The sequence below is a fragment of the Paenibacillus hemerocallicola genome (genome assembly GCF_006265175.1).
Taxonomy (GTDB): domain Bacteria; phylum Bacillota; class Bacilli; order Paenibacillales; family NBRC-103111; genus Paenibacillus_AB; species Paenibacillus_AB hemerocallicola.
Genome location: NZ_VDCQ01000081.1, coordinates 1 through 42,176, shown reverse-complemented (window position 1 = coordinate 42,176; position 42,176 = coordinate 1). Strand labels below are relative to the sequence as shown.

Genomic DNA, 42,176 nt, shown 5'->3' with positions numbered 1-42,176 from the left:
GTCGGTCTACAATTCGGCGAGCGGCAACGCCTTGACCGCTCTCCGTTGGGCGCTGGGCGAACGGACAGCCGCGGACTTCGCTGGCCCGACCTTCGGTTCGGATGTACCGCCTTCCGGTTCGTTTAGTGTCACCACAAACGGCAAGTATACGGTATTTGCACTAGATGCCGTTGGGCATTCGGCGGTACGGACGATCGAGATTACCAATATCGTCAACACTCCGCCAACGCAGCAGCCGATAGATCTGGATACGGGACCGGGTCCCGCCCCGTTATCCGAATCGAGCAAGTTCTCCCTCGAGCCTGGCAAGGCATATACTTTGACGTTCGAGGGATTGACACTGCATATTCCGGCTGGCGCGATCGAACGGCCAACGATCATCTCGGTGGAACATTTGAAAAACCAAATTCAACATCTGCTCCGGCCCGATCAATCACTGCTCAGTGATGCATTTGAATTAACGAAAGATGTTGCCGGCAAGTTTAAAATGCCGATCCGCCTGAGCTTTGAGTGGAGCGACGGGAAATTGGGGGCGAATCAGCGTGCGGTCCTCGCATATTTCGACGAAGTCGCGGCGGAATGGGTTGTACTCGGAGGCACGATCGACGGCAACACCCTGTCCGGCGAGACGGATCATTTCACAAAGTTCGCGGTATTGGCCTATGACGCCTTGCCCGAGCCCGGTCTGACCGATATAGCCGGACATTGGGCCGAAAGCGCCATTCGAGAAGGTGTCGCGAAAGGCGTTTTGGAAGGGTATCCGGATGGAACGTTCTGTCCCGACCGCCCCGTCTCGCGGGCCGAATTTACCCTGCTGCTTCAACGTATCATGGCATGGCCGAATGGCGGAAGGCTGTCTTTCCAGGACACGAATGATATTCCATCGTGGGCGGCGGATGCAATAGCGGCAGCCGTGCAGGCCCGCGCCGTAAGCGGATATCCGGACGATACGTTCCGTCCGAACGCAAACATCAATCGTACGGAAATGGTTGTCTTGATCGCCAAAGCCGCCGGGCTGCGCACCTCCGAAGCGAAAGAAGCCGCCTATGCGGATGCCGACGAGATTGCCGGCTGGTCCCGACCATTTATCGTAGCGGCGCATGAGGCGGGACTCATTGAGGGCCAAAGCGGGAACCTGTTTCAACCGCTGGCTTCGGCAACGAGGGCGGAGGCGATCGTGCTGCTGCTGCGTATGGCCGCCTACATGCAGACACCGGATACTTGATGGAATTCATCCCTTCTCATACGAACGCAAAAACCGCCCGGGAGCGCAAGCCCACGGCGGTTTTTTGTGTCGACTTCCTGGGCCGGATCCTCCGGAGCAAAGGCGCAGACTAGGGCGTGTTTGCAAACCGTCTCTCCGAAGCCTGCTGCAGGCGAAGCCGCTCCGGAACGGCAGCATGTATGCTTCTGCTCTTGGCAGAAGTCTCTCGGATACGGCCATAACGCCCGTTTGCAAACACGCCATAGGGCAATCCGGACAACCTGTTCGACCTGCCCTACTCACAAACCGCAACGGACTCCCTCGTAATAAACGCACTCCGCCATAAAGAAGAGCGAGTAGTACAGCTTCTCCCACTCGTACTGCGTCAACAGCCTGCGGATCGGCTCGCCCGCCTCGAGAACGAGCTGTCCGTCTCCGCTTAATACGACAAACCATGCGGCGAACAGCGGCTCCCGGACGTACTTGGCTTCATATGCCTTGCGCGGCGACCGGCCGTGCCATTGCCTCGACTGGATGCCGGCCACGCGAAGCGCATCCTCGACCGTCGCCTGCGGCTCCCACCATTCGTTCAGGAAGCGCCAGTCGCTCTCGAATCCGAGCGCATTGTCATTGTCGTACGCCGAATTCGCCTCCTCCCGGATATAAGCGAGCGCCCGCCTTGCGTTCGTCTCCAGCCCCTCCTTGTACATCCGTTTCAAATCCGGGTCGTCCTCGAGCTCGTACAGCTCCCTCAAGCAAGCCTGCGAGCTGGCCGACGTCCAATACTCGGAGTTGTCCCGGATGCCGAAGCCGCACCATTGAAATCGTGATTTGTCCGAGCCCTCCGGTATTTCTTCGCCGACCTTGCGATAAAGGCGGTCCCACTTCGGATCATCCGTCAACACCCCCATCAGCTTCAGCATGAACAGTACCCGGGCCGCATGGATAAAATGGCCTTCCGCCCAGCTGCCGCGAAACGTATACTGCTCGCGGTCGCAAGGGATGCGCCATCCGAGCGTCTCGATCCTGTCCCCCGCCGCCGCGAACAGACCGACGATGCGCGATCGCATGTCCGGACCGGGCAGTCCGCTCTGCCAATACTTCCACAGACCGTAAAACCAGGGGGCCGTCTGGTCGTCCGATCCGAGCGCATGATGGCTTTTGCCGTCGTCCGCGATCCCCCGCGCCACGAAGCCCGGACGGTCGGCGATTTCCGCCAGCCGCATAAGCCCCAGCGCGATTTTCTCGACTTCGCCGCGGTCCCGCTCGTCGCCGGTCGTCCTCCAACGGTTCAGCAGGCCGTCGATATACAAGCCGTTAAAAAAAGCGCCGTTCTCCGCCGGACACCACCAAGCCAGCGCGTTCGGCTTGCCGTCCGCGCATTCCTCCGGGGTCGGGAGCGTGACGAAGCCGTCCAGCCCCGCGTAATCCAGCACAATTCCGTAATCGTCCCTTTCGAGAACGAACCTTCTCCATAATTCCCGATGCGCGCGTTCCACCGCTTCCGCGGCCTGATCGCGCCGTATCGTATCCGCCACGTTTTCCGCCTCCTTATCCGCATGTTTGCCCGATATTTCCCTGACTTACTGCTTCGTGACTGCGTTTGCTTCGTGTCCGCATTTATTTCGTTGCTTCAATCGCTTCGCGTACGCACCTACTTTGCTGCCGCTTTCTCCGCTTCCGCCTTCTTGTTGACCGCTTCTTCCATTTCCCGCAAAATCGTGTTCGTATCTTTGGCCGTCGTCACGTACTCTCTGTATTTGTCATACAGGATGCTTCTGACCGCCAATTCATACTTGGACATGGCGGGAAACGGGGCCAAGCTGTTCACGAACGCCGCCTGCGTATTTTTGCCCTGGGCTGTCTTCAAATCCTTGGCGAATTCCTTCTTCAATTCCGGATCCTTCATCAAAATCTGCGAGCCGGAGCGGGCATACATCGCCTGCACTTCCGGGTCCAGCAAGGCCGACATCGCCGCGAACGACTGCTCCTTGTATTTGCCGGCCGAGGTGGCCGCGATAAACGTCGCCAACAATTGCGTGCCCGTCTTGGGCGCTTCCTTGAACACGGGCAGCGATACCATGTCCCAGTTGAGCGTCGGATCGTTCAACGACTCTATGTTCGGAAGCATCGAGAAGCCGGCGAACATGGCGACATTGCGTTTTTTCGTAAAATCTTCTATATACGTCTCGTAGTTGGCCGGCATAACTTCGTTGCCGGGTATTTCGAATACTTGCTTCCACGTCTCGAACATGTATTTCCACTTGTCGCTGTTCTGGATCGCCTTGTCGGTCTTCGGATCGAGGAGGGTGAGCGAGAGCGAATTGGCCGTCAGCATATAGTTCAGCGGCAGCATCAGCCCCCGGTATTGGGTACCCCCTTCGTTGCGGGTGAGCTTCCGGGCCAGCTCTATCGTCTGCTCCCACGTCATGCCGTCCTTCGGGTAAGCGACGCCGAACCGGTCAAACAGATCCTTGTTGTACACCATGGACGAGCTATTGTTGAAGAGCGGGAAGCCATATATTTCCCCTTTGGCGGAAATGGATTTCACGATATCCATAATGCCGTTGTCGTAAATGGACAGGTCGAGCCGGTGCTTCTGGATGAGCGGCGTCAAATCCGTCTGCAGATTCGCCTCGATGACATTGGAGATCGTATTGATCGAGGAGATGACGAGATCCGGGGCGCTGCCGGTGACGATCATATCCTGAAACTCGTTTGCGTAGCTTCTCTTGGCGTCGTGCTTGACGAACTTCAAGCTGAGAAACGGATACTTTTTGCGGATCGGGTCCTCGTAAAACTTCTTCAACGTCGGGTCGTCGATCGTCGGCATCACGAAAACCGTCAGCGTGACCGGATCGGTGCTCATGGCCGGAGTCTCGACCTGCTTCTTGCCCTCTTCGGGCGATGCCGCAGGCCCGGTATCGGCGCCTTCCTTGCCGCAGCCCGCGACGAGCGATGTCGCAAACAGGCTCGCCAGCAAGCATACATGGATTTTGTTCATGTTCGTCCCCCTCTTTCGAATCGTATTGGCAGGTGTTTCGTCTGTCTTCCGGCACAAAAAGCGTTTTATGCAGGAGCGTCCGCAATTTGCTATAATTGCGTTTGACTGAATTATAAAGCGCTTACCCTTTTTCCATCCATGACTATAGGCGCGTTCTTCGAACAAAAAATATTGGAGGCTGTCATGCCATGTACTTCTCCCTTTCCCGGCTGTCCATGCTGGACGTCAAATGGGCGAGCCTGTTCAACGCGAACAACGACGCTTTCTTCGAGCAGCACTATAATCCGTATTACGAATTGATTGTCGTCGCGGAGGGAACGGTGCATTTGCAGCTGGACCAGTCGCGGATCGTCATGCATGGCGGAGAATCGCTGCTGCTTCAGCCCTGGGAGCAGCATCAGGGCTTGTACGCGAAGGAAGGGCAGGGGAAGTTTTTTTGGGTGCAGTTTTCGTGCGAGCCCGGTCTGAAGCCGTTCGAATTGGAGCGCACCGCCCAGCTCGATATCAGGCATGCCGAACGGACGGAGCTTCGGACGAACGAAGCCCGCCATGAAGATTTGATCGTCCTCCCCCGGCAATTCGTCATCGGGGAATGCTACAAGCTGCTCGGCATGTTCGAAGAGCTGGTCCGCACGGTCAAGAAGCCAAAAGGATATTTCCGCTTCCAGGCCACCTTGCTGCTGTCCGGCATGCTACATCTCATCGCCAGCGAATTTCTGGAGCAGAACCATCTCGATCACGACTATCCGGCTTCCTATATCACGTTTCGCAAGCTGGTCGACCAGTTGAACAATTACTATGACGAGGACCTGAACAAGGAGCGGCTGGAGCAGTCCGTAGGCCGCAAATTCGAATATTTGTGCCAAGTTTTCAAAAAATATGCCAATGCGAACATCCATCAGTACGTCCACCAGCTCCGGGCGCAGCGCGCCAAATATTTGCTGCGCAATTCGAGCAAAAGCGTGAAGGAAATTGCCGAGCAAGTCGGCTATAGCGATCCTTTCGTGTTCAGCCGGATGTTCAAGAAGCTTGAAGGCGTCGCACCGCACTATTACCGGAACGATCGGACAACGGACGGGTGAGGGTTATCGGGGGCAATCGAAGACAAGACTATTTCTACTAATTAGGCTCATCAGCTAAATTCGCGGGGCCCCAGGCATAGCCTGGGGCTTCATATTTGAGTGAAGAAACGGTTAGTTCAGTGTTCGGAAACGCGGATGGCCGCATGGTGCTTCCCTCCTCCAGCGATGGCCGGTTTGGCTCTCGTCGCGGATTCCAGGATCATCATAGCAAACCTCAGCACAGGAAAACGTTTTTTCGCAAGCGATCCTTATTCGCTTGCCGCCTCGTCCTGTACCGCAGTCAGCTCGCACCAGCCTGCGGGAGGGATGATGAGCTTGTGCACGCCCGCTGCGCCATCGAATTCGTCAGTCGTAACCATGCGTCCACGGCAATCGCGCACGGCCATGCGTCGCTTTCCGACTCCAAACGGCAAATCTGCAATGACCTCTTTGCCCATCGTCCCGTTCACAATGATCCACTGCTCCGGAACACGCTCCGGACGGACCACCATGGCCGCATATACGGCGGAGACCAGCTTTCGCCCGGTCCGGGCATGGATAACGGGATAGTACAGCTGCGGATACAATGGCAGAAGTTCGCCGTCCAGCAGCGCGTCGCGATGCTCCTTCCAGAAGCCAAGCCAATGCTTGACCATCTCTACATGATCGGGCGGCACCGCGTCGAGCCGAACGGACAGCTGCGGCACGGAAAACAGCGTATGAATGAGCTGCATCGCGGCAGACTCGGCGGAATCGCCCGGATGCCACATCACCATGTCCGCATGGACGGCGGTTCGCCCGGCCAGCAGCCGGATGTCGATGGTCCGAATGCGGTTGGTGGCGGCATCGTTCGGGCAGTCCGCTGCCCGCATCATATTGCCGTACTTGCGCATCAGAGGCCCAATGTAGTTTTGGCGAAATTCGATCATGACATCGGGGCGAATGGCGCACAATCGCACAGACACGTCCTCGAGCAGCCGGATGACTGCTTCGGGCACGGACGGCTCGTCCCGCCCCTCCGCCTTCGGCTCGGCATGAGCCGGCACGCTTTCCGGAAGCCTGTCGATAAAGTCCAGCTTCAGGCCATCCAGCCCCCAATCTCGCAACGCCCGCTCGTAAGTGGAGACCAAGTAGGCCCGGACATCCGGGTAACGCGGGTCCAGCAGCATCGTGTCCGGCTTCTCCGGCAGCAGCTTGCCCTCAAATCGCTTCCATGCCCGTGAGCGATTGCCCGCGTACGGCACCGCCATCCACAGCATGTAGCGCATGCCAAGCCGCTGAACCGCCTCCACGTGGGCGCGCATATCCGGAAACCGTTCGGGACAAGGCTCCCAATCGCCGCAGCTGGAAAAACCGGATATCTCCCCGTTTTCATGCCAGCCATGATCGACAATGACCGATTCGCACCCGGCTTCCTTGGCGAGAGCGCACTGGCGCTCCACCTCCTGCGCGCTCAATTGCTGGTGATAGCCGTACCAGGTCGAGTACATCGGCAGCCTCGCGGCTTCCGGCACTTCGGCCGGCTCATAGCCAGGCATGCTCTCCCACCAAGCAACGACATCGCGAAGCGCTTCGTAATACGGCACGTCGCGCGTGTCGATGCGAAGCCCGAGCTCGTACGCTGCGCTTTCCGGAAATGCAACGGTTCGCACAAAAATATCGCAGTACAGCTCGGCTGTCTGCTCGTGCACCGAGCAGCGGATCGCGAGCGGATGACGGGCATCCGAGCATGCCAGCGTCAGCCGGTTGCGTCCTTCCGGATTGTAAAAGCTCTGCACAGGGGCAATATGGTTGGCCCTGGAACGCAGGAGCGGCCCCCACTCCACCTCCAGGCCGCGGAAATTGCGCAGGCCGGGGTCCCAGGAGCCGTGAATATCCTGTAGCGGATGGCTCAGCCGAAGGCGCTGCCCGGTCAGGGGACGTCCGTCCGGACTGTGCAGCACAACGCGGAACGTCTCCACTCCCGGCTCCGTTTCCTTCCGCTCGATCGTCACCTCGGCCGGTTTCTGTAATTCGTCCTTGACCGTAACGGTCAGCTGATGTTTGCTGTGTGTAACACTCATATGGTTTCTCTCCTTACGTCCGCTCAAATCTCCCAGATAGCCTTCCTAAATCTTTCAAACGCTGTTTGGGCCGCTACCGCCGCAAACGCCCCGAGACAATCTTTGGAACTGCTGCGAAATTAACGTTCGGTCTAGTAGAAGCATGGTGAAAACTCCGCTGCGTGAGCAGAAGAGGCCTCCGATCGCTGTTGTTCCCGGATTTTTCGGATTACAGAAGCCCTTAATCAGCGAAAATCCGGGAACAAAGGCGATCGCTGGCGCTTCTCCGCCCCCTTCTCTCCCTCCGCTTTCGTATTTCCACCATGCTTCTGGGACGTGTTTGCAAAACATGCCTTATAATTGCGATTTCGTACCGGGATCCTCTAGGTTTCGACAGCAGGGGCTTACTTCTGCGCCTCCGCCTGGAGCATTTTGTCGATCTCCTCCTGCGCCATCCGCAGCGCCGTGTTCATATCCTTGTTGTTGACGATAAAGTCGATATATTGCGCGTTCAATATCGCCCGCGCCTTGCCGTCGTAAGGGCTGAACAGCGGGGCAGGAACCGGCTTGCTCTTGAAAATACTCTGCTGGCGTTTGCCCTTCATATAGTCGAGACCCGCGCCGAACTGCTCCTTCATCGCCGGATTGACCAGCGGCGACAAGCTCGGCCGCGTCTGAGCCGCCAGCAGCTGCACCTCGTCGGAAGCGAACACCTCGATTACCTTCAAGGCGGCTTCCTTGTGCTTGCTCGTCTTCGTGACGCCGATCATATGCAGATCGACCATGCCGTACGTATTCGGGCTTCCCTTGTAGCTCGGATACTGCGCCACGTCCCAGTTCATGCCCGCTTCAGTCGGCTTTTTCATCAGCTCGAAAATATTGATCGTGGCCAGCATCGCCACATTTTTATTGTTCGGGAACCGAAGCGGGGCGCCAGAGGTCAGCTCCGCAGGCTTGGCCGGAATATTGCCCTGGACTTCGTAAACGCGTTTCGCCGTCTCAAATACTGTGCGCCAGCCGTCGGTCAGCACGTTGGCCCGATTGGAGGCGGCATCCACCGGTACGATCGACAGCGGGAACGACAGACGTGTCGGCGATTCCGGGTCCAGTCCGTAATAGCGGATGGTTCCGTCCGTACGCGCGACTTTGCGCGACAGCTCGATCGCGTCCTCCCACGTCATGCCGTCCTGCGGGTATCCCGCACCAAATTTGTCGAAGATGTCCTTGTTGTAGAAGAGCGCGTTGAATTGCACGGAATAGGGAATGCCGTACAGCCCGCCATTGCCGGATACCGCTCGAATGGCATCCACATAAATGCGGTCGAAGCGGGAGAGATCGTATTTCTGCTTGGTCACGAGCGGAGTCATATCCTCCGTCAGATCAAGCTGGATATAGTTGCCGATATCGCCCTGAAATGTCGTGTACAGATCCGGCACATTGCCCGTGCTCACCAGTTGCTCGATGCGCATTTCCGCCGTAGGCTTGACGATTTCCACCGTAATGTACGGATACTTTTGTTTCAGCGGTTCATGCAGCAGTTTGTTCCAGTTCTCGTCGGTCAGGTTTTGCCCGGCATACAACTTGAGCGTAACCGGGGTTGTATCCTCCTTGACCGCCTCCGCCTCGCTTGCCGGCTGCGGCGTCTCCGCAGGAGCGCCGCAGCCGGTCAACGCCGCAACAGCGGGCAGCAGCACACATAACCACATTTGTGTTTTCACTTTCATGTTCATCTTCCGTTTCATTGAATTGCGCCCCCTCTGGATATGAAGTAAATCGTTAATGCCCGCCTTTAATCAAGCGCTTTCCCATTCAGCCAAACCATCCTTACGACTGGGCGCCGACTACGGTGCCGTCGCTGTCGCCGGTCGGATTGCCCTGCACGATCCGCAGCGTGCCCGCCGCATCGACCCACAGTGCATAATCCCCCAGCCGCAGTCTCGCGCGGTCCCAGCGGTGGCCCTGAAGCGCCATATCCGCTGCGGCTACCGTCCGGCCGTTGATCGCCGAAGATACGTCGATGGCGTTGCGCAGGGAGTTGAGCCCGTAATGCACCGCTCCCGCGTTGGAGCCGATCTGCACCGATCTGTTCAGCCCCGGACGGTCGGAGCAGCCCGCGATCGTCGTATCTGTCGCCGTCTGCACATAGATCGTCGTATCGCCGGCAGTCGTCGAACGGTTTTTGATGTTTTGCAGCGTCACCCGCTCGGATGTCGGCCTGGCAAAGCCTCCGCGCACCCAGATGGCGCGGCTGCTGTTCTGGCCGTTCGCGCCGCGCACGACCCCATCGCAAACCGATAAATCGCTGCATCCCAGCACATTGACAAACGCCGCCTGAAAACCGGTTACCATACCGCCGTCGATCAGATCCTCCATATTCAGCGCCCCTCCGGCCGACAGACCGGCCGCTTGCAGACCGCTGCATTTGCTGAAGCGGATCGTGCCCGCCGCCGTCACGTTCGTGACCGTCATGTCCCGCATTCCAGTCGCCCACAGCGAATGCGGAGCGCCCTGCTTCGGCTTGGACAGCGCCAAATTGCCGACCGTCACTTCCTGTCCCCATCCGGCATAAGGGGTGAAGTAGAAATCGAGGAAAAACGGATACACGCCTTGGGCGGACGTACAAACCGTATCCAATGAACGGATGTTGGACACCGACACGCCGATCGGCGACATCATTTTGAACGAGCCGTTGTCGGTTCCGCCGGTTCCGCCTCGTGTCACCACATTGGAAATGACCGCGTCGCGTATGTGACTGAAGCCGCAGATGATCGGCGACTGCCCGTCCGCACGGATCTGATCGGCCGAGAGACCGACGCTGTAGCCGACCGACAAGGCGCTGCAGTGCAGGTCGTACAAGCGGAGATTGTCGCAGCCTCTCGCCGTTATCGTATCGATCCGCCCGCCGGAAATCGTGACGTCAGCGACCGCGTCCATTTTGACCAGTACAGGGTCCGTATGCGCGTAAGCAAGCTCCTGCTCCAGCACCAGCTCGGAGGTGCCGACGCTTTTGATTCGGACCAGCTCGAAATACGCTTTTGCGCCGCCGGGGACAAGCTCGGTATGGCCGGGAATGCCGTACCAGCAATCCGTTCCGCTGCGGTTTTCGATGCGCAGCAGATCGCCCGGAGCGAACAAATGGCCAAAGCTGCCAGCAATCGTGTAAGCCCCTCGCTGCAAAGTGCCTGTCCAATTCGCGCCGATCGTCTTCGCCGCATACCAGTCCGGGTAACCCCAGCGCAGCGGCGTATCCAGCGTCAAGGAAAACGGCGTCACGGCAGTTACCCCGGCGAAATCGTATCCCTGTTGATTGATGGAGGCAAGCCCGGCTCCCTCCAGCCCGATCATGACAAAATCGCCGACGCTGTAACCGGGGAACGAGCCGTTCAGCACCGTTGCCCCCGCCGCAAGCGAACCTGCACCGTTCACTCGCTCCCGGCTGTACAGGCCGCGTTCATTCGCATCCGGTCCGATCACGCGCACCGCACCCCGAATGTGGCCGCGGTTGCGGATCGTTTTGCGCGACGGAACCGTCAGCTCGGTGACCGCATAATTGCCCGGAGGAATGTCGATAACATCGAAGTGATCGATCGCCGCCTGCAAAATAGCCGTTGCGTCCGCGGGATAAACCGCTTCCCCGAAACTGGCGGCGCTGCCCAGCTCGGCCAGCACGTCGCCAAGCCGCCGCGACGCCGTCGTCCCCGAAGCCGTGACCGGCAGATTGCTTCCGTCCTCGCAACAAACAGCCTCTCCGCTCTCCGAGCCTCCCCCGTATACCGCAGCGCTGACGGTACCGCCGCCCGCACCACCCGCCAGCACCGAACCCGCCAGCACCGCGCCTGTCCCCAGCAATCCGCACCCAAGCAATTCCCTGCGGGACCAGACGCGTCTGCCTGCCTCGCTTGCCGTGCCATTTCGCTCGCTACTCCGCTCAACCACGGACGCCGCTCCCGTCCGTTCTTCGATGATAGCCCGTTTCCCGACCTTCGTTTGTTCGCCATCCCCCGTTATCCGCGCTTCGCTCATGATTTCTTCCTCCTCTGGCATCCGGCCTCATATTGAAAACGCTTCCGATAAAGACTCCAGCAGCTCAGCCTGCGATTCCCATGCCTCATTCCGCTTCTCGGGCACACGCCCATTGGAGCGCGCCCCCTCATCATGCGGCGTCCGTCTCCCACCGATGTCGGCGACATATCTGGCATCGTCGTCAAACTCATTATAGCAAGAACTCATAGTGGGCCATTACTGATGCGTTGTGCTAAAATGTTGCTAGATTGCGATTGTGGTCAAATCGCGGATACGAACGGAGGCGACACATTGAAGTTCATACAGGACATGGGAGTCGGAAAAACGCCGTTTGTCGTCGACCTGCTGATGAAACGCGCAAAGCCTTTTGGATACTACTACCACGCCCACCAGGGAATGGAGATCTTATATGTTCATTCGGGTCGGGGGCAGGTCATCGTCAACCAGCAGCGGCATCCGATTCGGCCAGGGACGCTGCTCATTTTTCAACCTTTTCAATTGCACCGGGTGCAAATGGAGGACGTTTCGCCGCAATTCCCCTATATTCGCTCGGTTGTCACCTTTGAGCCCACCTTGTTCGATTCGTATCTGCTCGCCATGCCGGAGCTGCAGCAGTTTTTCCGCTACTTGTGGAAAAGCGCGCTTACCTCACAGCTCCTGTACCTGCCTGAGAATGAGCGTATGCTCGACCATCTGCTTGCCTACTATAAGCCCCGTTTTCCCGAACTGGCGGAGAGCGCGGGCGAGGAATGCTTCGAACCGGCCATGCTGCTGACGATGCAGTTGTTCGATTACATTCGCATGCATTGGGGCAACGAGCGGATCGATCAGCCGCAGGACGCTCGCAACCATCATGCGCAGAGCATCCTGCAATGGATCGAGGAGCATTATGCCGAAGCGTTTCAGCTTGAACGGCTGGCGGCGGACCTGCATTTGTCCAAATACCACATCTCCCATTTGTTCAAGCAGTATACCGGAAGCACGATCAACGAATATTTAATTGCCAGGCGCATTCGTCAGGCGTGCTGGCTGCTGCAGACAAGTCCGCTCCCTATTCATGAGGTCGGCGCACTGGTCGGCTACGATAATCCCTCGTACTTCTGCCAATTGTTCCGTAAAATGACCGCTGTGACCCCGCAAGCGTACCGTCGGATGCGGGAAACCAGCTATCAGTTGTGATTGAGGTAAAATGGCCATATATCGCTTCGCAAATCCGTGGCTGTAGCGCCTCGCGGTCGCAGCACGCTACGACCGAATCTGTGGACCGCGACACCGGACGTGGAGATGCTGTCTGTGCATACTTGAAAAAAACAAGCCACCCCGCGACTTCCTGCGGAGTGGCTTGACTGTTTATAGAAACGTGGTGAAAAACGAAAGCGGAGGGAGAGAAGGGGCCGGAGAAGCGCCAGCGGTCGCCTTTGTTCCTGATTTTCACAGCTTTTGGGCTTGATTAATCAAGTTTTCGAACTACCATACTCTTCGAAGCCCACATCATAACCCGAACTTGGCAAGCTAGTCGCTATCTCATCATAATTTACTCGCGCGGGGAAAACCAAGTTGCCATTCTGACTCGGCGGCCCGTGTCGTCCGCCATCATCTCGATCAGCTTCTGCAGTTGGTTCGACGCGTTGTAGACATATTCGCTTTTTTTGACCGAATACGCAAGCTCCGTCTCGGTTCCGGGTCCACATACCCGCTCGGCTGCGCCGACGTATACGTCTCCTGCTGCGACTGACGGTTGCCGGACCTGTCATAGCCGTACAATGTCGTAAAGTCCGACGAATCGGTAACGGTCTGGATGTTACCGGAACCTGTCACGGCCTTTTTCGATCTTCCTTAACTTGCATCCGTTCTCTCATCCGCTGAAACTCTGCTAGCTGGCGCCTGCAGTACTTGCTTTCACCGATAAGGCCATCGCGCAGCCTCCGGCGAAATCGAATTTCCAGCCAGATGCAGTACACAAAGTTAACGGTTACCAGCACAATGACCCATTCAACAGGTATCCCAAGTATATGGACATGGTCGCTCCTGTTAATCGTGTTGAGACTGTAACGTAATAGCCAGATAAGTCTGCTCTTTATCCAAAATGAATTCTTTCCTAGCGACCTTATATGAGAGAGCTTCTACTGTCACACAATCCACTACCTCAAGCGCGAATAAAAGCTGGCTGATGCTGGGTACATCCATGTCTCGGGTAATATGATCCGGCAATATCCACTTTATTTTCATAACAAATACCTCCCTGGTGTTACTCCGTTTCTTACTGATTCTGTGCGGCAATCCGATGCAAGAAAATTGTGACTCAAGTAGCGAAAATCCAATATTACACAAAACGTGTATTAATCCAAAGAGTATCACAAAATATACGTGTAAACAACACTTTTTGTGGAAAGAATTAGAACATCATTTTTTACCTGCTACAATAGCTTTGAATGTGAGGTGAGGATCTGTGTCCATACTTTCTGAACGCCTGAGAATGCTGAGGGAAGACCGGGATTGGTCTCAAATTTATGTCGCGCAAAAACTTGGCCTCAAACGCAGCAGCACGTATGCAAACTGGGAGTATGGAATACGCGATCCGGATACCGAAACTTTGGTGAGGCTGGCTCAACTGTTCGGTGTCACAACCGATTATCTGACCGGCGCTTCCGAGCTCATGCATATTCCGGAACTAAACGAGTCGGACCGCAAGCTTATTCAAGCGATTCGCAGCTTGAGCCCTGAAGATAAGGAGTACGTTTTGGGGTTTATTGAGCGGATTCGGGGGAAGTAGTTGAACTATCTTCCACACCCTGATTAGTGGCTGCTTCCGTAACCACATCGAACTTCGATGGGAATTACTACCTTATGAAAATAGGTCAGCATGGCACTATTTCACCAAACCGACCTGGTGTAGAGTACTTCATTCCAAGTAAATGTTTTATATTTTCTTCGACTACATATTCTTTTTCGAGAGGAAGTTCATCATAATTAATACAATTCTGATCAATATCATTCTTCATTTTCATCACATTGTGGGACGCTCTCTAAAAAATCCTTATACTCACCTTTCCAACCATTCGGTACATATTTCTCAAATGACACAGGCTTAGGAAAAGTGAATAAAAGAGTCGTTTATCGAAATTAACATATAGCGATGGCATATAGCTCAAGATCGTCTCTCTTATCACTACCGGTGTCCAAATCCATAAAGAACTTTTCTCTTAATTCGTGGACATCCGCTTTTAAATCAGCAATTTGGGCTAGAAAGTTACTTGCCGTACTTTCATCCAACCGAGATATGTCGAATCTGCTAGAGTAATTTCCTAAATTGAAGACTTTACTTCCTGCCTGTACTGCCTCGTTTTCGAGCATAGGTAAATCTAAATACCAGTAGTCCTTTTCAGTAACATACCAGCCGAACTTCCCGGGATGAACAACGGCTACTATGATATTTTCTCCGTACTCGACTGTTATTTTCATATATTTCAACCTCGAAATGCTTATTTAATCGAATCCTTGAGGCTTTACCAATCCACCCTTAGTTTCCTTTCATTTTCCGATAGATGGCAGTGTATTACTACCTCCTTCCATAACTCTTCTCCCAGTTTAATAAAGATACTGGACATTATCGAATAGATGATTAACATTGAAGGGCGGCCGCCCTTCAGCACCCAGCAGAAATACGCCGGATGATCTACCCTTGATTCATCCAAAAAAGGACTATGCCACTTCGAAGCTGAAAAGAATGTATATCGCAGCTAGCTATTCATGTTGCAAATACGAACTTTCTGCATGGCGCTCAATAGCTAGGCTTGACACGGAGCCTCTTCGGCGATCGGGCGATAGCTCGTAAATTCGTATCACCAAGGCAATTCAGCCTATCCTGCCCGCCCCTCCACACCGCCCCCGGCAGTCTAACAGGAAAACAGGAAGGTAATTCCGGAAAAACACCCAAACACGCCGAAATAACGGGAAAACCTGCATGTAAATCTTCGCCAAAGCCCAAAAGGAGGGGAAATCGCCGAAAATAGACGCATGTTTTCCAGTTAACCTCCCCAGCCAAACGCTCCCGCTTAAAATAGCTTCAGGTTTTACAGGTAATGCCCGTTGCAGCCGGAAACCTCGCACGCCCTCCAGCTACGCGAAGCGTGCCAGCCTCATTTGAACAAATTTAAACGATTCCCCAACGGATGGTGCAAAAAAGAAACGAATCGGTGTGACGAAGCTCCGTCATCCCGATCCGCTTCCGTTTTCCTGCGGTCCAAACCTGCGTTATCCGAACGCTCCTTTTCAAAACCACAAGGACCCGCATGTTGCGGGTCCTTGTGGCTTATTATTGTAATGAATATCATGCCGTCGTTCTTAGTTCCGACGTTCCTAACGCTCCGTTCCTACTCCGGCCCGAACGAAACCCGGACCTCCAGCAGCTCCGAACGGCTGCCGATACGCAGCGGCGGGCCCCATGTGCCGAAGCCGGACGAGACGATGGCGTGCATCGCGCCTTTGCGCAAGTAGCCCCAATCGAGCTCGAACAACCGTCGGGTGATGAGGTGGTTCGGCATCATTTGCCCCCGGTGCGTATGCCCGGACAGCATCAGGTCGACGCCCGCCTCCGCCGCGGCGCCGAGCTGGCGCGGCTGGTGGTCGAGCAGCACGATCGGCAGCGACTTGTCCGCGTCCGCGAGCAGCTCGGCCACGCCGAGTCTCCCCTCGCCCGCCAGCCGCTCAACCGCCGCATCCTTGCGGCCGGCCACGTAGAAGGCATCGTCCACCTTGACGACCCGGTCGACGAGCACTTCGATGCCGATGGCCTTCATCCGTTCGACATATTCGCCGATATGCCCGCCGATGTATTCGTGATTGCCGAGCGATGCATAGACGCCGAGCGGAGCTTGCAGACCGCGCAGCACATCGTCCATCTTCTCGCGTACGAACGGCTCGATGCTGTCGTCCAGCACATCCCCGGGCAGCAGCACGAGGTCGGGCTCCATGCCGCCGATGCGCTCCACGAGCCGCCCCAGATGTCTCTTCCCGACAATCGTGCCGAGATGCAGATCGGAGGCGACCGCGATGCGCAGCTCCTTGCGCGACCCGGGCGATTTCCCGATCCGGATCTCGTAGCGGCGCACGATCGGGTTCGAAGCGTTCCACGAGCCGCGGATAAGAATCGCGACGAGAAGGAGCAGCACTGTCCAACCGATGCCTCGCACGGCCGCAGACGCATCCACGCCTCCCCATCGAAGCAGGACGAACAGCAAGTCGGCGACCGGAAGCGCCAGCAGCAAATACATGAGCACGGCCATCCCGTAGGAGCCGATCAGCTTCAACCCGGTGTACAGCCTGTACGGAAGCGCACGGCGCAGCAGCATCGCTACCAGGAAGGAATAGGCAAGCAGCCCGTACAGAAGCCAATACGCCCAGTCCGCCCCTCCCGTAATCGCCGCGTTCCAGAACGCGAAGCCGTTCCAGCCGATGTATGCCGTGAGAGCCGCATAAAGGAGAAGAATACCAACAATAACCAGCATCGTACGGACTTTCAAGACGGCCCCATCTCCTTGCGCAAATAGATACAGCTCTATTTTCTCACAAGCAGAGTCCGATAACAAAGGTAGCCGGAACGGTGTATTTGGGATGAATTAAGTTCTTGCTTAAAGGGTCCCTTACTTGGTTCACAAAGCTGCAGCCCGCGCGCTATCGAAGCAGCCCCTCGACGCTGTAGGCCATCGGTCGGCGGCTCAGCCTCTCAGCACGACCACGCCCGGCGGCGCGTCGATCTTCGAGTCGACGGTGCCGTCGCTCCGCCGGTCATGCCGAACGCTCACCGTCCCGTACGGGGTCGGAAGGCTTCCTTCCGCCCAATCCAAATCGCCGAGCCGGGGCTTCACCTCGATTAAGGCGCCCCCCGCTTCCTTGATCCGGATGCCGAGCACATATTCCGACAGCCATGCGGTAGGGCCGGCCGCCCAGCCGTGGCACAAGCTGTGGCGGTAGCCCTTATAGCAGTATTGGCCGTATTGCCCGTGAACGTCTGTTTTCCCCGGAGGCGTCAATTCGTCGATCCGGGCCGCGTTGTCCATCCAGTCGATATCGAAGTCTTCCCAGAACGTCGTGGCGCCGAGCTTCAGCATCCCTCCCCAATATTCGCGGATGCAGTCCAAGCTGCCGAGGATATCCCCCGCCTCCCCCCGGGCTTTCAGAACGTAATAGCCGAGGAAGGTGGAAATGTTCCGGGGGCCGTCTATGGCCAGCACATCGCGGTTGGCCGCTTCCGGATCGAGCAACCCGGCGAGCGCCATCAGGGCGGCGGCTTGCTTGCTGTTCCCGTGATCCGGAACATGCCTTCGCAGCTTCCGCTCCGCGGCGCGGCACCGCTCCGCAGCCTCCGCTTCCTCCAGCGCCCCGCATAACTCGGCCCCCGCGGCCATGGCGGAGACGAGCAGCGCGTGGACGCCGGCGCGTACGCCGGCATCGTTTGACGAGGTAGGCCAATCCAGAAACGGCTTCGGATCGTCGAACCGGCCATCGTCCCCTATGCCGGCCGCCAGCATCGCGAGCAGCTCGAGCAAATAAGTACGCTGCCCGCGCAAATATGCCATATCCTTATGAACCCAATACCAATCCCGGTGAATGAGAATCCACCATACGGAGTAGCTCGGAATGGAGTTCATCCAGCCCGGCAGCGGCGTATTGTCGCGAATGAGGTCCAGGCTTTTCGGCACCACCTCGTTGTGGCCAAATACCGCTCCCAGCGCGGCGACCTCGGGATGCATGTCCCCGATCCAGACGAGCCGGTCCCGCTTGATGCCGTCCCACAAATACTCCTGCATATTCAAGTGGACCGTGTAAGCGCCCGTTTGCCAGATCCGCTCCAGCAGCGGATCGCTGCAGCGAAACCGCCCCTTGTACTCGATATCCCGCAGCAGGCAAACGGCTCGGACGCTTTTCAGCTCCACCTCGCATTCCTGCTCGAGCAGGTCGATTCGTACGAAGCGGAACCCGGAATTGCCTATCTCGGTCATCCCGAGAAAGCTGCATGCCTCCACGATCTGGTCGCGGACGGCGTGATCGTTGCCGGCATTCCGCTCTCCCCCGAGCTCGTTCATCGCCTCCATGGCGGATTCGCCGAATCGCACCCGCATCCGTACCGTTTTCTTCCTGCTTTTCTCGAACCAGACGCAGAGCTGGATTCCTCCGTGCAGTTCCGTTCCGAAATCGAGCAGCAGTCCGGCGCTTTCTCCTCCCGCGCTGCGCAGCACGCATCCGCCTTCCCCGGCCAATGTCGCTTGACCGTCCCGTCCTTCGAGCAGCGCCTCGGCACGCTCCACTCCCGCGTTTGCCCCTTCGGTTGCCCAGACGATTTTCCGCGGATCGATATAGTACCGGGTACGCGGATCTTTCGCCCATCCGTTCGCATAATCGCGTTTGTCCATTGCCTTCCTCCCCCTCACATCATGAAGCGTTCTCCTGACACAATACCGCAGCCCCGGGACATGCGACAGGCGCGATCGGACTTTGCGGGTGTGGCGATTGTACTTTCTATGGCGCAATGTTTGTGGTATGTATGATAGGGACAAGGAGTGGTGGGAATGAACCGGGTCGATACATTGAAGGCCGAACATTATTTCGAGGCGGACACGCCGATTTGCGTAACGAAATACGCTTACGACCGTTATGACGAGATTCGTCTGCACCGGCATGAATTTATCGAAATCGCCTATGTGTGCAAAGGAAAAGGGCGTCACGTCGTGGACGGCCATGAGCAGCCCGTCTCGCAGGGGGACTTGTTCATCGTGCAATTCGATACGCCGCACAGCTTCTTCCCGAACGACCCGGCCAATTCCGACCGGCTGGAAGTGTACAACTGTATGCTGCTGCCGGAATTTCTCGGCGCCATGCATATGGAGCTGCCGATTTTGAAAGAAGTCGTAGGCCTCTTTCTGTTGAACGGACTGTACCCGGAAGAACGGACGTACAAGCCCGACCTCAAGCTGACCGATTCGCTCCCCAACGATTTTCAATCCGTCTTCGCCGATATGTACGAGGAATATGCCGCCAAGCGGGAAGGATACGTCGAGCTGTTGAGATTGAAGCTGTGCGAGCTGCTGATCAAAATATATCGCGCCTACAACAGTCGATACCGGGAAACGCCCGATCCCGAACGTTACCGATTGGAGCTGATCCAGCGCGCCATCTCGTATTTGCGCGAGCATTACGCCGCGCCCGTGCAGCTCAGCGACATTTCCCGGCATGCTCTGCTCAGCAAAAGTTATTTCTCCGCCCAATTCAAAAAAACGACCGGCATGAGCGTCTTCGACTATTTGCAGAAGCTGCGCATCGAGGAGGCTTGCCGGCTGCTGGAGGAACGATCCGACAAAATTACGGACATTGCCGGTCAGATCGGCTATGGCGATTACCGGTTTTTCAATAAGACGTTTCGCAAAGTGACGGGCATGACCGCCGGGGAATACCGCAAAAAAGCCAAGCGGCCCCCGTCCGTTCCGACGGAGGCACCGGATAAGGAATAAATGGCCCGCGCTACCGCAGCCGCTCGTCCTTCGTAAACCATTGCCGGTCGCTCAGCCGGCCCATCAGCATCGCCGTCAATGCGGCGGACGAAGCCAGCACGAACATGATGAGAATCTGATAGCGCACCGCTTCCACCGGATCGGCACCGGCGACGATCATCCCGGTCATCATGCCCGGCAGCTGGACGAGCCCGACCGTCTTCATCCCGTCAATCGTCGGGATCATGCTGGAGCGAACCGAACGTTTGACCGCTTCCCGGACCGCCTGCCGGGCCGTCGCCCCGAGAGCCAGCAGCGCCTCGATTTCTCCGCGCGCCGACTCCATCTCCCGCTTCATCTGATTCAGGAACAGCCCGCACACGATCATCGAGCTGCCTATCGTAATGCCGCTGACCGGGATGATATATTGCGGAGTCGGCTCGATAATCCTCAACCCGAGCATCAGCCCCATCGTAACGGCTTCCGTGCAGCATAAAGCCGCCGCAATGCTGAGCTTGATGCCCGGAATGTGCCGGACCCGCCCGCCCGCATTCCAGGAGGCGACCGCAATCATCGCGGCGACGATCAGTACGATGAACAGCGGATGCTTCGTGTCGAAGACGAAATGCAGCACGTATCCGATAAACATCAGCTGAACGGCCGAGCGGATCGTACCGACGGCAATTTCTTTTTCCAAGCCGAGCTTCTGGCGGAAGGACAGCGCCATCGTAACGGCCACGAATACGAGCGTACAGACTAGCGCCGCATTAGTCATGTTCGTCCTCTCCCTTCGAAGCATCCGACGACCGGATATAGCCTCGTGCCCGTTCCGTAACCGGATTGCGGAAAAAATCGGACGTGCGGCCGTTTTCCAGAAGACGCCCCTCATCCATAAACCAGACCGTATCGCTAGTATGCTTCGCTTGCTCCAAGTCGTGCGTAATCCATAGCAGCGCAGCGCCCCGCAGCGCTGCCCACTCGTTCAGCCACTGCTCCACGGCCCGTTTGCTCGCCGGATCCAGCGAAGCCGTCACCTCGTCGAGCAGCAGCACTTCGGGGGCGAGCAGCAAGGAACGGACGAGGACGGTTCGCTGCTTCTCGCCTCCCGACAGCTCGGCGGCAGGCTTCCGCCAATCGATCGTCCCCAGACCGACCGCGGCCATGCACCGCTCTGCCGCATCCCGGTCGAAAGGCTCGCCGTGAAGCTCGCTGACCGCCCGCAGATTATACTCCACCGTCCCGGGCAGCATGACCGGCTGTTGGGCTACATAGCATATCCGCTTGCGCCACTCATTCGGCTTCCAGCCTTGAGACGGGGTGCCATGCAGAGTGATGGAGCCTTCATCGGGCAAGTCCAACCGGGCCAGCAGGCGCATCAGCGTGCTTTTCCCTTGCCCGGAAGCGCCCAATATGGCGATTCGCTGCCCCGCTTCGACCAGCGCCGAAATATCCCGGAACAAATATTGTCCGGTCTTATCCGGACGGCGCTTGGAGAGTCGATCGATACCCAATACCACGTTCAACTGCAACACTCCCAAGAAAGGTTTTTCCGTACCCCGACCCATGTCGCGGACAATCATGACCGCAATAGTCTAATTGTAGCAGATCGTCCGATCCCCATCGATCTGCCCCCACCGGAATCTCGGCATGTTCCGTCGCCAAAAATCCCCTCCGGCGCAAGGAGGGGACATTCGGTAGCTTCCTATGCGAATCAACCGCCGAATTCCGCGGCGTACACCCTCTGGATGTCTCCGTCGGCAACGGCCACGTCCAGCTCCTTCAAGGCATGGCCGATCAAATTCTCGGCATTTTTGTTCAACGCCGAGCCGTCTCCGATCGCCTTCATGTCCCCTACCATTTTAATTCCCGCCTTGCTGTCTATGTCGACCTTTCCTTCCGCCTTCGTGAAGAACGGCGTGGAGAACACATGAATGATTTTGGCCGCCTCCTTCTCGTTCATTTTATCCCGGTAGCCTTGAGCCTCGCTCAGCACCTTCGTCACGAAAACATGGCCTTTGCTCCATTTGTTGTAGGTCGCCTTCGCATCGACCTCGTCCCGGCCGTGCTCGCTGACGCCTTCTCCGGCGCCGCCCTTGGACGCTTTCAAACCGCCGCTCATAATGTCGTTGACATGTTTGTCGAACGTGGCGTGATAGAACAGGCACGCCTGAATCACCTTCTTGATGGCCGCGTCTCCGGCCGAGCCCCCCAACGCGATTTCGTCTCCGGCCTGGCGCAATCTCGGATTCAGAAAAAGCGGCTTGATTTGGCGGTGGTCGATGATGATCTCCGCCAGCTCGCGCTCGGTGTAGCTTTGTCCGTTGCCCAGCTCCAGCAAAACGTTCCGGGGCGTTGTCGCGGCCGCCTCGCCCTCGGGAATGAAAGTGCTCGTGTAGCCGGGCATCCCGTCCTTCCCCTCGCTGCGGTTAACCATTTTGCCCCACAAGCCCGACAGCTTATCGTTATTCCACACCACCTTCGTCGTATCCTTCAGCTCGCGCTGGACGAGCGTCCCGCCGGGCGCCCGGCTCGCCGGAGCCAACCCCAGCATTTGGCCGACGCCGCGGTTGCCGATCGTTCTTTGCAGCTGCATCAGGCGCCCTGCCGGAAGCGTCGTATGGGCCGCGCTTCCCGAATAATGTTCCCGTCCGGTAGAAATGGCGGAGCGTGCGGCCGTATCCGCACCGGCAGTACGAGAATGGCGTAAACCGCTCTTTGGCATGATCCGTAATAGTCCCCCTTTACCGATTCGGATATATCTCCTATTCGACGGCAACCCATTTTTCCCCTTCCGTTTCCTTGACGTGTTAGGAACGAATTGCTGCGTGCTCGTACCAAAGAGGCCGCACCGTTCGCGCGCTACCGCGAAGGGCAACCTCTCGGGCCCCGTACCGCATTACCGTATACTAACCGAAAACCTTCTCCAGCGACACGTTCAAATTTTCCAAAACGGTTACCTTTATCACACAGGCGAGCCCGACCTTTTTCAGCTTATTTTAAGGTTCCGTTAAGCTTGTTTTCAGCATCCGTTCACTCATACTTCATAATGGCCTGTCATAATGCGATAGACGAAACCATATGAAGAAAGGCCGAGTGATGTGGACCCTAAACCGAGTATACGCATGATACAAGCGTCCCGCGGAGTCGCCGTTGTTCTTGTCATGCTGTTCCATGCTTCCCAGATCGGACAGCGCTACTTTCAGTACGATTTCCTGGGCATAAGCGAGCTGGGCCGTTCCGGCGCGTATACGTTTTTTTTCGTCCTGACCGGTTATTTGATGTACTCGCTGTACCGGCGGCATTTCGGAAATCCCAACGTGTTCGGGACGTTTCTGCTAAAAAGATTTATGCGCATATATCCGTTGTATTGGCTCATTATGCTCGTCCTCGTTCCCGTCTACTTTATAGTGCCTTCCTTCGGCCTCGGCTTCGAGCGCGAACCGTCCGCGATAATCCGATCGCTGCTGCTGTGGCCCCAGGCTTCTATTCCGATTTTGCCCGTGACATGGTCGCTCACCTACGTCGTCTGGTTTTATATCGTATTCTCGCTGTTTTTCCTGATGAAGGAAAAAGTGATGATCGCCCTCTACTCGTCCTGGATGACGATTATCGTGCTGAACGTCTTCGGCCTGATCCGGCTGAAGGAAAGCGTCCCGCTTCAGTTTTTGTTCAGCGTATTCCATCTGGAATTCGTGATGGGGATAGGGGTCGCGGCTGTGGCCCACAAGTTTTCTCCGAAGTACAGTCCGCTGTGGATGACGGGCGGGGCCGTCCTTTACGTCGCCTTATGGATAGGCAGACATCAGCTGACGAACCTTCCGCATGTCGATTTTCTGCACACGGTCGGTTCCGTTTTGCTGCTGATCGGGATTATTGCATGGAGAGGCGAAGAAAGCCGCCTGCTGAAGCCGCTGGAAGCGATGGGCAACGCCTCTTATTCGATATTGCTGGCCAGCCTGCCGATGATGTCCATTACGTTCAAGCTGGCGCGGGCGGCGAATGCCCCGAGTATTATCGGTGCCGCTTGGACGATCGGCATATGCTTCTTGACCGCTCTCGGTCTGTGCCTGTTGTTCTACCGTTGGATCGAGCAGCCGCTGAACGTGCTGCTGCGGAACGCTTTGCCGTCCGTCTCGCGTCCCAAGTCCCTGCCGGTCGTCAATCGTCCGTCCGTCCGCTAGAAGCTCTTTCATTTGTACAACGCCGTCCGAAGGGGCGGCGTTGTTTCCCATGGCGACGCAAACCTAAGCCGATTGAGCCCGGATCCGATTGACAATAATAGTTGCACTACATATAATTGTCTAGACAACTATTTGACCGAAAGCAGGTTTTATATATGGCGAAATCACCTGACAATCCGGGTATTTTGGACCGATCGGCTGGCTTCATGATGGGAGTCACCTCGCGCAAGCTATCCCAAGTGTTCACGCAAAGACTGAGGCTGTACGACATCACGCCCGAGCAATGGATGGTGTTGTACTGCATCCAGGAGCGGGACGGGATGATCCAGAAGGAGATCGCGCAAAGGGCGTGCAAGGACAAGCCTACGACGACGCGCATTCTCGACGTGCTCGAGTCGAAGCAATGGATCACGAAGCAGACCGGGAAGAGCGATCGCAGATCGTTTCTCGTCTATGCTACGGATAAAGGCCGTGAATTGATCTCCCAGACCGAAGGAATCGAGATCAAGACGGTCAAGGACGCCACGTCCGGACTGAGCGAGGCCGAATACGACCAGCTTCTCTCCCTGCTGCGCCGGATCGGCGACAATATCGATCATCTAACCGAGAAAGAATAGGAGTGTACTAGTTCATGCCGCAGCCAGAATCGCACCCGTCGTTGAATCCCTCGATTACGGCTCCGAAACTGTGGACCCGATCGTTTATCGTACTTACGTTCAGCTATTTTCTCATGTTCCTCTGCTTGCAAATGCTGCTTTCCCCGCTTCCGACCTATACGATGGACCGGTTTGCCCCGGGAGATTTCACGGTCAGTCTCGTGACGAGCCTGTTCGCGCTTTCGGCTATCGCCTCCCGTTTTCTCACCGCGGCGTTGATGAAAAAGGCGCCTCGCAGCGTGCTGCTGTTCTGCGGCCTTGGCATTGCCGCCGCCTCTACCGCCGCTTATTCGTTTGCCGATTCGATCCAGACGCTCCTGCTGCTGCGCATCGTATTCGGGATCGGCTTCGGCGCCGCCAGCACGATCATGCCGACGCTCGTGTCGCAAATTATTCCGATCCGCCGGATCGGCGAAGGGATCGGCTACTTCGGCTTGTCCACCAGCTTGGCCATGTCGTTCGGTCCGCTGATCGGCTTAACGATGCTGGAGGAGTACGGCTTCCCGTCCTTGACCGCGCTCGGCACCGTTTCGGTCGCCCTCATCGTCCCGCTGCTGCTCGGCTTTCGCTCGATTCCGGCACAGCCTCATAAGCCCGCTTCCGTTCATGCCGCCCGGGCGCAAGCCCGTAAAGCGTCCTTCAACACGAAGCTGCTGGTGCCTGCGCTTCTGAATGCTCTGCTGTCGATCACTTATGGCGGACTGCTCAGCTTCTTGGCTCTGTTCGGCAAAGAAGTGCATTTGAGCCATGTCGGCTTGTTCTTTTTATTCAACGTCTTTACGATTCTGATCGTCCGGCCTATATCCGGGCGGCTGTTCGACAGCAGAGGGCACTCGGCCGTACTGATTCCGGCGGCGATTCTTATTTTCGTCAGCTTGACGATTCTTTCGTTCGCGGACAACCTGTTCCTGCTGATCGTCTCGGCACTGATCTACGGCCTCGGCTTCGGAGCTACCCAGCCTACGCTTCAAGCGTGGATGATTCGCGACTCGGCCCCGGAGAAACACGGAACGGCCAACAGCTTGTATTACAACGCCACGGATTTCGGCGTCGCCGCAGGAGCTATGGTGTTGGGCGTCATCGCTTCCCATACCAGCTATGCGATTATGTACCGGTATTCCGCCGGCTTCATGCTGTTGTTCTTGCTCGTCTACTGCACTTACCAGCTGATCTCCGTTAAAAAGGACAAGCCTTCCGCTGCTTCGTCCCAGAGGGCTTGAATGAAAAACAGCCCCGCGAAGCGAGGCTGAAGCTGATGAAAAAGTCTGCAAAGAGAGGTGCGCCGGAGACAAGAGGTGGGGAATGCGCTCCACATCCGTTAAAATCGTGTTGTTTGTAAGATTTTAGCGGTTACAACACGATTATAAAGTCAACCGCTTCGCTTTCCGCACACTTCCCCCGCCTCTTTTTGTATTCCAATTCTCTCTTTTGACTTTTTCAACAACCAGGCCCCGCGAAGCGGGTCTACGCTTCGCGGGGAACCTCCGGGAAAATTCATTTCCATACGAATTTATCCCCGTAATCTTTACCCCAGTCGTACATCATCTTTAGTATGGGCATTAAGCTTTCTCCGTACTCGGTAAGCGAATATTCCACGCGCGGAGGAACTTCCGCATACACTTTGCGGCGAACCAATTGGTCGTCCTCCAGCTCGCGCAGCTGATTCGTCAGCATCTTCTGGGTAATCGAAGGAATCAGCTTCTTCAGCTCGCTGAATCGCTTCGTCCCTTCCAGTCCGAGATGCCACAAAATGATCAGCTTCCACTTCCCTCCTATGACGGCAAGAGTCAGCTCCTTCTCGCAATTGATTTCCTTCAAATTGATGCGTTCCTTCAGTTCGCTAGCCATTTCCGTTCCTCCCTTGCGAGTCCTTACAACCCATTAACGACGCAATAGTATACATAGAGTAACTACACCACTTTCAAGTGCGTACTTCCTTTGTTCGCTGTATCCTTCTAGAATAAAGCTTGTTACGAGACATTACAACTATCACCGCAAAGGAGTGGAATAGATGGAATTGCAATTGGCATTGGATCTAGTCGACATCCCGCAAGCGAAGGAACTGGTGAAGGAAGTCGAGCCGTATATCGACATCGTGGAAATCGGCACCCCCGTTGTCATTAACGAAGGGCTTCGCGCCGTCAAGGAAATCAAAGAGGCGTTTCCCCATCTGAAGGTTTTGGCCGACCTGAAAATTATGGATGCCGGCGGCTATGAGGTCATGAAAGCTTCCGAAGCCGGCGCCGATATTATTACTGTCCTTGGCGTATCCGATGACTCCACGATTCAAGGGGCCGTGGCGGAAGCCAGGAAGCAGAATAAAAAAATTATGGTCGATATGATCAACGTAAAAAATATCGAGGAGCGGGCCAAGCAAGTCGATACGTTCGGCGTGGACTACATTTGCGTCCATTCCGGCTATGACCATCAAGCCGCAGGCAAAAACTCCTTCGAAGAGCTGAGCGCCATTAAACGTGTCGTCAAAAACGCGAAAACGGCCATTGCCGGCGGCATCAAATTGGAGACGCTGCCCGAGGTGATCCAAGCGAATCCCGACCTCGTTATTGTAGGCGGCGGCATTACCGGTCATGCAGACAAACCGTTCGCCGCAGCGGAAATGCAAAAATTGGTAAGACAAGGCAGCTGATGCAAATGACCTCGTACACGGAAAGCATTATGAACGAGCTGCAGCGTACCGTAGCGCGAATCGACGACCAATCGGTCGGGCTGTTAGCCGGCCGTATCGTTCAGGCCGATCAAATATTCGTGGCCGGCGCGGGCCGATCCGGACTCATGATGCGGGCTTTTGCCATGAGGCTGATGCATATTGGCTTGCGTGCTTACGTAGTCGGGGAAACCGTTACGCCGGGACTCACGGCACAAGATCTATTGATTATCGGCTCCGGCTCCGGCGAGACGAAAAGCTTGGCCGTCATGGCCGAGAAAGCGGCCAAGGCGGGAGCGCCGGTCGCTCTCGCCACGATCGTACCGGAATCGACGATCGGCCGGCTGTCCGAAATCGTGATCCGGGTGCCTGCGGCGACGAAGGAAACGGCGGACGGCGGGGCTACGACGATACAGCCTATGGGCTCCTTGTTCGAGCAAAGCCTGCTGCTGCTGTTCGATGCCCTTATCCTGCAATTGATGGACCTGACCGGGAACAATACGTCCACGATGTTCGGAAGACATGCCAATCTTGAATAATCATGCATGATAGGACCGCAGCCCTTGCACACAAGCAATGGGCTGCTTAACATTTAATCCCATGAAACTTTGCATACTTAAATATTGACTATGTATGTTCCGTGAGCTAAGATGAAGGATAAAGCTTTAAATAGAAAGGTGCTTATCGCTCATGAAACCATACCGGATTTTACTCTATTATAAATATGTTCCGATCGCCGACGCCGACGCTTATGCGGCCGAGCATTTGCAATATTGCAAGGAGCTTGGGGTCAAAGGACGAATTCTGATCGCCGACGAAGGAATCAACGGGACGCTGTCCGGCACCGTAGAGCAAACGGAACGCTATATGGCGGATATGCGCACGAATCCTCTGTTCGCCGATCTCGTGTTCAAAATCGATGAATCCGATTCGCACGCGTTCAAGAAGCTGTTTGTTCGCCATAAGCAAGAGCTGGTGACGCTGCGATACGATAGAAAGCTTGACCCGCTGACGGAAGGCGGACAAAGGCTGAACCCGAAGCAATTTCACGATTACTTGCAACGGGACGATGTCATTATCCTCGACGGACGAAGCGGCTACGAATACGATCTCGGCCATTTTCGCAATGCGATTCGACCGGACCTGGACGCCTTCCGCGAATTTCCCGCATGGATCCGCGATAACTTGACGGAACATAAGGACAAGCCGATCCTTACGTACTGTACGGGCGGCATACGCTGCGAAATGTTGACCGCCGTTCTTAAGAACGAAGGCTTCCAGGACGTATTCCAGCTGGACGGAGGGATCGTGACGTACGGTCAAGACCCCGAAGTACAAGGCAAAGGATTCGACGGCAGCTGCTACGTGTTCGACGAACGCATATCGGTACGGATCAATCAGACCGATGAACATATTACGGTCGGTACATGCCACCATTGCGGAAAATCCACGGATCGCTATATCAATTGCGCGGACGACAGCTGTCATCACCAGCATCTGTGCTGCGATGAATGCGAGACGACGAAACGCGGCTATTGCTCGACCGACTGCGAACAGCACGATTTGGAATATACGATTCCCGCGAGAACGGGTGCCAAATAAAAACGACAAAAGCTGCGGAAGGGGGTTCCGCAGCTTTTTGTCGTTCAAAGCTATTCAATTTTCGGTATAGCTCCAGTGTATCCGAAACCGTTTATCGTCTCCATCCCCCATTCAGGTTATTTTGCGCTATTAGACGAGCGATGCCGGCAAATCATACTGAAACGGCTTGTGGCTATGGTGCGTGCCTACGTTTGGAACGGAACGGATCGGATCGGATCGGATCTGAATATGGGGAATCGTCCGTTTGGAACAAGCGATTCGTTGGACATCCCGTCACCTGCTCCTCATTTGCTATGTATGCAAGGGCGCCAATATACTCAAATTTACAAAACCTTCTAATTCAATCCGTTAAAAACCCCCTCGGTATATAACGGAACCCATTTCCGTTATGGTATCGATTTCCGCGATATTTCCGAAAATAGCGGAACAACACACCGTTATATCTTAATATCGAGTAGAAAACTGGCCGATACAGCGGAATAGCGGAACTTTTTTTCCGTTACCTTGCAGTCGTAAAAGGTAAACTGAGAAATAGCGTACGTACGTTCCGCTATTTCTCAGTTTGAGTCGAAATCAACATCATGAATTCAAGTTGAAAGTCTAATCAAAATCGTACCTTTCCTCTTTAAATGGATCCCCATACATGTGATACCCGTTCTTCTCCCAGAAGCCCGGCTTGTTCTTCGCCATGAACTCGATCCCGCGCAGCCATTTCGCGCTTTTCCAGAAGTACAGGTGCGGCACGACCATGCGTACCGGGTACCCGTGCTCGGGCGATAATATTTCGCCGTTATGCTTGATCGCGAACAGGCTCGTCTCGCGCAGAAAGTCCTCGATCGGCAAATTGGTCGTCCAGCCGTGCTCGGCATGCAGCATGACGAACTTCGCCTCGGGCTTCAGCTTGACCCGCTGCATGATCGTCGATACGGGCACGCCTTCCCACACGTTGTCCAGCTTCGACCAAGTCGTGACGCAGTGAATGTCGTTATGGTACTCCCGCATCGGCAGAGCCATGAACTCTTTATAGGAAATGCCGACTTCTTGCTCCACCAGCCCGAAGATGCGCAAATCCCATTTGCTCATGTCCCGGTAATAGGCTACGTCGCCGTAATGGAGGACGGGAAAGCCCTGGGTCAACGTCTGGCCGGGGGGAATGCGATTGTCTATGCTCATCGTTTGCCTCCATCTGCTTCAGCAGCCGTTTTCCTCTAGTATACGCTGTTCCCGCCCGTTCCATCTACATTTGTTCCGACGGTCCGCTTCATCTAGTGCCCTGAAGGGGCCGCCAGCCCGACCAGCTCCACCAGTTTTTTGCTCTCTTCATTCAACCCGACGATCGTCACTCGCTTGTTCGATTGTTTGTATTTCTGTATCGCTTTCGCTATGGCCGTTACGGCGGAATGGTCCCATACGTGCGAAGCGCCGAAATCGATAACAACCGTATCCGGATCGTTCTTATAGTCGAACAGCTCGACGAAATGGGACATCGTCCCGAAGAACAGCTGTCCGGATATCCGATAGCGCTTCGCGCCGTTCGCTTCCATATCCGCGTGAGCCTTGATTTTTGCCGATTTCCATCCGAAAATGAGCGCGCTCAGCACAACGCCGGTAAGAACCCCGATCGCCAAATCGGACGTGGCCACGACGACGGCTACCGTAATAATCATGACGAGCGCATCGCTTCGAGGCGTCTTGGCCAAATTCCGCAGCGATCCCCAATCGAACGTGCTGAACGACACCATAAACATGACGCCTACCAAAGCGGCCATCGGAATTTGCTTCACGACATCGCCCAGAGCGAGAATCAAAAACAATAGAAACGCGCCGGCGACAAAGGTGGACAATCGCGTTCTGCCTCCGGACTTGACGTTGATGACGGTCTGACCGATCATCGCGCAGCCTGCCATTCCTCCAAAAAAACCGGAGAACACATTGGCGATCCCCTGTCCGCGAATTTCTTTGTTTTTGTCGCTTTTCGTCTCGGTCATTTCGTCGACGATCGTGGCCGTCATGAGCGTTTCCGTTATGCCCACGATGGCGAGCGCCAGCGAATGCGGCAAAATGTGCCATAACGCCTGCAGCGTCACTTCGATATCCGGAACGTGGAAAAACGGCAGCGCCTGCGTAATGTCGCCCATATCCCCGACGGTGCGCACGTCCAATCGCAACGTTACCGCCACGACCGTCATAATGATAATCGCGATTAATGGAGAGGGCACCGCCTTCGTAAGCCGCGGCAGTCCGTAAACGATAGCGAGCGTTCCGATCAAAATCAAGTACATATAGAGGTTAGCGCCTTGGAAATTCGGGAGCTGGGCCATAAAAATAATGATGGCCAGCGCATTGACGAAGCCGATCATGACCGAATGCGGGATAAAGGTAATGAATTTGCCGAATTTCAGCACGCCCATCCCATACTGGATAACCCCGGTCAAGATCGAAGCCGCGAATAAATACTCGATCCCGTACTTGGCGATAATGGGCCCCATTAACGAAGCCATAGCGCCGGTTGCGGCCGAGATCATCCCCATCCGTCCCCCTACGATCGAGATCGTAACGGCGATAACGAACGAAGCGTACAGCCCTACCATCGGATCGACTCCGGCCAGGATGGAGAACGCTATCGCTTCCGGAATGAGCGCGATCGCTACCGTCATCCCCGACAAAATGTCTTTGCGCGGGCTCGCCAGCCACTCCTTTTTCAATTTTTGCAACAACAAAGCAAGCTTCATCTCCTTCGGATTCGATTGTGACTTTCCACTCTCAGAAAAGTCGGGGCCGATGCTCACAAGAGTAGATTATACAGAAAAAAGGGCGATCCCTCCAGCCTGGAAACGCAAAAAAAGCTCCACAAAGTGGAGCGAACAAGGCTTTGTCAACCGCTATTCCAAGCGGCCTCCCGTTTGCTTGCGAACGCCTCCCGGCGATAGACCGAAACGGCGAGTGAACGCGCGTGTAAACGAGTAAATATCGGGGTAGCCTACCGACAGGGCGATCTCGGTGACGGACAGCATGCTTTCCAGCAATAGCTGCTTGCCCCGGTCAAGCCGCATTTGAATCAAATAACGGGAAGGCGGGACGCCTACCTCCTTGGTGAAGATTTTGGACAAGTAGGTGCGGTGCAGCCTTACGTATTTGGCCACATCGTCGACCGTAATTTTTTCCGCATAATAGGCATGAATGAAGTCCAGGCTTTTGCGCACCCAGTCGCTCGGCGTATGCGGAGGCTCATGGTCTTTATCCGGCAGCAGCTTGCTGAATATGCGGTACATGAGGCTGTACATCGTCATCAGCTGCTTGCGGCTGTCTCCCTTGCACCATTGGAACATTTGCTGCAGCACGATCTCCATATCTTTATCCACGCTCGCCCGCCGGTACGGCTTATCCTCCGCGAATCCGGTCATCGTGAGAATTTGGCGGGCCTGGTGGCCGTCGAACGTAATCCATGTCATCCGCAGCGGCTTCTCGCTCGGCACGATTTGGTAGGAATACGTCGTATTCGGGAATTTGCAGAAAATATCCCCCTTGCGCAAAATGACCTCCTGCCCGCCGTAGAAAAGCTGCACTTGCCCCTCGCGGATAAAATGCATGTTGCAGTAAGGGGTTTGCCGCGGACCGTTCTTGTAGCTCGGCTTGGCGATGTTGTTGCCGATGCGCACCGGCCAGACGCCGCCCAGCTCGTCGAAGCCGTCCGGCTTGTAGAACCATATGTCGACGAATTCCACCGCTGTTTCCTGCATCGCTTCGCCCCCCCTTTTTAGTGAAAGCGCATACCCTACGAAATGCCAAAAAGAGACTACTTCGTGATATTTCCTATATCGACTTTAAGGGCTATGATTCTTATATCGGCCGTAGCAATCTTATTCACGCTTTATCGTAACCGTTTTTCGTTTGGGTGTACAGATACCGGCAACACAACACTATGTTTTCGATCTTGTTAGCGGAGGGGTCCTTGTGAGTAAACAACGTACGTTTGCGTTAGCGCTTTCCCTTCTTGTACTCGGCATTACCGGCTGCTCTTCCGGCGGCGGGGCATCATCCGGCGAGACGGGCAAGCCGGCTCCGGTGAAGGAGCCGGACCCGGTCACTTTGAAGCTGTTCACGCACCAGCCCATGACCGCGGCCGACTTCCAATTGCTCATTGCCGACCCGGTCAAGAAAAAGTATCCGTATATTACGGTCGAGCTGCTGCCCTACAAATCAACGGACCTCGAGAACTCGGTAGCGGCCAAGGAACAGATCGATCTGATCACAATCTGGAACGGCAACATCAATCCGAACAGAGAGCTGGGCATTTTCGGGGACATTACCCCGCTGGCCAAAACGGAAAATTTCGATCTCGGGCGATTCGACCAGGATGCTCTGAAGACGCTCCGAACGTTGTCCGACAAAGGAGAATTGTACGGATTGCCGTACAATATGCAGTTCAATGCTCTATACTATAACAAAGACATCTTCGATAAATTCGGGGTGCCATACCCGCAGGACGGCATGACATGGGACGAAACGCTGCAGCTCGCGAAGCGTCTGACGCGCACGGAGGGAGGGACTGCATACAGCGGACTCGGGATGGATGCATGGAGCCGCCTGACCTATCCTCTGTCCATCATTCCGGTCGATGCCAAAACGAACTTGTCCGCCGTGAACAGCGAACTGTATCGGAAAGCGTTTACACTCGGCAAGCAAATTTATTCGATTCCCGGGAATACGCCGAACTTCACGACCAACGATTTCATTAAAGACAAGAAGCAGGCGATGATCGCCAGCGTCAATTTGCTCGACCTGCTGACCAAGTCGGACCTGAACTGGGATATCGCCCAATTTCCGAGCTATAAGGAAAATCCGAACGTCTACGGCATGTACGACCTTCACGTGATCGCGATCAGCAGCACGAGCAAGTACAAGGAAGCGGCCATGAAGACACTGGAGGTGCTGTTCTCCGACGAGAACCAGAAGATCAGCACGCGAAATACGGGCAGAGTCTCTCTGCTGACCAATCCGGACATCCGCAAAGAGTTCGGCGCCGACAATCCGGCTCTGAAAGACAAAAAGCTAAACAGCATTTTTAAGAGCAAACCGGCCTACGCTCCCCCCTTCTCCAAATTCCAAAGCAAGGGAAGCGAAATCGTGCTCAAGCATTACAAGGAGTTTCTGGCCGACCAGAAAGATCTCAATACGATGCTGCGGGACGCCGAGGAAGAAATAAACCAATATATTAAAACCCAATAAATAATCGATCGTCCAGGAGGGATTTATCCGATGAACGTATCCACCTCGTTAAACGTATTCGACGCCGGCATTTCCAGACCTGAGGCGGTTCGCCGTTGCGCCGCCGCCGGCTTCGTCTCGCTTGACATGAACTATTGGGATTTTCAGAAGCAGGTGCTGCAGATTAGCCCGCAAGAGGAGGAGGCTTGGGCGAAGGAAATACGGGCCAGCGCCGACGCTCACGGCGTCCGGTTCACCCAGATGCACGGACCGGTGCACGGGCCCAATTTCTCGAAGCTCGTGCTGGACCTGACTTTGGAATCCTACGAGGCGCTGGTCGAGAGATCGCTGCGGACCGCCGCCATACTGGGCGTGCCATGGGTCGTATTCCACCCGACCAACGTAACCGGCGAGGAAGGCGAATCGTACCGGGACGTGCTCGATTTCAACGTCCGGTTTCACCGCAAATGGATTCCCGTCCTGGAGGAAACCGGGGTCGGCATCGCTTTGGAAAACTTGACCGATCGTCGCCACATCCGCTCGTATTTCTCGTTGCCGGAGGAGCTCGCCGAGCTGATCGACACGCTGAACCACCCGCTGATCGGCGCCTGCTGGGATACAGGCCATGGCCATAGACAGTCGGTAGACCAGACAACCGGAATAAGCATTCTGGGCTCGCGGCTGAAGGCGACGCATATTCAGGACAACGACGGGGTCGGCGATCATCACATCCTGCCGTATCAGGGTACAATCCGTTGGACCGACGTCGTGCAAACGCTCAAACGGATCGGCTATGAAGGCGACTTTACTTACGAGACTCACAACAGCATCCGCAATTTGCCCGACGGCATTCGCGACGCAGGCTTGAAATACGCATATGATTTGGGCAATTATGTGATTTCCTTGTAAGGGTCCGTATTCAAGCTACAGCGGCATAGAGAAGAGAATCCATACTACGGGAGAGAAAACCGCATGAAAATCTATTTGATCCGTCACGCCGAGCCCGATTACGCCAATCATACGATAACGGCGGCGGGGCATCTGGAAGCGCAAGCATTGGCCGCCCGTCTTCAGGAAGCGGGCGTCGACCGCATCTACTGCTCGCCCGTCAATCGGGCCGTCCATACGATGCGATATACCGCCGACCGGCTCGGAATGGAGCCGGTTATCGAGCCGTGGACGCGCGAGCTGAACTGGCAGGCTCCGGACGACCAGGGCCGCCCGATCGCGGCATGGAACATCCCCGGAGAAGCGGTTCGCGCCCGGAAGCCTTATCCCGGCCATGAAACGTGGCCCGACCATGAATCTTACCGAGATTATGCCGCATTATACGAGACGATCGTGAGCGATTCGGACGCCTTTCTGCTGCGGCACGGGTATGAGAGGGAAGAAGGGCGCTACCGGATCCAATCGCCCAGCCGGGAAGCTATTGCGGTGTTTTGCCATCTCGGCTTCGGGCTGACGTGGCTGTCCCACCTGCTGGAGATCCCTTTCCCGCTCGTGTGGAGCTCGTTCTGGCTTCCTCCCAGCTCGGTGACGACGATATTGTTCGAGGAACGAAGCGAGCAGTGGGCCGTTCCCCGCTGCACCGGGCTCGGCTGCGTCGCGCATCTGCACAAGACGGGGCTGCCCGTCTCGTTCATGGGCTTGATGGCCAACAACGGCTGACGCTCGCGGATCAAAAGACGCCGGCCCCCGACTCGCTTATCGCGGGTACGGGGGCCCTCCATTCGTCCGTTGCTACATCCCGCTCAGCTTCTCTACGAGCCGGTGCGTCTCCAGCACCTTGTCGGCGCTGACGAGACATTCCATCGGACGGTCGAGCGTGGCAAGAAAGTGGTCGACGATTCCGGCGAAGCCTCTCCGATGGGAAACTGTCTCCCAGCTACCGAACCGCTTCGTGTGCTCCCCTTCCCGCTTGTCCCGCAATACGGCCGAATCGAGATTGACGATTTCCGCCGAGCGCCCGCCGCCGTGCAGCTCCAGCTTCTCGAGATCGCCGCCGGCCCGACGGTTCATGCTGACGAACGAAGCGGAAGTCCCTGTCCGCAAGCTTCCCGAAGCATGCAGCAGCCTGCCGTCGGCGTCCTTCTCGCTTATCCAGCTCGTGACTTCGCCCGGCTTGGCGCCAAGCCACAACAGCAAATCGATCATATGGATCATATCGTCGTACAGCGTTTCCTTGGCAGGAAGCGTCTGCTGGCGAGTCCGGTGTTTTTGCGCGATGCACAAATCGAATCCTCCGGTTTCCTCCAGCCAGCGCTTCGCTTCCGTATACATGGGCGCGAACCTGCGGTTGAACCCGACGGCGAGCAGCTTGCCGCGTTTCTCCGCTTGCTCGGCCATCCGCTCGGATTCCTCCAGCTTGTACGACAACGGTTTATCCACGTACACGTGAAGCCCGCGGTCCAAGCAGGCCAGCACAATATCCGCGTGCGTCTCGGTCGGGCTGTGCACGAAGACGGCATCGAGCTCCCGCTCCAGCAGTTCGTTCAACTTCGTCGTTCGGCCCGGAACACGGTACGCTTCGCCGATCCGTTCTACCGTTTCCTCCGATCGGCTCATAAGTGCGACAATTTCAACACCAGGGTGGTGGGCCACGACCGGCAAATACGCTTTCTCGGCGATATCTCCCAACCCGATGATCGCAATTCTTGTTCTCATACCCCTCTCCTCCATCCGGCCGCGCCCGGCCGGCGCGGCCATTTAGTCGACTCGAGTAGCACTCTCGAGCCGATGCTTACAGCCACAATAAGCAGAACGATGCCTGCTGCGAGCGATATCCCGAACAATTGCACCCAATTCGGCATATGCGCCACGATTCGGTATACAGCACCTCCGAGCAACGGCCCCATAAAGCCGGCAAATCCGGTCAACGCGTAGAAGACGGCGATAAACATCGGACGTTCGCCCTTCGGCGTATCGCCGACGACGAAATTGAACATAAGCTGATTAAAACCGCCTATGCCGACGCCGATCAGCATATGGATCAATAGAAGGACCGGAATATCCGGCAGGACGGGCAGAAGCCCCCAGCCCATGCAGGCCGCGGCGATAACCGGCAGCGTCCAGAACAGCAGCGTCTTCGAGCGGTACTTCGCGTTCAGATTGCCCCACATCGAGTAGCCGATCATCATCGCGACGTTTTGCGTCATCGTGGCGATCGCGATCCAATTATAGCCCAGCTTCATAATATCCAGCATGACGTAATTGAAGAATGGAACGGAAATCCCCTGCACGAACAGCCAGAGCGATATGAACAGCATCGATTTCACAAAAGGGGGATGCCGGAACGGAACCTTCAGCATGGCCGCCGTCCCCTGCTGTCCGGATTTCTCGAACGGGCGGTTCGGATATTTGAGGAAAAAGAAAATGTCGAATACGACGCAAACGGCGGCGACCATGTACAAAATGTGGAAGCCTTGCGGCTCCGGCAGGCGATCCAAAATTTGGCCGAATGCAACAATCGCGATGCAGCCGCCCGCCCATAATATCGTATTGCGGATGCCGAAGTAACGGCCGCGCACTTTGGCGGGCACCATATCGGCAATGAGAGAAGTCCAAAATACCGACCCGACGGCTTGCCCCATAAAGGCCGCGATACACACGACGATGTAGGCGGTTACTCCGTATTCCTTCGGAAACATCAGCGGTACGGCACCCGTCAATACCCACAAGACGCGATGCGTACCGCACAGCAGCGTAAACAGCAGCTTCCGGTTCGAATAGCGCTGGATGAGCAGCGCTCCTACGATTTGCAGCATGTTGGCCATACTCGGAATAGCCAGCACGATTCCGACTTGAAACGACGTTGCGCCAAGGTACAGCAAATAGCCCGTTACGAATGGACCGCCGAGCAGTTGGAAAATGATGATCGACGGGATTCCTTCGAATATGGCGGCGAGCATGCCGCTGCGGTAGGACGAAGGCTTCCGGCCCCGCCGGCGCTTGAGGAACAGCCCCATGATGTCAGCCTCACTTTAATAAATGAATTTCATGCTGTCTGCCAACAAACTGCATCTTCAAAGGCATCGGCCCGTATGCTATAATTAGGATCGTATTTTGCAAAAGCTCGACATGACTTGGGGGATGCGGCGGATGAGAAACAAATGGTTATTGCTGTTGGGATTAATTGTATTTGCTGCATTTTTCATTTCCAGCATTTTGCGGGAATCGCCTCTTCTGCTTTATATCGCCAGCGCCATCCCGATCTTCATCGTTGTTTTTTTACCGGATATCAAGACGAGCCAGCGACTGAAGCCGAACCGTAACGGCGTCGAGATCGTCAAGCTGACCGGAAATTCCGGCGAGCCGGAATGGCTCATCGTTACGTTTAAGCCGGGCACCGTGCATTGGAACCGCAAGTCGTTAATCATTCCTTTCGACAACGCGCCTACGGTCCAGATGATCGATTCTGACGACTATACCGCGGCTTTGACCGTGCTGCCATATGATTTGCGCACCAATCAAAGATCTGGACGGGTCGGAGTATCGATTCCGAACTTGATGGAGCGGACGACAGGCTTGCCGTTTACCGTGAACGAAGTGAACAGGCTGATCTTGTCGTTAGCCGACTTTACCGAAGCTCATCCGGCCTCTTCGCCCGCACCGGTCGCTGCACGCGGCATGGAGCTGCAAGCGTGAAGTAACGGTGCATGCAAAGCGTAATGGCTGCCATGAAACAAGCGGCCCGCCTCATCGTAGGCGGGCCGCTTGTTTGTCAGCATCAATAATTCGCGGCAGCCTGCGCGATAACCGATTGCATGGGCAGATGGTACGGGCACTGCTTCTGACAGAGCGGTGTCTCCTTGCAAGGCTCATAGTCGGCGCACGACATAATTTTTTCTTTATGCTTTTCGTAGAAGCCGTTTCCTTTCGGAAGCAGCCCGAACTCCTTGCTCACGACGCTCGAGATCATAACGTCCGGAATCGGAATACCCAGCGGGCACGAGCAATAATTGCAGCGTCTGCAATTGTGCGTCCCGAGCTTGAGCGCCAAGCTTTCCAGCTCTCGGCGTTCCGCCTCCTCCACTTCCCGCCCCATGGCCGCGATGTTTTCCTTCACTTCCTCGACGCTGACCATGCCGGAAATGATTACGTGAACGTCTTGGCTGTACGGGTACCGGATCGCCTTGTCGACCGGGCGTATAAAACCGCCGGACAGCGGCTTCATGGCCACCCTCCCCATATTGCGCCGGACCATCTCCGGGATGAGCTCGTCCAAGGCGAACGGCTGAGCCAAGTTCAAATGAAACAGCACCTGCTCGAACTGGCCCTTCTGAATCCATTTCGCCAGCAGCTCCGGCCGGTGGCCCGTTATTCCGATATGGCGCACCTTGCCGGCTTCCTTCGCCTCCAGCGCGGCCCGGTAAGCTCCGTCCTCTTCCATGGCGGCCTTGAAATCGTGCACATAGTTCACATAATGAATTTGCAGCAGGTCGATCACGTCGGTCCTCATCCGCGTCAAGCTTCGGTCGATTTCCTCTTTGGCGGTCGCGTAATCGCGCTTGTTCGTCTTTGTCGCCAAAAAATATTCGTCCCGACGGTGCGAGATGCACTCCCCGATAATTTCCTCGCTATTTCTGTAGGCCGCAGCCGTATCGATATAATTGATTCCATTGTCCAAAGCGTAGTTGAGCGCGGCACGAGCCTGCTCCAGGGGAACTCCGGGCAAGTTCATCGCGCCGAAACCAAGCGAAGATACATTGACACCGATAGCTCCAAAAGGACGATACCTCATAGTCTTCTCCTCTCCAACCGACGAATACCTTCCCATCCATTGTAGCACATCGCCTCAGCAGAGCGGCAGCGTAATTTTGAACTGGGTCCCGGTGCCGATATCGCTGTCGACCTGGATATGTCCGCCGTGATTTTTAATAATCCGGTAGCAAACCGCCAATCCTAACCCGGTACCTTCCAGTTTGGTCGTGAAGAACGGGTCGAACAGCTTGGACTGGGTATGGTAATCCATGCCCGTTCCGTTGTCCTGCACCATGATCATCACTTTGGAGCTTTGCTTGACCGCGGAGATGCCGATCATCCCGCGCTGGGCTTTCGTGCTGCCGCCGATGGCGTCCAACGAATTTTTGACGATATTAAGCAGCGCCTGCTTCGCCTGCTTGACATCTACGCAGATGGTTAGAGCCGGATCGATGGGAGAAAGCTCGATATCGCAGCCTTTGAGGATCGCTTCGCTCTCGAACAGCAGCTTGACTTCTTTCAGCAGGCTGTCGACGTGGACTTCCTTCTTGACGGGCGTGGAAGGCTTGGAGGAATTTAAAAATTCATAAATAATGTCGTTGGCGCGATCGATTTCATCGATTACGATTCTCGCGTACTCTTCCTTGCCGAGCTGCACGAGGTGGGGGCGAAGCAATTGCATGAACCCCCGGATGGAGGTGAGAGGATTGCGTATTTCATGGGCGATGGCTGCCGCGATTTTGCCGAGCATGGCCAGCTTGTCGTTCTGATAGGCCGACTGCTCGATCTTTTTGAATTCGGTCACATCCTTCACGCTGATCAAAATATCTCCGTCCAGCTCTTCCCCATAGGTAGCCGTGACCAGAAAGTGCCGCCCGTGCTCGTCGATCACTTCATGGTAGCGCAGCCTGTACAAAAACATTTCCCGGTGCAGTTTGACGATAAGTTTCCGGAACGAGCGCGAAAGCCCCGAGTACGAAGCGAGCCCCGGCAAATCGAGTCCCAGCAGCGATCGGCGGGGCACACCCAAATACCGGCCCATTAAAACGTTGACGAAGGAAATGTAACCTTCGCTGTCGAACAGGACGATGCCGCTGTCCATATGCTGCAGAACGTTTTCATATTTGCTTGCCACCGACTGGAACGAGTTGTGCGTCTTGAACAGCACGTTCCTCAGCTCTTCGAGCACTTGCTCGTTGTTGTCTACATGCTGAAATTTATACTTGTAGTGCGCCAACAACTCCATCAGAAATACAAAGGAAAGCCGGTAGTAGCGCAGCGCTTCCTCGGGCTCTACGCTTGCCGCTATTCTTTGCATGCTCTGCTCGTGAATATGGACGATTTCTTCCGGCTCGATCGTTTGCAGTACGGAACCGAGAGTAGACGCCGGATGCTGCGAGCCGCTGCTGCCATCTTCGAAATATTGGGTCAGGGCTCGTATGTACTGCTTCCTTAATTCAGACATAGGCACACCTCTTACCTGAAAGATTGCGCGTCAACTTGCAGCCGGCCTTGCCGGGCATATCCCGGCGAACTACCAGTAATCATAGATTTAATTCCAAATATCGTCAATCGCGAATAACCGCAAATAAGTCGGAATGCTGTCGAACAAAAAGAAAAGCGTTCTGCAGCCCCCCAACCTTGGAACTACAGAACGCGATTTGAAAGATATGACGACAAATTTCGCTTTGTGGATGCGGCATTATCCCATCCTGCAGCTCAGTCGGACAAATCCGATGCGCGAATAAGTTTGAATTCCCCTTGCATTCCCGGTTTAAAGAAGGCCCGCTTATCCTCTTCCTTCTTCTCGTCGTCCTTCTTCTCGTCGTCCTTCTTGCTGTTGTCCTGGTTCTTCTTGTCTTGCTCTTGTTGCTTTCTACGCTCTTCTTCCTGCTTCTTCTTCTCTTCCTCTTGCTTCTTTTTGTCCTGCTCCTGCTGCTTTTTACGATCTTCCTCTTGCTTCTTCTTCTCTTCTTCTTGCTTCTTTTTGTCCTGCTCCTGCTGCTGCTGCTTCTTGCGCGCTTCTTCCTGTTTCTTTTTCTCTTCTTCTTGCTTCTTCTTATCTTGCTCCTGCTGCTTTTTTCTATCTTCTTCCTGCTTCTTTCTCTCCTGCTCCTGTTTCTTTCTTTCTTCCTCTTTTTTCCGCTCTTCTTCTTTCTTCTTGTCTTCTTCTTTCTTTTTATCGTCCTTGTCGGACGTCGTCCCGACTTTTTGGCTTATATTCGAGGCATTGCTTCCATTTGAGCGGTCGTTGCTATTTTTGTCGTTCCTGCTGTCATTCTTGTTGTCGTTCTTGCTGTCGCTCTTGTTGTCATTCTTGTTGTCATTCTTGTTGTCATTCTTG

Annotated in this window: 37 protein-coding genes; 15 read left to right on the top strand and 22 right to left on the bottom strand. The window is 55.6% G+C overall.

Annotated features, from left to right (window positions below):
• The coding region (locus FE784_RS35675) for an S-layer homology domain-containing protein (RefSeq protein WP_139607011.1) at positions 1-1,225 on the top strand (1,225 nt) is incomplete at its 5' end.
• A 278-nt stretch (positions 1,226-1,503) separates the two neighbouring features.
• Here the strand turns inward: FE784_RS35675 and FE784_RS35670 are convergent.
• Positions 1,504-2,742 (bottom strand): hypothetical protein, encoded by a 1,239-nt coding sequence (locus FE784_RS35670; protein WP_139607010.1) that lies wholly within the window; start codon positions 2,740-2,742, stop codon positions 1,504-1,506.
• A gap of 116 nt (positions 2,743-2,858) precedes the next feature.
• Complete coding sequence (locus FE784_RS35665; RefSeq protein ID WP_139607009.1) at positions 2,859-4,208, bottom strand: ABC transporter substrate-binding protein; 1,350 nt, start codon at positions 4,206-4,208, stop codon at positions 2,859-2,861.
• 188 nt (positions 4,209-4,396) lie between these two features.
• Between FE784_RS35665 and FE784_RS35660 the strand changes: the two genes are divergently transcribed.
• A complete protein-coding gene (locus tag FE784_RS35660; RefSeq protein WP_139607008.1) occupies positions 4,397-5,290 on the top strand; it encodes a helix-turn-helix domain-containing protein in 894 nt (297 codons plus the stop codon).
• A gap of 248 nt (positions 5,291-5,538) precedes the next feature.
• Here FE784_RS35660 and FE784_RS35655 read toward each other — a convergent pair whose 3' ends face one another.
• From FE784_RS35655 to FE784_RS35645, 3 genes are all read right to left on the bottom strand, one after another.
• Positions 5,539-7,332 (bottom strand): glycoside hydrolase family 36 protein, encoded by a 1,794-nt coding sequence (locus tag FE784_RS35655; RefSeq protein ID WP_139607007.1) that lies wholly within the window; start codon positions 7,330-7,332, stop codon positions 5,539-5,541.
• A 383-nt stretch (positions 7,333-7,715) separates the two neighbouring features.
• Positions 7,716-9,053: an ABC transporter substrate-binding protein gene (locus tag FE784_RS35650; protein ID WP_139607006.1), complete on the bottom strand. Its 1,338-nt coding sequence runs from the start codon at positions 9,051-9,053 to the stop codon at positions 7,716-7,718.
• 82 nt (positions 9,054-9,135) lie between these two features.
• Positions 9,136-11,334: a hypothetical protein gene (locus FE784_RS35645; protein ID WP_139607005.1), complete on the bottom strand. Its 2,199-nt coding sequence runs from the start codon at positions 11,332-11,334 to the stop codon at positions 9,136-9,138.
• 291 nt (positions 11,335-11,625) lie between these two features.
• Here FE784_RS35645 and FE784_RS35640 point away from each other — a divergent pair, with 291 nt between their 5' ends.
• On the top strand, positions 11,626-12,513 hold the full coding sequence (locus FE784_RS35640) for an AraC family transcriptional regulator (RefSeq protein WP_176706747.1): 888 nt from the start codon (positions 11,626-11,628) through the stop codon (positions 12,511-12,513).
• Positions 12,514-12,936: 423 nt separating this feature from the next.
• Here FE784_RS35640 and FE784_RS35635 read toward each other — a convergent pair whose 3' ends face one another.
• A complete protein-coding gene (locus tag FE784_RS35635) occupies positions 12,937-13,152 on the bottom strand; it encodes a hypothetical protein (protein ID WP_139607003.1) in 216 nt (71 codons plus the stop codon).
• A 213-nt stretch (positions 13,153-13,365) separates the two neighbouring features.
• Positions 13,366-13,563 carry a hypothetical protein gene (locus FE784_RS35630; RefSeq protein ID WP_139607002.1) on the bottom strand — a complete coding sequence of 66 codons (198 nt, stop codon included), beginning with the start codon at positions 13,561-13,563 and terminating at the stop codon, positions 13,366-13,368.
• Positions 13,564-13,783: 220 nt separating this feature from the next.
• Here FE784_RS35630 and FE784_RS35625 point away from each other — a divergent pair, with 220 nt between their 5' ends.
• A complete protein-coding gene (locus FE784_RS35625; RefSeq protein WP_139607001.1) occupies positions 13,784-14,107 on the top strand; it encodes a helix-turn-helix domain-containing protein in 324 nt (107 codons plus the stop codon).
• Positions 14,108-14,457: 350 nt separating this feature from the next.
• Here FE784_RS35625 and FE784_RS35620 read toward each other — a convergent pair whose 3' ends face one another.
• The 3 genes from FE784_RS35620 to FE784_RS35610 all read right to left on the bottom strand — a co-directional run bounded on the left by FE784_RS35620 (position 14,458) and on the right by FE784_RS35610 (position 18,746).
• Positions 14,458-14,796 carry a hypothetical protein gene (locus FE784_RS35620; RefSeq protein WP_246132338.1) on the bottom strand — a complete coding sequence of 113 codons (339 nt, stop codon included), beginning with the start codon at positions 14,794-14,796 and terminating at the stop codon, positions 14,458-14,460.
• 911 nt (positions 14,797-15,707) lie between these two features.
• Positions 15,708-16,856, bottom strand: a complete 1,149-nt coding sequence (locus FE784_RS35615) for a metallophosphoesterase (protein ID WP_139607000.1) — start codon at positions 16,854-16,856, stop codon at positions 15,708-15,710.
• A 195-nt stretch (positions 16,857-17,051) separates the two neighbouring features.
• A complete protein-coding gene (locus tag FE784_RS35610; protein ID WP_139606999.1) occupies positions 17,052-18,746 on the bottom strand; it encodes an alpha-L-rhamnosidase-related protein in 1,695 nt (564 codons plus the stop codon).
• Positions 18,747-18,902: 156 nt separating this feature from the next.
• Between FE784_RS35610 and FE784_RS35605 the strand changes: the two genes are divergently transcribed.
• Positions 18,903-19,841 carry an AraC family transcriptional regulator gene (locus FE784_RS35605; RefSeq protein WP_139606998.1) on the top strand — a complete coding sequence of 313 codons (939 nt, stop codon included), beginning with the start codon at positions 18,903-18,905 and terminating at the stop codon, positions 19,839-19,841.
• Positions 19,842-19,851: 10 nt separating this feature from the next.
• Here the strand turns inward: FE784_RS35605 and FE784_RS35600 are convergent, their stop codons facing one another.
• The 3 genes from FE784_RS35600 to FE784_RS35590 form a co-directional block, all read right to left on the bottom strand.
• Entirely contained in the window at positions 19,852-20,595 is a 744-nt protein-coding gene (locus FE784_RS35600; protein WP_139606997.1) for an ABC transporter permease, read from the bottom strand.
• Positions 20,588-21,337 carry an ABC transporter ATP-binding protein gene (locus FE784_RS35595; protein ID WP_425465587.1) on the bottom strand — a complete coding sequence of 250 codons (750 nt, stop codon included), beginning with the start codon at positions 21,335-21,337 and terminating at the stop codon, positions 20,588-20,590. Before FE784_RS35595 ends, FE784_RS35600 begins: the two co-directional genes overlap by 8 nt.
• A 194-nt stretch (positions 21,338-21,531) precedes the next feature.
• Positions 21,532-22,542: a hypothetical protein gene (locus tag FE784_RS35590; protein WP_139606995.1), complete on the bottom strand. Its 1,011-nt coding sequence runs from the start codon at positions 22,540-22,542 to the stop codon at positions 21,532-21,534.
• A 400-nt stretch (positions 22,543-22,942) separates the two neighbouring features.
• On the opposite strand from FE784_RS35590, the gene FE784_RS35585 reads away from it, so the two are divergent.
• The 3 genes from FE784_RS35585 (at position 22,943) to FE784_RS35575 (ending at position 25,877) form a co-directional block, all read left to right on the top strand.
• The gene (locus FE784_RS35585) at positions 22,943-24,001 is read left to right on the top strand and encodes an acyltransferase family protein (protein WP_139606994.1); all 1,059 of its coding nucleotides are present in this window, start codon (positions 22,943-22,945) and stop codon (positions 23,999-24,001) included.
• Positions 24,002-24,156: 155 nt separating this feature from the next.
• A complete protein-coding gene (locus FE784_RS35580; protein WP_139606993.1) occupies positions 24,157-24,618 on the top strand; it encodes a MarR family winged helix-turn-helix transcriptional regulator in 462 nt (153 codons plus the stop codon).
• A gap of 14 nt (positions 24,619-24,632) precedes the next feature.
• Positions 24,633-25,877, top strand: a complete 1,245-nt coding sequence (locus FE784_RS35575; protein ID WP_139606992.1) for an MFS transporter — start codon at positions 24,633-24,635, stop codon at positions 25,875-25,877.
• Between the two features lie 274 nt (positions 25,878-26,151).
• On the opposite strand, the gene FE784_RS35570 is transcribed toward FE784_RS35575, so the two are convergent.
• Positions 26,152-26,505: a winged helix-turn-helix transcriptional regulator gene (locus FE784_RS35570; protein WP_139606991.1), complete on the bottom strand. Its 354-nt coding sequence runs from the start codon at positions 26,503-26,505 to the stop codon at positions 26,152-26,154.
• 163 nt (positions 26,506-26,668) lie between these two features.
• Here FE784_RS35570 and hxlA point away from each other — a divergent pair, with 163 nt between their 5' ends.
• The 3 genes from hxlA to trhO all read left to right on the top strand — a co-directional run bounded on the left by hxlA (position 26,669) and on the right by trhO (position 28,924).
• Positions 26,669-27,304 carry a 3-hexulose-6-phosphate synthase gene (hxlA, locus tag FE784_RS35565; protein WP_139606990.1) on the top strand — a complete coding sequence of 212 codons (636 nt, stop codon included), beginning with the start codon at positions 26,669-26,671 and terminating at the stop codon, positions 27,302-27,304.
• A gap of 5 nt (positions 27,305-27,309) precedes the next feature.
• Positions 27,310-27,861, top strand: a complete 552-nt coding sequence (gene hxlB / locus FE784_RS35560; RefSeq protein ID WP_425465586.1) for a 6-phospho-3-hexuloisomerase — start codon at positions 27,310-27,312, stop codon at positions 27,859-27,861.
• A 151-nt stretch (positions 27,862-28,012) separates the two neighbouring features.
• On the top strand, positions 28,013-28,924 hold the full coding sequence (gene trhO / locus FE784_RS35555) for an oxygen-dependent tRNA uridine(34) hydroxylase TrhO (protein WP_139606988.1): 912 nt from the start codon (positions 28,013-28,015) through the stop codon (positions 28,922-28,924).
• A 600-nt stretch (positions 28,925-29,524) separates the two neighbouring features.
• Here the strand turns inward: trhO and FE784_RS35550 are convergent.
• From FE784_RS35550 to FE784_RS35540, 3 genes are all read right to left on the bottom strand, one after another.
• Positions 29,525-30,097, bottom strand: a complete 573-nt coding sequence (locus tag FE784_RS35550) for a sulfite oxidase-like oxidoreductase (RefSeq protein ID WP_139606987.1) — start codon at positions 30,095-30,097, stop codon at positions 29,525-29,527.
• 92 nt (positions 30,098-30,189) lie between these two features.
• Positions 30,190-31,656, bottom strand: coding sequence for a SulP family inorganic anion transporter (locus tag FE784_RS35545; RefSeq protein ID WP_176706746.1), 1,467 nt, complete (start codon positions 31,654-31,656; stop codon positions 30,190-30,192).
• A 150-nt stretch (positions 31,657-31,806) separates the two neighbouring features.
• On the bottom strand, positions 31,807-32,664 hold the full coding sequence (locus FE784_RS35540) for a helix-turn-helix domain-containing protein (protein ID WP_139606986.1): 858 nt from the start codon (positions 32,662-32,664) through the stop codon (positions 31,807-31,809).
• Positions 32,665-32,878: 214 nt separating this feature from the next.
• On the opposite strand from FE784_RS35540, the gene FE784_RS35535 reads away from it, so the two are divergent.
• From FE784_RS35535 to FE784_RS35525, 3 genes are all read left to right on the top strand, one after another.
• Positions 32,879-34,153 (top strand): ABC transporter substrate-binding protein, encoded by a 1,275-nt coding sequence (locus FE784_RS35535; RefSeq protein WP_139606985.1) that lies wholly within the window; start codon positions 32,879-32,881, stop codon positions 34,151-34,153.
• 30 nt (positions 34,154-34,183) lie between these two features.
• Positions 34,184-35,041, top strand: coding sequence for a sugar phosphate isomerase/epimerase family protein (locus tag FE784_RS35530; RefSeq protein WP_139606984.1), 858 nt, complete (start codon positions 34,184-34,186; stop codon positions 35,039-35,041).
• A gap of 63 nt (positions 35,042-35,104) precedes the next feature.
• The gene (locus FE784_RS35525; protein ID WP_139606983.1) at positions 35,105-35,800 is read left to right on the top strand and encodes a histidine phosphatase family protein; all 696 of its coding nucleotides are present in this window, start codon (positions 35,105-35,107) and stop codon (positions 35,798-35,800) included.
• Positions 35,801-35,872: 72 nt separating this feature from the next.
• Here the strand turns inward: FE784_RS35525 and FE784_RS35520 are convergent, their stop codons facing one another.
• The gene (locus FE784_RS35520) at positions 35,873-36,796 is read right to left on the bottom strand and encodes a Gfo/Idh/MocA family protein (protein WP_139606982.1); all 924 of its coding nucleotides are present in this window, start codon (positions 36,794-36,796) and stop codon (positions 35,873-35,875) included.
• A complete protein-coding gene (locus FE784_RS35515) occupies positions 36,793-38,097 on the bottom strand; it encodes an MFS transporter (RefSeq protein WP_246132336.1) in 1,305 nt (434 codons plus the stop codon). The genes FE784_RS35520 and FE784_RS35515 overlap by 4 nt, the downstream gene beginning before the upstream one ends.
• 133 nt (positions 38,098-38,230) lie before the next feature.
• Here FE784_RS35515 and FE784_RS35510 point away from each other — a divergent pair, with 133 nt between their 5' ends.
• Positions 38,231-38,776, top strand: coding sequence for a hypothetical protein (locus tag FE784_RS35510; RefSeq protein WP_139606981.1), 546 nt, complete (start codon positions 38,231-38,233; stop codon positions 38,774-38,776).
• An 82-nt stretch (positions 38,777-38,858) separates the two neighbouring features.
• Here the strand turns inward: FE784_RS35510 and FE784_RS35505 are convergent, their stop codons facing one another.
• The 3 genes from FE784_RS35505 to FE784_RS41320 form a co-directional block, all read right to left on the bottom strand.
• Entirely contained in the window at positions 38,859-39,872 is a 1,014-nt protein-coding gene (locus tag FE784_RS35505; protein WP_139606980.1) for an aldo/keto reductase, read from the bottom strand.
• Positions 39,873-39,926: 54 nt separating this feature from the next.
• Entirely contained in the window at positions 39,927-41,297 is a 1,371-nt protein-coding gene (locus FE784_RS35500; RefSeq protein ID WP_139606979.1) for an ATP-binding protein, read from the bottom strand.
• A 254-nt stretch (positions 41,298-41,551) separates the two neighbouring features.
• The coding region (locus FE784_RS41320; RefSeq protein WP_176706745.1) for a hypothetical protein at positions 41,552-42,176 on the bottom strand (625 nt) is incomplete at its 5' end.

Excerpts from the sequence above, each read along its gene's own strand:
- hxlA (WP_139606990.1), top strand. The coding sequence starts at position 26,669 with ATGGAATTGCAATTGGCATTGGATCTAGTCGACATCCCGCAAGCGAAG.
- FE784_RS35515 (WP_246132336.1), bottom strand. The coding sequence starts at position 38,097 with ATGGGGCTGTTCCTCAAGCGCCGGCGGGGCCGGAAGCCTTCGTCCTAC.
- FE784_RS35645 (WP_139607005.1), bottom strand. The coding sequence starts at position 11,334 with ATGAGCGAAGCGCGGATAACGGGGGATGGCGAACAAACGAAGGTCGGG.
- FE784_RS35620 (WP_246132338.1), bottom strand. The coding sequence starts at position 14,796 with ATGAAAATAACAGTCGAGTACGGAGAAAATATCATAGTAGCCGTTGTT.
- FE784_RS35590 (WP_139606995.1), bottom strand. The coding sequence starts at position 22,542 with ATGCCAAAGAGCGGTTTACGCCATTCTCGTACTGCCGGTGCGGATACG.
- FE784_RS35630 (WP_139607002.1), bottom strand. The coding sequence starts at position 13,563 with ATGAAAATAAAGTGGATATTGCCGGATCATATTACCCGAGACATGGAT.
- FE784_RS35655 (WP_139607007.1), bottom strand. The coding sequence starts at position 7,332 with ATGAGTGTTACACACAGCAAACATCAGCTGACCGTTACGGTCAAGGAC.
- FE784_RS35520 (WP_139606982.1), bottom strand. The coding sequence starts at position 36,796 with ATGAGAACAAGAATTGCGATCATCGGGTTGGGAGATATCGCCGAGAAA.
- FE784_RS35500 (WP_139606979.1), bottom strand. The coding sequence starts at position 41,297 with ATGTCTGAATTAAGGAAGCAGTACATACGAGCCCTGACCCAATATTTC.
- FE784_RS35570 (WP_139606991.1), bottom strand. The coding sequence starts at position 26,505 with ATGGCTAGCGAACTGAAGGAACGCATCAATTTGAAGGAAATCAATTGC.
- FE784_RS35510 (WP_139606981.1), top strand. The coding sequence starts at position 38,231 with ATGAGAAACAAATGGTTATTGCTGTTGGGATTAATTGTATTTGCTGCA.
- hxlB (WP_425465586.1), top strand. The coding sequence starts at position 27,310 with ATGACCTCGTACACGGAAAGCATTATGAACGAGCTGCAGCGTACCGTA.
- FE784_RS35545 (WP_176706746.1), bottom strand. The coding sequence starts at position 31,656 with ATGAAGCTTGCTTTGTTGTTGCAAAAATTGAAAAAGGAGTGGCTGGCG.
- FE784_RS35505 (WP_139606980.1), bottom strand. The coding sequence starts at position 39,872 with ATGAGGTATCGTCCTTTTGGAGCTATCGGTGTCAATGTATCTTCGCTT.
- FE784_RS35530 (WP_139606984.1), top strand. The coding sequence starts at position 34,184 with ATGAACGTATCCACCTCGTTAAACGTATTCGACGCCGGCATTTCCAGA.
- FE784_RS35540 (WP_139606986.1), bottom strand. The coding sequence starts at position 32,664 with ATGCAGGAAACAGCGGTGGAATTCGTCGACATATGGTTCTACAAGCCG.
- FE784_RS35600 (WP_139606997.1), bottom strand. The coding sequence starts at position 20,595 with ATGACTAATGCGGCGCTAGTCTGTACGCTCGTATTCGTGGCCGTTACG.
- FE784_RS35550 (WP_139606987.1), bottom strand. The coding sequence starts at position 30,097 with ATGAGCATAGACAATCGCATTCCCCCCGGCCAGACGTTGACCCAGGGC.
- FE784_RS35585 (WP_139606994.1), top strand. The coding sequence starts at position 22,943 with ATGATACAAGCGTCCCGCGGAGTCGCCGTTGTTCTTGTCATGCTGTTC.
- trhO (WP_139606988.1), top strand. The coding sequence starts at position 28,013 with ATGAAACCATACCGGATTTTACTCTATTATAAATATGTTCCGATCGCC.
- FE784_RS35575 (WP_139606992.1), top strand. The coding sequence starts at position 24,633 with ATGCCGCAGCCAGAATCGCACCCGTCGTTGAATCCCTCGATTACGGCT.
- FE784_RS35525 (WP_139606983.1), top strand. The coding sequence starts at position 35,105 with ATGAAAATCTATTTGATCCGTCACGCCGAGCCCGATTACGCCAATCAT.
- FE784_RS35580 (WP_139606993.1), top strand. The coding sequence starts at position 24,157 with ATGGCGAAATCACCTGACAATCCGGGTATTTTGGACCGATCGGCTGGC.
- FE784_RS35660 (WP_139607008.1), top strand. The coding sequence starts at position 4,397 with ATGTACTTCTCCCTTTCCCGGCTGTCCATGCTGGACGTCAAATGGGCG.
- FE784_RS35610 (WP_139606999.1), bottom strand. The coding sequence starts at position 18,746 with ATGGACAAACGCGATTATGCGAACGGATGGGCGAAAGATCCGCGTACC.
- FE784_RS35650 (WP_139607006.1), bottom strand. The coding sequence starts at position 9,053 with ATGAAACGGAAGATGAACATGAAAGTGAAAACACAAATGTGGTTATGT.
- FE784_RS35605 (WP_139606998.1), top strand. The coding sequence starts at position 18,903 with ATGAACCGGGTCGATACATTGAAGGCCGAACATTATTTCGAGGCGGAC.
- FE784_RS35665 (WP_139607009.1), bottom strand. The coding sequence starts at position 4,208 with ATGAACAAAATCCATGTATGCTTGCTGGCGAGCCTGTTTGCGACATCG.